This is a genomic window from Paraglaciecola sp. IT1134, assembly GCF_058068185.1.
Genome location: NZ_CM176486.1, coordinates 4,497,888 through 4,555,558 on the forward strand (window position 1 = coordinate 4,497,888; position 57,671 = coordinate 4,555,558).

47 protein-coding genes and 1 pseudogene (2 of these 48 cut by a window edge) are annotated in these 57,671 nt (G+C 45.6%); 25 read left to right on the top strand and 23 right to left on the bottom strand.

Features of this window, described 5'->3' with window-relative positions; all coding sequences use genetic code 11:
- The 6 genes from AC3RV5_RS19585 to AC3RV5_RS19610 all read left to right on the top strand — a co-directional run.
- Window positions 1–996, top strand: the 3' portion of a protein-coding gene (locus AC3RV5_RS19585; protein ID WP_489729251.1) for a hypothetical protein. 1,032 nt of this gene lie to the left of the window's left edge; the window shows 996 of its 2,028 coding nt (coding positions 1,033–2,028); the start codon falls outside the window, past its left edge; it ends in the stop codon at window positions 994–996.
- Window positions 997–1,088: 92 nt separating this feature from the next.
- Window positions 1,089–1,904, top strand: a complete 816-nt coding sequence (locus AC3RV5_RS19590; RefSeq protein WP_489729252.1) for a hypothetical protein — start codon at window positions 1,089–1,091, stop codon at window positions 1,902–1,904.
- On the top strand, window positions 1,888–3,012 hold the full coding sequence (locus AC3RV5_RS19595) for a hypothetical protein (RefSeq protein WP_489729253.1): 1,125 nt from the start codon (window positions 1,888–1,890) through the stop codon (window positions 3,010–3,012). The genes AC3RV5_RS19590 and AC3RV5_RS19595 overlap by 17 nt, the downstream gene beginning before the upstream one ends.
- A gap of 227 nt (window positions 3,013–3,239) precedes the next feature.
- The gene (locus tag AC3RV5_RS19600) at window positions 3,240–3,797 is read left to right on the top strand and encodes an RNA polymerase sigma factor (RefSeq protein ID WP_489729254.1); all 558 of its coding nucleotides are present in this window, start codon (window positions 3,240–3,242) and stop codon (window positions 3,795–3,797) included.
- Entirely contained in the window at window positions 3,782–4,531 is a 750-nt protein-coding gene (locus AC3RV5_RS19605; protein WP_489729255.1) for an anti-sigma factor, read from the top strand. Before AC3RV5_RS19600 ends, AC3RV5_RS19605 begins: the two co-directional genes overlap by 16 nt.
- Window positions 4,532–4,573: 42 nt before the next feature.
- Window positions 4,574–5,830, top strand: a complete 1,257-nt coding sequence (locus tag AC3RV5_RS19610) for an alginate export family protein (RefSeq protein ID WP_489729256.1) — start codon at window positions 4,574–4,576, stop codon at window positions 5,828–5,830.
- A gap of 27 nt (window positions 5,831–5,857) precedes the next feature.
- Here AC3RV5_RS19610 and AC3RV5_RS19615 read toward each other — a convergent pair whose 3' ends face one another.
- Together AC3RV5_RS19615 and AC3RV5_RS19620 are read right to left on the bottom strand one after the other, a co-directional pair.
- A complete protein-coding gene (locus AC3RV5_RS19615) occupies window positions 5,858–6,502 on the bottom strand; it encodes a hypothetical protein (RefSeq protein WP_489729257.1) in 645 nt (214 codons plus the stop codon).
- Window positions 6,503–6,662: 160 nt separating this feature from the next.
- Complete coding sequence (locus AC3RV5_RS19620; protein WP_489729258.1) at window positions 6,663–6,812, bottom strand: VOC family protein; 150 nt, start codon at window positions 6,810–6,812, stop codon at window positions 6,663–6,665.
- A 346-nt stretch (window positions 6,813–7,158) separates the two neighbouring features.
- On the opposite strand from AC3RV5_RS19620, the gene AC3RV5_RS19625 reads away from it, so the two are divergent.
- The gene (locus AC3RV5_RS19625) at window positions 7,159–9,051 is read left to right on the top strand and encodes a DNA topoisomerase III (RefSeq protein ID WP_489729259.1); all 1,893 of its coding nucleotides are present in this window, start codon (window positions 7,159–7,161) and stop codon (window positions 9,049–9,051) included.
- A 183-nt stretch (window positions 9,052–9,234) separates the two neighbouring features.
- Here the strand turns inward: AC3RV5_RS19625 and AC3RV5_RS19630 are convergent, their stop codons facing one another.
- From AC3RV5_RS19630 to AC3RV5_RS19650, 5 genes are all read right to left on the bottom strand, one after another.
- Window positions 9,235–9,606 carry a YajD family HNH nuclease gene (locus tag AC3RV5_RS19630; RefSeq protein ID WP_489729260.1) on the bottom strand — a complete coding sequence of 124 codons (372 nt, stop codon included), beginning with the start codon at window positions 9,604–9,606 and terminating at the stop codon, window positions 9,235–9,237.
- Window positions 9,607–10,229: 623 nt separating this feature from the next.
- Window positions 10,230–12,848 carry a TonB-dependent receptor plug domain-containing protein gene (locus tag AC3RV5_RS19635; RefSeq protein ID WP_489729261.1) on the bottom strand — a complete coding sequence of 873 codons (2,619 nt, stop codon included), beginning with the start codon at window positions 12,846–12,848 and terminating at the stop codon, window positions 10,230–10,232.
- Window positions 12,849–13,071: 223 nt separating this feature from the next.
- On the bottom strand, window positions 13,072–14,217 hold the full coding sequence (locus tag AC3RV5_RS19640; RefSeq protein ID WP_489729262.1) for a FecR family protein: 1,146 nt from the start codon (window positions 14,215–14,217) through the stop codon (window positions 13,072–13,074).
- Window positions 14,217–14,861, bottom strand: coding sequence for an RNA polymerase sigma factor (locus tag AC3RV5_RS19645; protein ID WP_489729263.1), 645 nt, complete (start codon window positions 14,859–14,861; stop codon window positions 14,217–14,219). The genes AC3RV5_RS19640 and AC3RV5_RS19645 overlap by 1 nt, the downstream gene beginning before the upstream one ends.
- 246 nt (window positions 14,862–15,107) lie before the next feature.
- A complete protein-coding gene (locus tag AC3RV5_RS19650; protein WP_489729264.1) occupies window positions 15,108–16,013 on the bottom strand; it encodes a LysR family transcriptional regulator in 906 nt (301 codons plus the stop codon).
- Window positions 16,014–16,091: 78 nt separating this feature from the next.
- Here AC3RV5_RS19650 and AC3RV5_RS19655 point away from each other — a divergent pair, with 78 nt between their 5' ends.
- Window positions 16,092–17,354 (top strand): pyridoxal phosphate-dependent aminotransferase, encoded by a 1,263-nt coding sequence (locus tag AC3RV5_RS19655; protein ID WP_489729265.1) that lies wholly within the window; start codon window positions 16,092–16,094, stop codon window positions 17,352–17,354.
- A gap of 160 nt (window positions 17,355–17,514) precedes the next feature.
- Here the strand turns inward: AC3RV5_RS19655 and AC3RV5_RS19660 are convergent, their stop codons facing one another.
- The 6 genes from AC3RV5_RS19660 to AC3RV5_RS19685 form a co-directional block, all read right to left on the bottom strand.
- Window positions 17,515–18,297, bottom strand: a complete 783-nt coding sequence (locus AC3RV5_RS19660) for a SapC family protein (RefSeq protein WP_489729266.1) — start codon at window positions 18,295–18,297, stop codon at window positions 17,515–17,517.
- Window positions 18,298–18,610: 313 nt separating this feature from the next.
- Window positions 18,611–20,251, bottom strand: a complete 1,641-nt coding sequence (locus AC3RV5_RS19665; protein WP_489729267.1) for a glycerol-3-phosphate dehydrogenase/oxidase — start codon at window positions 20,249–20,251, stop codon at window positions 18,611–18,613.
- A gap of 23 nt (window positions 20,252–20,274) precedes the next feature.
- The gene (locus AC3RV5_RS19670; protein ID WP_489729268.1) at window positions 20,275–21,747 is read right to left on the bottom strand and encodes an SLC5 family protein; all 1,473 of its coding nucleotides are present in this window, start codon (window positions 21,745–21,747) and stop codon (window positions 20,275–20,277) included.
- Window positions 21,748–21,864: 117 nt separating this feature from the next.
- Window positions 21,865–22,629: a SapC family protein gene (locus tag AC3RV5_RS19675; RefSeq protein WP_489729269.1), complete on the bottom strand. Its 765-nt coding sequence runs from the start codon at window positions 22,627–22,629 to the stop codon at window positions 21,865–21,867.
- Window positions 22,626–24,164 carry a tryptophan halogenase family protein gene (locus AC3RV5_RS19680; protein WP_489729270.1) on the bottom strand — a complete coding sequence of 513 codons (1,539 nt, stop codon included), beginning with the start codon at window positions 24,162–24,164 and terminating at the stop codon, window positions 22,626–22,628. The genes AC3RV5_RS19675 and AC3RV5_RS19680 overlap by 4 nt, the downstream gene beginning before the upstream one ends.
- A 193-nt stretch (window positions 24,165–24,357) precedes the next feature.
- Window positions 24,358–27,117: a TonB-dependent receptor gene (locus tag AC3RV5_RS19685; RefSeq protein ID WP_489729271.1), complete on the bottom strand. Its 2,760-nt coding sequence runs from the start codon at window positions 27,115–27,117 to the stop codon at window positions 24,358–24,360.
- Between the two features lie 521 nt (window positions 27,118–27,638).
- Between AC3RV5_RS19685 and AC3RV5_RS19690 the strand changes: the two genes are divergently transcribed.
- From AC3RV5_RS19690 to AC3RV5_RS19725, 8 genes and pseudogenes are all read left to right on the top strand, one after another.
- A complete protein-coding gene (locus tag AC3RV5_RS19690; protein WP_489729272.1) occupies window positions 27,639–29,795 on the top strand; it encodes an alpha-galactosidase in 2,157 nt (718 codons plus the stop codon).
- Window positions 29,796–29,981: 186 nt separating this feature from the next.
- Entirely contained in the window at window positions 29,982–31,181 is a 1,200-nt protein-coding gene (locus AC3RV5_RS19695) for a dipeptidase (RefSeq protein ID WP_489729273.1), read from the top strand.
- A gap of 653 nt (window positions 31,182–31,834) precedes the next feature.
- On the top strand, window positions 31,835–33,025 hold the full coding sequence (locus AC3RV5_RS19700; RefSeq protein WP_489729274.1) for an efflux RND transporter periplasmic adaptor subunit: 1,191 nt from the start codon (window positions 31,835–31,837) through the stop codon (window positions 33,023–33,025).
- Between the two features lie 3 nt (window positions 33,026–33,028).
- A complete protein-coding gene (locus tag AC3RV5_RS19705) occupies window positions 33,029–36,190 on the top strand; it encodes an efflux RND transporter permease subunit (RefSeq protein ID WP_489729275.1) in 3,162 nt (1,053 codons plus the stop codon).
- Window positions 36,183–37,625 carry an efflux transporter outer membrane subunit gene (locus AC3RV5_RS19710; protein WP_489729276.1) on the top strand — a complete coding sequence of 481 codons (1,443 nt, stop codon included), beginning with the start codon at window positions 36,183–36,185 and terminating at the stop codon, window positions 37,623–37,625. Before AC3RV5_RS19705 ends, AC3RV5_RS19710 begins: the two co-directional genes overlap by 8 nt.
- Window positions 37,626–37,697: 72 nt before the next feature.
- Window positions 37,698–38,381 (top strand): response regulator transcription factor, encoded by a 684-nt coding sequence (locus AC3RV5_RS19715; RefSeq protein WP_489729277.1) that lies wholly within the window; start codon window positions 37,698–37,700, stop codon window positions 38,379–38,381.
- Complete coding sequence (locus AC3RV5_RS19720; protein ID WP_489729278.1) at window positions 38,378–39,682, top strand: sensor histidine kinase; 1,305 nt, start codon at window positions 38,378–38,380, stop codon at window positions 39,680–39,682. The genes AC3RV5_RS19715 and AC3RV5_RS19720 overlap by 4 nt, the downstream gene beginning before the upstream one ends.
- A gap of 217 nt (window positions 39,683–39,899) precedes the next feature.
- Window positions 39,900–40,811, top strand: a pseudogene (locus AC3RV5_RS19725) (ISAs1 family transposase); the annotation flags it as partial.
- Between the two features lie 310 nt (window positions 40,812–41,121).
- Here AC3RV5_RS19725 and AC3RV5_RS19730 read toward each other — a convergent pair.
- From AC3RV5_RS19730 to rsmI, 3 genes are all read right to left on the bottom strand, one after another.
- On the bottom strand, window positions 41,122–41,775 hold the full coding sequence (locus AC3RV5_RS19730; RefSeq protein WP_489729279.1) for a 2OG-Fe(II) oxygenase: 654 nt from the start codon (window positions 41,773–41,775) through the stop codon (window positions 41,122–41,124).
- Window positions 41,776–41,850: 75 nt separating this feature from the next.
- Entirely contained in the window at window positions 41,851–42,369 is a 519-nt protein-coding gene (locus AC3RV5_RS19735) for a 3'-5' exonuclease (protein ID WP_489732217.1), read from the bottom strand.
- Window positions 42,370–42,440: 71 nt separating this feature from the next.
- The gene (gene rsmI / locus AC3RV5_RS19740; protein ID WP_489729280.1) at window positions 42,441–43,280 is read right to left on the bottom strand and encodes a 16S rRNA (cytidine(1402)-2'-O)-methyltransferase; all 840 of its coding nucleotides are present in this window, start codon (window positions 43,278–43,280) and stop codon (window positions 42,441–42,443) included.
- Between the two features lie 272 nt (window positions 43,281–43,552).
- On the opposite strand from rsmI, the gene AC3RV5_RS19745 reads away from it, so the two are divergent.
- From AC3RV5_RS19745 to dolP, 4 genes are read left to right on the top strand one after another with little or no spacing between them, the layout of a single operon-like run.
- The gene (locus tag AC3RV5_RS19745) at window positions 43,553–45,463 is read left to right on the top strand and encodes a penicillin-binding protein activator (protein WP_489729281.1); all 1,911 of its coding nucleotides are present in this window, start codon (window positions 43,553–43,555) and stop codon (window positions 45,461–45,463) included.
- A complete protein-coding gene (locus AC3RV5_RS19750; protein ID WP_489729282.1) occupies window positions 45,450–45,824 on the top strand; it encodes a YraN family protein in 375 nt (124 codons plus the stop codon). The genes AC3RV5_RS19745 and AC3RV5_RS19750 overlap by 14 nt, the downstream gene beginning before the upstream one ends.
- Window positions 45,825–45,851: 27 nt before the next feature.
- Complete coding sequence (locus AC3RV5_RS19755) at window positions 45,852–46,445, top strand: phosphoheptose isomerase (RefSeq protein WP_489729283.1); 594 nt, start codon at window positions 45,852–45,854, stop codon at window positions 46,443–46,445.
- A gap of 4 nt (window positions 46,446–46,449) precedes the next feature.
- Window positions 46,450–47,028 (top strand): division/outer membrane stress-associated lipid-binding lipoprotein, encoded by a 579-nt coding sequence (gene dolP, locus AC3RV5_RS19760; RefSeq protein WP_489729284.1) that lies wholly within the window; start codon window positions 46,450–46,452, stop codon window positions 47,026–47,028.
- A gap of 636 nt (window positions 47,029–47,664) precedes the next feature.
- Here dolP and AC3RV5_RS19765 read toward each other — a convergent pair.
- The 7 genes from AC3RV5_RS19765 to rplM all read right to left on the bottom strand — a co-directional run bounded on the left by AC3RV5_RS19765 (window position 47,665) and on the right by rplM (window position 52,656).
- Window positions 47,665–48,099, bottom strand: a complete 435-nt coding sequence (locus tag AC3RV5_RS19765; protein ID WP_489729285.1) for a ClpXP protease specificity-enhancing factor — start codon at window positions 48,097–48,099, stop codon at window positions 47,665–47,667.
- Between the two features lie 18 nt (window positions 48,100–48,117).
- Window positions 48,118–48,750: a stringent starvation protein SspA gene (sspA, locus tag AC3RV5_RS19770; RefSeq protein WP_489729286.1), complete on the bottom strand. Its 633-nt coding sequence runs from the start codon at window positions 48,748–48,750 to the stop codon at window positions 48,118–48,120.
- A gap of 184 nt (window positions 48,751–48,934) precedes the next feature.
- Window positions 48,935–49,669 carry a cytochrome c1 gene (locus AC3RV5_RS19775; protein WP_489729287.1) on the bottom strand — a complete coding sequence of 245 codons (735 nt, stop codon included), beginning with the start codon at window positions 49,667–49,669 and terminating at the stop codon, window positions 48,935–48,937.
- Entirely contained in the window at window positions 49,666–50,934 is a 1,269-nt protein-coding gene (locus AC3RV5_RS19780; protein ID WP_489729288.1) for a cytochrome b, read from the bottom strand. The genes AC3RV5_RS19775 and AC3RV5_RS19780 overlap by 4 nt, the downstream gene beginning before the upstream one ends.
- 1 nt (window position 50,935) lies before the next feature.
- Window positions 50,936–51,568, bottom strand: a complete 633-nt coding sequence (petA, locus tag AC3RV5_RS19785; protein WP_489729289.1) for a ubiquinol-cytochrome c reductase iron-sulfur subunit — start codon at window positions 51,566–51,568, stop codon at window positions 50,936–50,938.
- Between the two features lie 254 nt (window positions 51,569–51,822).
- Entirely contained in the window at window positions 51,823–52,215 is a 393-nt protein-coding gene (gene rpsI / locus AC3RV5_RS19790) for a 30S ribosomal protein S9 (RefSeq protein WP_489729290.1), read from the bottom strand.
- Window positions 52,216–52,227: 12 nt separating this feature from the next.
- Window positions 52,228–52,656, bottom strand: a complete 429-nt coding sequence (gene rplM / locus AC3RV5_RS19795; RefSeq protein WP_489729291.1) for a 50S ribosomal protein L13 — start codon at window positions 52,654–52,656, stop codon at window positions 52,228–52,230.
- A gap of 396 nt (window positions 52,657–53,052) precedes the next feature.
- Here rplM and AC3RV5_RS19800 point away from each other — a divergent pair, with 396 nt between their 5' ends.
- The 5 genes from AC3RV5_RS19800 to nuoC all read left to right on the top strand — a co-directional run.
- Entirely contained in the window at window positions 53,053–55,113 is a 2,061-nt protein-coding gene (locus AC3RV5_RS19800; protein ID WP_489729292.1) for a trypsin-like serine protease, read from the top strand.
- 340 nt (window positions 55,114–55,453) lie between these two features.
- The gene (locus AC3RV5_RS19805) at window positions 55,454–55,912 is read left to right on the top strand and encodes a hypothetical protein (protein ID WP_489729293.1); all 459 of its coding nucleotides are present in this window, start codon (window positions 55,454–55,456) and stop codon (window positions 55,910–55,912) included.
- Window positions 55,913–56,106: 194 nt separating this feature from the next.
- Window positions 56,107–56,496 carry an NADH-quinone oxidoreductase subunit A gene (gene ndhC, locus AC3RV5_RS19810; RefSeq protein ID WP_489729294.1) on the top strand — a complete coding sequence of 130 codons (390 nt, stop codon included), beginning with the start codon at window positions 56,107–56,109 and terminating at the stop codon, window positions 56,494–56,496.
- Window positions 56,496–57,134 (top strand): NuoB/complex I 20 kDa subunit family protein, encoded by a 639-nt coding sequence (locus AC3RV5_RS19815; protein ID WP_489729295.1) that lies wholly within the window; start codon window positions 56,496–56,498, stop codon window positions 57,132–57,134. Before ndhC ends, AC3RV5_RS19815 begins: the two co-directional genes overlap by 1 nt.
- A 2-nt stretch (window positions 57,135–57,136) precedes the next feature.
- Window positions 57,137–57,671: the 5' portion of an NADH-quinone oxidoreductase subunit C/D gene (nuoC, locus tag AC3RV5_RS19820; RefSeq protein WP_489729296.1), read on the top strand. Its footprint extends 1,220 nt past the window's final position; only the first 535 of its 1,755 coding nucleotides appear in the window; it begins with the start codon at window positions 57,137–57,139; its stop codon lies off the right edge, out of view.

Consider the following 57,671-nt stretch of genomic DNA (forward strand, 5'->3'; position numbering starts at 1 on the left):
CAAATATCTAACTGTAACGATGCGTGCGCCCTGAACTGGCCAGCCTATTTAGTCAGCGACGGCGAACAGAACATTGGCGACTTCACTCAATTTGCCCGGGCTGATGGTTCGATGCAATGGGCATATTCTCAGCAACCCCTGTATTTTTTCAGTGGCGACAGTGACAAAGCCCAGGCCAATGGCGATGATGTAGGCGGTGTGTGGCATATAATCGGACCAGCTCCGGTGGTTCCCCCTATTACCACCAGCATAGTTGCCTCAGCCAGCGCAATTGGTCAGAGCCTGGCAACAGATGGTGAAGTATTAGCTTTGATGGATAATGGCAGTGGCGAATTTATGCCCACGATCGCCGATAAAAGTGGCTTTCAGCTCTATACCTTTGATAGCGATGTTTCCGAAACAAGCACCTGCACCAGTAGCACCTGCATGAGCAACTGGCCTGCCCTGCTGGCCAGTAAAACTGACACAGCCAGCCCACCTTTTGCCATATTCACCCGGGATGACGGCAACCAGCAGTGGGCCCTGAACAGCATGCCCTTATACTTTTTTGCCGGTGATAGCCAGGCAGGTGAACAAAATGGTGAAGCGGTAGGGGATGTTTGGTTTGTCGCCCGCCCTGCTCCCGTGCGTATGCTGACGCTTACATCTAATAGCACAACGGTTAATGGTCTTATTGGCCACGGCAATGTATTACCCAGCCAAGGCAAAACCGCTGGTGAGCTAACCGACCTAACCCTCTATACCTTCGATAACGATGTGGTTGGCTCAGGTGAATCGACTTGTTTTGACTCCTGCGCCGTTACTTGGCCACCGCTGTATGCCACCAGCGCCGATCAGGGATTTGGTGAGTGGCAAATCATTAACCGTACCGAGTCCGATTCATCAACCACCTTGCAATGGACCTACCAAGGGGAGCCGCTGTATTTCTACGAGTTCGACATAAATATGGGGGATACCACGGGCGTATATGGCGCATGGCATATCGCCCTTCCATAAGCCTGACTCAAGGCAAGACAGGGGACATCCCTGCAATTAAACGGCTACCTGGTGTTGTGCCCGGTAGCCATTTTATGTCTTTGGAGAGACTCATGAGAACACTTTTACCCATAGGGTTATCGTTATTAATTACACCGCTCTTATTCGGGTGCGGTGCTGGTGACGGAACCGGACTGGATGCCCAAGGTCAACCTATTGGTCAGCAGCCACCGCCAGTTCCGCAAGGTATACAAGCCAACCTGGCTTCTATTCAGGAAAACGTGCTGACCCCCATGTGCACCCAATGCCACGCAGGCAATAATGCGCCGCTAGGGCTGCGTATGGATGATCTGCAAACCTCAATCGCTAACTTGATTAACGTAGACGCAGTCACCAATCCAACCTTTAAACGTATATCAGCCGGGCAAAACGCCGAGCAAAGTTTTCTGTTTTTGAAAATTATCGGTGATCCCCAGGCCGGTAACCAGATGCCTTTGGGGCAACCTGGGCTGCCTGGGGACACCATCGCGGTTTTTCGCGCCTGGATCGAAAACGGTGCACCAATCGACGCCCAACAATTGGTTGTAGCACACGCCAGCGTTAAGCGTATCCAAGACAGGGCAACGACATCAATAAGCCTAAGATTTAGTCAACCCATAGATCCGGCTTCACTGGGTAGCGCCGACATACAATTACTGGCTGCTAACAATGATACCCAGTGGCCGCTAGATAGCAGCGTTTTGACTCTAAAGTGGGTCAATTCCAGCCAACTTGAGCTAAGTTTGCCCGCAGCAACAGACGTGACCGAGCTGAGCATTCGACTTAACCAAGCCAATGTTACTAGCGTGTTTAGTCAATCAGGTGTGTGGTTAGACGGTGACCGAGACGGTTTTCCAGGAGGAGAATTTAGTTATGAACATCAATTTTAATCAACGATACGCTGTATGCGTTCAAGTCCTGTTAGTAGGCCTGGGCATTGTCTGCAGCTTGTTTAGTTTAGCTAGTCAGGCTGAACCCTATCTGGCGATAAAGAACAATATGCAATGCAGTAGCTGTCACATTAATCCCATAGGAGGCGGCGCACGCAACACCTTTGGCAATCTTTATGGGTACAATCAACTGCCGGTGAACGCATCGGATCTCACAACGGCCGATCTGGGTAAGATCAATGAGTTTCTCAGTCTGGGCGGCAACGTGCGTTATAACGCCGAACATACTAGGGACGATGCGGACAACACGTCTTCAACCTTCAGAGTAGACTCGGCCCAACTGTATATTGCCATCACCCCAAAAGATAGCGGCTTGACCTTATATCTGGATCAGCAAATTGGCCCCGGCGCAGCCATTAATCGCGAGGCCTTCTTGCTTTACCGTTTTAGTAATAACCATTATATAAAGGCGGGTAAAATGTATGTGCCTTTTGGTTTGCGCCTGGAAGATGACACAGCCTTTGTACGGCAGGTAACCGGCTTTAATTTTGACAATAGCGACAACGGTGTAGAGTTAGGGTTGCAATATGGCCAGTCGAATATCAATTTATTTGTCACCAACGGAACCAGTGCGGTAACCAACAACGATGACAAATTTATGTACGGAATAAGGGGCGAACATCTATTTAGCCATTTCCGCCTCGGCGCGACTGCGTTAGTCAATACCGCCGATGAAAATCAACAACGCATGTTTAACTTATACGCCGGCGCAAGCTTTGGCGATATCACCCTGCTTGGTGAACTAGACTGGATCAACACCGAGGCAGACTCGCAGGCAGAGGTTAGCCAAGACGTTAGCCAGTTAGTGGCTTTATTTGAAATAAACTACCAGTGGCAACAAGGCCTAAATCTGAAGTTCACCTCTGAATATTTCGACCCGGATGACGATACAGCCGAAAACCACGAGACTCGTTTTTCACTAGTAGCGGAGTACACGCCTATCTCCAGCTTGCAATTGCGCCTGGGTGTTCGCTCATCCGAGGGCATTCCCCAGCAGCCACAGCGTGGCAGTGAGAGGTTTTTTTTACAAACCCATGTTTATTTTTAGTCTGTTAGGGCAACCATAGCAAGGGGTGTTCGCTAGTGCCGCAAAATGTTGTGCTAACCTGGCGTAGCCCTGGCTAAACAAACCGCGTAATTTATACCTTAAATGAAAATAATGGGGCTAGGAAAAACACCAACATAACCACTAAGCTTAGTGGATGGCTGCAACTTTTCGGCAAAGCTGGCGTAATTGACTAATAGTATCAACCAAGCAATGGATAGTGAAAACCTGTGGAGCATAATATTCCTGAACAATTACCAGACTTGTTGGCTCGCTGTGCGCTGAAGGATCAAGCGGCCTTTAAACAGCTCTACGATCAGACAGCCAGCAAATTAAACGGCATTGCGTACCGTATCTTGAACAATATCGACTCGGCCAACGAAGTACTTCAGGAAGCTTTTATCCAAATTTGGGCCCATGCCGCAGAGTATCGATCTGATGTCTCCCAACCTATGACTTGGATGGCATCTATAGTGCGCTACCGGGCATTTGACCGTCTAAAGCTGGAAAATAGACGCATTGAAGGCAGCCAAATAAAAGCCGATTTGGCCACTTTCGAATCACTGGTGGATAATGGGCTTGACCAAGGTAAGTCATGCGAAATAGATCAGCAACTGGAGATCTGTTTAGCGCGCCTCGAACAGGCGCAACAACAGTCCATTTTAATGGCTTATTACTATGGCTTTAGCCGCGAAGAAATCTCCGCGCATTTTGAAAAACCGGTAAATACGGTAAAATCATGGCTCAAACGAGGCCTTGAGAGGTTGTTGCAATGTCTGGAGAATTAAATCGCTATCACCAGCCCAAAGTGGTTGAACATCTGGCCGCTAATTATGTGCTGGGTACTCTGCCCCAAAGGGTCCGGCGCCGGGTTAACACGTTAAGGCAAACAGGAGAATATCCGTCACTAACTCAACGACTTCAATTTTGGCAGGATAAAATGTCGCCACTTGATGACAAGACTCCTGTCCTTGCACCTAAGGCTGATACTTGGCGTAAGATCCAGGCGAAAATTGATCCACCGACGCCCAACGCACCATCTTCATGGTATCAGGTATTGCCCCCCAAATTCTTTCATTGGGCAACGGCCTGTTCCTTGCTGTTACTGGCTTTACTCAGTGTATTTATTGCCACTCAACCCCCACCCGTCGGCCCCTTAAGTTACGTGGCCGTACTGGCGGACAATAACCAAAAACCGCAATTGGTGGCGGCGACTTATGGCCAAAGCCAGACCTTATTGCTAGATATAGTTACGCTGCCCGAGATTGCCAGCGGCGAAACCCTGGAGTTGTGGGTGACGTCCAAAACAGATCGGCAAACCCGCAGTTTAGGCGAAATCCCACTGAATGTGAGCAGCTTTTCTCGCCAGCTGACAAACGCCGAGTGGCGTTTGATCAAGGATTCTGAATCCCTGCTTATCAGTATCGAAGAAGCCGGCGGCTCAGCTATTGGTGAGCCAAGTGGCACTATAGTCGCAAGTGGTGCCTGCGTGCGGCTGTCTGCCTGGCAAGCGCAAAGCTAATCATCAGCATTAATAGCCTAATAGGTCCATAAGGAAAATGAGGTGAAGCATTTTAGACAAATAATCTTGCTGGGGCTATTAGTCAATAACGGGGTATGGAGCGCAGAACTGTTTGACGATGTCAAAATCGAACCTAGCGGGCGCTATCGTTATCAAGAAATAACAGACCCGGTGCGCGGTGATGCCCAGGCCAGCACCCTAAAATTACGCTTAAGCGCAGATTGGCAGTTGAGTGACAACTGGCAAACCTTCGCTGAATTTGATTATGTGCATGGGTTTAACGAAACGGGTTATAATTCTGTGGTGATCCAGCGGGCCACCAGTCCCATTCCCGATCCACCGGGAGAGGAACTGAATCAGCTGTTTGTCAGGTATGTAAGTGATAGCAACTGGTTGGCCACCCTTGGCAGGCAAGCAATTTCCTTTGATAATGAACGACATATTGGTCGGGTTGAATTCTGGCAAAACGATCAAACCTTCGATGCCCTAACCCTGCAATATCAAGATCATCTGAAATGGTCCGCCAGCTATGTGTATATCGATAATGTACAGCGCATTTTAGGCAATGATGCTGGCCCCACCTTGTCACCCGAGGATATTCGTTATGCCACTGCTCCCCAACGTCCCGCCACCGAACTTGGCGAGCATGAACATGATTCTCACCTGTTGAATGTCAGTTACGCCCTTAATCGTCAGCTGGCGATAACGCTGTTCAGTTATCTACTAAACAACCAAAGTGCGAGTATTTTATCCAGCGATACCTTGGGGTTGAGATTGGGCGGCTCAGTAAAACCCGCCAGCATTAAATACGGTTATACCCTTGAATACGCGCACCAGTCTGATAGCCATAAAAATCCTTGGAAGTTTAACGCCGACTACTGGTTAGTAGAAGGTAGTGCACAATATAGAAGTCACCAGCTGGCGTTGTCATATGAAAAAATTGGCGAAGATAACGGTTTTAGTTTTGCTACCTCATTAGGAACCAATCACAAGTTTCAGGGCTGGGCAGACGTGTTTAACGGTTACCGCCTTACAGGCGGAATAAGTGATGTTTACCTGACCTATAAAGGCAGGGATGGCAAACTGCGCTGGCAAATTGTAGCCCACCAGTTTAACGATGCCCAAGGTGAGCGATCAGTGGGTCATGAGCTGGATGTGGAATTGGCCTATCGCTTAGATAGAGAATGGGAATTCAAGTTTATCGGTGCTAAATATTTTGCCGATCAAGGCTTTGGCAATACGCCGGCAACCCAGCAAGATTTGTCAACCTGGATGGTTTCTGCGGCCTATAATCTATAACGGCCCAGGTTCAACTGACGGGCCAAACTATTGCCAATCGTCGGCATTACCATCATGACTGATCATTATGCCTTGCTGCTCATCATAAAAATCATAAAGCTCGTCAGGCATGGGGTTTTGCCTGACATCCAAAAAAGTCAGCTTGTTCAGACCGGTGATCTGTAGATCTTCTAATTTATTATCAAATAGGTAACCCGTCTCCAGGGAGGTTAACGGCGTAATATCCAGTTTAACCAGTCGATTTTGCATCAGCCTGATTTTTTTAACGGCTGTTAGCCCGCTCAAGTCCAGGGTGGTTAATTTGTTACGAAACAGGTAAAGCGTTTCAAGTTTGCTTAAACCGGCAATTCGCAACTCGGTCAAATCATTATTAGCTAAGTTGAGTAGTTGCAAATTTTTAAGCGGCCGCAGATCCAATTGCGTCAAATTATTATTGAACAAAGATAAATGGATCAAGCTGGTAAGTTGTTGCACCTCATCTGCCGACTCAATTCCGGCTTGATGGCACTTCAGTTCAGTCACCTCGAATACTTCTTGCCAGCCATGCTCTTGTGCCTGCTGCTGCACGCAGCTCTGAAGATTTTTATCTCTCCAGGGGATATCACTAAGCAACTGCTCGGCGTAAACATTAGAGGCAAACCAGCACAAAATGACCAAATATAGGGCGCGCATACTCTTTCCTTGAATTTTATTGATAAAGCTTAGCACGCCTCAAACCATAGCAACTAGTGTACAGCGAACAGTTTATATACTTTAAATAAAAGCCCCAAGACACCATCCGTTTAGGGTGGTTTCGGGGTGATCAATCACCTTTGACTTGACTGAGCTGATATTACATAACACATTCTTTAGGCTGCCAGAGTTCTACTTTGTTACCCTGGGAGTCGATGAACCAGCCAAATCCTCCGTCGTCTTCTGCTTGGATCTCAGCGACTATTTGTGCCAGAGTCTGGTGGAGATTGTCGGCTATCAGATTAACCATATAGGAAGCCGTCGAGGAGGCAAAGTAATGACTATCATTTAAAAATGGCGACCCGGCACTCCCCCCCGTGAGGCATACTTTTAGGGAACAGACTCGCTCCATAAGGCGCTCGCACTGGCATGTTCAGCCATTTTTGTTACCACTGACCTGGCTCTACTGGATCGTCACATTTCAAAAACATACCACCTACACTATGATACTGGCCATAATTTATCTCCTTTTACCTTTCATCCTTGAAACTGCATGGTTGTTGGCTACCTTGGAGTTGCGCCGCCTAGGTATTTATTACAACTAACACTGGGTTGAAAACCTTGCTACAATACTGTTTTTTCATACAGTAATTTTTATGATTTTATACATCGCTGAGAAACCGAGTTTAGGTCGGGCCATCGCCCAGGCTGTTGCCGGGCAACAGCATAAACGGGACGGCTATATTGAACTGGACAACGGCGATTGTGTAACCTGGTGTATAGGTCATTTATTAGAACAAGCTGAGCCAGATAAATATGATCCTGCCTACGGTAAATGGTCATTGGCGCACTTGCCCATCGTGCCGCAAAAATGGTTGCTGGTTCCGAAAAAAAACACCCTCAAACAGCTTAATGTAGTGAAACGTTTGTTAAAAACCGCCAGCCACATCATCAATGCCGGTGATCCGGACCGAGAAGGGCAGTTACTGGTCGATGAAGTGATCACCTATAGTGGGGTAAAACAGCCGCTAATTGCCAGTGCCGGGCGTTTACTCATAAATGATTTAAACATCAATGCGGTTAAAAAATCATTGCAGAATATACGCTCTAATTACGAATTTTCGGGTTTGTCTACTTCCGCACTGGCCCGATCCCGCGCCGACTGGTTGTATGGTTTAAACTTGACCCGGGCCTATACTCTGCTTGGGCAGCGTGGTGGTTTTAACGGTGTATTGTCAGTTGGACGGGTGCAAACCCCGGTATTGGGTTTAGTGGTGCGTCGCGATCAAGACATCGATAACTTTGTGTCTCAACCCTTTTTCGAGGTTTTTGCCACTCTGGAAACCCAAAACAAAGAAACATTTGCGGCCAAGTGGCAGCCAAGTGCGGCCTGTGAGCCCTATCAAGATGACGAGGGCCGAGTGATATCGCGAAAGTTGGCGCAAACCGTGGTCAACAAAACCCAGGGCCAAACGGGGGTGGTGACAGCAAATAAGATTCAAAACAAACAAAATCCACCCCCTTTGCCTTACAGTTTATCGGCCCTGCAAATTGACGCGTCCAAGCGCTTTAATTTATCACCTAAATCAGTACTGGATATTTGTCAGGCGCTATACGAAAAACACCAGCTAATCACCTACCCCCGCTCTGATTCTCGTTATTTACCCCTGGAACACTTCACCCAAGCGCCATCGGTACTGAGTGCGATTAAGGCCAACATTCCATGCCAATGTGGGGAGGTGGATAATGCCGATAGCTCGTTAAAATCCAAGGCTTGGAACGATAAAAAAATAGACGCGCACCATGCCATCATTCCCACTAGTCGGCTAAAATCCCTCTCGAGTTTAAGCACTGATGAAGGCAAAATTTATCAACTGATTTGCACGCAATATTTGATGCAATTTTATGGGCCACACAAATATCAGGAGCAAATAGTAGTAGTGATAATTGCCGGCGGCGAGTTTGTGGCCAAAGCCAAATCTACCCTAGAGATGGGCTGGTTATCACTGGTAAAAAAAGACGCCCCCAAGGCAGAACCGGGTTTACCTCAGTTAAACCAAGGCCAGTCACTGGTGTGCATTGAGTCACAAATGGTGGAAAAACAAACTAGCCCACCGAAACATTTTACGGAGGCCACCTTATTGGCCGCAATGACCGGCATAGCCCGCTATGTAGGAGATATCGAGATCAAAAAGATCCTCAAAGATACCGATGGCCTAGGTACTGAGGCCACCAGAGCATCGATCATTGAATTGTTATTCAAACGCCAGTTTATGCAAAAAATGGGTAAAGACATTCTGGCCACGGCAACCGGTAAAGCACTGATTAATAGCCTGCCAAGGGAAACCACCCTGCCAGATATGACAGCAATATGGGAAGCGAATTTAGATAAAATAGCCCACAGTCAATTGGGTTATGAGGACTTCATGCATCCGCTGACCCAAACCATCACGCAGTTGATCAATAACAGCCAGCAGCTGGATACCAGTCAGTTTACGGGCCTGCCGTCCACTAAACCGAAACGCAAAAAAATATGGCACAAAAAGTAAGGTAAGTGCACAAGGGTATGATCTGTAGTAGCCACAAGCCTGGATTACCAATCGTAAACAGCGGCTATTTTACCGAGCATCTATGTGCTGTTCATGGGTTGAGTTTCAATCAGCACGGCTTGGGTGTTTTTGATTTATGTGGGATCAACATAATTCGCCTAAGTTAGGTAGCTATGTATTAGCTTATTTTTTGCCCTTCAGTCGCTCTTTCAGATCGGCAAATGGATTGTAGGTACTGGTTTTGGTCTCAGTATCTTCGGTACTGCCATAACGCACAAAACTTTCAAACTTAGTGTGCTCTTCGTCATGACAATAAAGACACAGCAGTTCCCAGTTGCTGCCATCGGTGGGATTATTACCATGGTTATGATCTTTGTGGTGTACCGTTAGCTCGGAGAGATTTTTACGGGTAAATTCGCGCCGACAACGCCCACAGATCCACGGATAAAGCTTGATGGCTTGTTCGCGATAACTCGATGCACGTTTGGCTTTGTATTCTTGCTGCTCAGCATAGACTTGCTCGTAGCTGCCTGGGGCGGGTTTTTGATTTGACATGTTTTTTCACCTAAAAATTTAACCTAAGCATAAACGAAACCTGAAGGGTTTCCTTGAATTAATTACGCGGATAATGGCGGCGAAACGGCCATTAGGCTTATTATTGGTGTTGCTCATGCCAATGCGAGTGTAGCCCTTATTCTTCGCAAATGGATATTTTCAGTTCGTTGCCAGTGTAGTGTTGATGAGCGATGTGCAAAAGCAGCAGACTCATTAACCATCACTATATGATGATTGACAGCGAATTGATTAAGACGCTATTGGTAAAATCCCGCCTCCACAGAGCGCGTAGCAAGAAAGGCTGTCCCAATCACTATGGATAAATTCTCGGTATAACGAGCCAAGCATTCGCTTAAGCAAATCATTGATTGGCGCGGAACACCTCAACAAAATCGCAGTAACAACGGAGTATCTGCATAATCAGGTGTTTTTTCACAATAAACAGCTACTTTTAACTGCGGCTATGAATGGGATCACCAAACCAATTTCCAATACAAGAGCACGAAAAAATACACCGTGAAATTAATTTATTGGCGATTAGAAGTAGATTTAGGAATTAAGTTTTGAGGGTGCTAAATACACAATCTGTGTATTTAGCACTTATTTGTGCAGGAGTTACAAAACTAGAACTGGTATTTAGCCCGTAAATACCACGAACCACCTTCATAGTTAGCCGCTGTTCGACGCGGGTACTGTAGACCTACACTTAAGCGATTAGCGTTTTCTTCACCAATTTCGTCGACAAACTGATCAAATATGTTTGACGCTCCTAAGGTCAGGGCTAACGCATCATTTACATCGTAATTAAGCTCAAAATCAAAGAAAACAACACTGTTAACCAACGCGCTCGGTTGAACATCATCATGAATGTTGCCGCGCTCATCGTAGTGTTCACCATAGAAATTAGCGCGTAACATTAATTGCCACTGATCACCAAACTCGGTCGTTGCAGTCGCTACAAAACGATTTTCTGGATAGTTGTTTTCAATATCTTCAACGTCGGCATCACTTACCGGCGTAATGCCATTAATAGACGACTGTCCGACGACATCAATCGTATTATGGTTATAGGCGAAAGTGAACTTAGTACTTGCTGCCTCCCTCCAATCCATTGATGTCGTCAGAACGACGTCTATTCCCTGATGTTCGACATCAAGAGCATTGGTATAAAATGAAATTTTATTACCAGAAGGTGCGGTGATATCACCGGTGCGGTATATGCGATCGTCTACCGCAATGTGGTAGAAATCGACGGCTATGTTAGTGTTTTCAATCACATCAGTGGTAAAACCAAAGCTGATGTTTGTTGACTCTTCTTCTTTAAGAGGAGCACCACCACTTGCTATTGCATCTGGATGGTCTGGAGGCACTAAGCCTTCATCAACCTGGCGTCCTGTTACTCCATCAAAAGTGGTAATGATGGTGCTAACATTGGCTTGACCAGGAGTAGGGGCATGGAAACCGGTTGACAATGAGCCGCGTATCACAAAATCATAGTTAACGTTATAACGAGCCGCTATTTTACCATTTGTGGTTCCACCAAAATCCGAAAAGTCTTCATAACGTAATGCATATTGAATTAATAGGTCGTCAGACACATTATGCTCAAGGTCAGCGTATATCCCGTAGTTATCACGGCTAAATTCGCCTGCATCGGCTGGACTAACACTGCTCATGCCACTTGGCCCCGGGCTAACGCCGTAGGCATTAATTTCACCAGCAACAGTGGTAAAGGTTTCTTCGCGCCACTCAGCGCCCAGGCCAAGATAGATATTGTCGGTCACTGGCATACCGAAGTCAGCATTAAAATTTAGTTCTTTCTGCTCATAACCACCCATATCGAAATCACGCTGACCCGGGGTTCCTGCCACTGTATCAACCAAACCGGAATTAATGCTATTCCAGAGGAAATAATCCAATTTATTTTCACCGGTTCCTACACTTAGATCATAAACAAGTTCGTTATTCGTTTCTCCTTTCAACCCGGCGACCAGGCTATAGTCTTTTTGGGCCCCATCCAAATAGGGAGTATAACCTGCAGGTAGGGTAGTCACATTCGCCAACGTTGAGTGGTTGGGGTTGCGATAGAAAAAGCGATAACGACCATCAGTGTCTGCATAACCGCCATGAGCATATAACTCGCCTATTTCACCGAGTTCATAGCCCGAATTAAACGCCATTCTGGTTCCGCTAGTTTCGGGACGTCCCCATGACTGAACTAAAGGCTCATCACCAAAGGGTGAATCTGCACCGACGCCAGGTACGCTGGCATCAATTAAAGCTTGACCGTCTGGGCGTTGAATTCCGCGGGACAATGCTTCGTTGTCATTCGTTTCAACGCTGATATTAAAAAAACCATTTTCACCGAGTGCAAACCCAGCATTGGCAGAAAGTACCCAGCTGGTTTCACCTTCATAAAACTCCCCATATTGAGCCATAATGCTGCCGCCTTCGTTGGCATCTTTTAGCTGGAAGTTCATTACTCCTGCGATAGCATCAGAGCCATATTGAGCGGCTGCGCCATCTCGCAGTACTTCGACATTTTTAAGGGCAATACCGGGGATCATGCCTATGTCCACGCCATGTGCACCGTTACCTGCAGCGGGGGCGAAAAACTGTACCAAAGAAGAGCGATGTCGACGTTTTCCGTTCACCAGAATCAATGTTTGATCAGGTGCCATGCCACGAAGTGATGTAGGACGAATAAACGCACTTCCGTCACCTGTAGCAGGGGTAGCGGTGAAAGAAGGTACAAGAGCTTTGAGATTATCTGTGATATCTGCGGCATTACCGAGGCTGGTGAATTCTTCACCAGAAAAGACGTCTAATGCCACGGGAGAATCAGTGACTGTTCTTGGTGTTCCACGGGTCCCAAGTATGGCAATTTTTTCAACATTGTCTTGCTGCACACGGGATTTCGTTTCTTGTGCGCTGACAGTATTGGTGATGGCCGTGCCGGAAAATATAAACGCCACGGCAGTGGCAAGTAAACTTTTTTTGCTGTTCATTAGGTTTTTCCCATTATTATCATTAGTAGGTAGCGACAATTGCTGTTGGCTAATCATCATCACTTCTTTTTTGGTCAGACCACCAACCAACCCCGTATTGTGTAACAATTCATCAATTGCCTGAGCCAGGGTAAAATGTCCATTGATGGCATTTCCTTTGCGTTTGTCTACCAGTTCGTAAGGGAAGAGAACCAAAGTGTGTGTTTGGTTTGACAGCTCGTTTAGTGATTTCACTAGCGGTTGCACTGGTATGTTGAATTGATATAGGGTTTGTTCAGTGCCAATACTTATGGTACTAACCAGACACAAACCAACACAACATATCACTCCCCTTGTCCACTGCCTTAGCTTTTTCGACTTACACAAGGCAGCTTTCGAAGGGGTATAACCAACGAGAGAGTTAAAACCGCTACTCAAAATTGAAGTTTTTGTGGAATGTCTGGTTTTGCGTTTATTTTTATTTAGCATGAAGCTGAACGTGATTATTGCTCAATTTAGTGATTTTGATGCCGAACCCAGATTCTAATACATCGAATAATGCATCTGTTTCCCCTGCCTGAAACTGCCCACCGATGCGTAAACTTCGCAAGTTAGGATCGCTCACTTCAATATATATTGGTGTATGTCTACTGACTTCCCTAACTACTTCGTCTAACGATTCACCAGCGAATACCAACTTGCCTTCCAACCAAGACAGTTTGCGCATTTGTTCGCCATGTTCCTGCTCAGTAATTGCCGCCACAGGATCACCAGACGTTGTCGGGATCACTGCACTTTGCCCAGCCACCAAGGAAGTCAAAACCTTACTTGCCTGTGGCACTGTTTTTTCGCCTGTTTGGGGTACGCTTTCAGGGGGCAGATCAACCTCTGGTGTTATCGACAAGATATTTTGGGCAATTGACAGATCCACCTTGCCCTCAGTCACCATAACTTCAATTCTATCATCCAGACGATAGACTGAAAAAGCGGTGCCCACGGCCTTTACCATTCGGTTGCCAGCGTATACTTCAAAGGGGCGCTCTGGGTCGGGTTTAACCTCAAAATGGGCCTGGCCTCGTAGCAGGTTTATTTTTCGCTTACTGTTGCTGTAATTAACTTCAACTTGTGTGTTGGTGTTAAGCCACACAATCGAGCCATCTTCCAGAGTATGCAATGAGTGTTCGCCTAACGAGGTGATATAAACATTATCTTGAAATGCAAGCTGATGATTCACATACCAAGATGACATGCCAATAGTAACAAGCACAGCCAACATCGGCAATACAACGGTACGGCGCGGTAAATTATTAACAGCTCTTGCCATCCAAATACTTAAATTAACAAGTATCTGCAATGGATAAATCATCCACTTTTTAATGTCAGAGGGAATGCTATAGTGACGATATCCAAGGGGTACGCTTAGACCAGAGAGCACGTCCATATCATTCCAGGTACCTGCCAGTCTAAGTAACACAGCCTTATGGGTTGCGCTTTGTGCCAGCCAACTTTGAAATTGTTCGATGTCAGTGTTGCTCGGTGGGGCGTCTCCTTCAAATTTTACGATCCATTGGCAAGCTTGTTCTTCGATTAGCGCAATATTCGGGAATTGAGCAATATGATTCATTACTTACCCACCCTTGTTTTTATTACTTTTGCGATAGGTTGCTCACCGGTAACACGAGTACTAATTTGCTTGTCTTGATAACGCATAGAAATCACACGGTTGCACTGTTTTATTCCTTTTGACAGGTGTTTTTCAACTGTACTGACCGATAGTTCCATTCGTTTGGCGATCTCACTATTTTGCATGCCATAAATTTTTTTCATCACAACAGCTCGACGACACTGATTTGGCAGTGCGGCGACTGCTTCGCAATAAATACCCAATTTTTGTTGGGCCATGACATTATCCTCCAAACTGTCTATATCGAGTAATACCTCTGAATTGGCATAATCTTCAATATAATCGGTTATTTTTCTCGTCTTTCGACTGAACTCAGACATGATTATATTTTTGGCAATGCGGAACAAAAATGCTTTTGGAAAATCAATTTTTTTCTGCTGTTCAGCTTTAAACGCTCGCAGGAAAGTTTCTTGCGAAACATCTTCTATATCGTGTGAAGAGATCATGTAACGAGATATAAAATGACGCAATAAAAGCTGGCTGCGTTTAAACTCGGCCAGGATACTAAAACGTGGTTTGATTGATTCTTTAGAACAAACACTTGAAGCGTCCCTGATTACGTCCTGTTTTTCATCTTTTATCATTAATGTGAGTTCACTCTGCAACATAGGTTAAGCATTCAGATCTGCAAAAAGCTAATCGATGTTATATACCTAAGGAACCAAAAATATATTTTTAGGTCCCTTAGGTAAAACTGGTACAGAACGAAAAACCGCTATCCACTGCTAATTATTATTGCAAATTCGACTCAATAAACCCAATACCTGATTAATGTGTCTTTGCAGCTTTTTATAATATAGCCAAACCACCTGTCGCCCTAAATAGTTGCGTCAATAGTTAGATAGTTTGAGTTTGCCTTCTCGTTCAAGTTTTGACGATGTCTTTACAAATGCTTTGGCGGCCGGAGATAGAGCACTAATATTATGCATGGCCAAGCCTATCTCTCTTTTTAAAACGGGATTTAAGGGTTTGAGTACAAAAGGTGAAATTTCATGGGCATCCAGTGGTGGAATAGAAAGCTCTGCGGTTGCCGAGATCCCGGCACCATGCGAAATCATGGCAAGCATACTCATAATTTGCATATTGTAATAGATAATATTCGGCTGTATTTGCGACTTCTTAAACAGCTCCATCACCATGTTTCCCGAAGTACCTTCGGTTAAAATAAAAGGAAAGTCAGCCAAATCTTGTATATGAATTTCTTGTTGTTTAGATAAGGTGTGATCCTTAGGCAGAACGATACAAACCTGATCTGTTGTGAGGTATATATGATCCAAATCACTGTCAGGCAAAACGATACTGCCCAAATCTACTTTGCGGTTCGCTATCAGTTGCTTGACAACACTATCCGCAGCTTCCTCAACATGAACCTTAATATTGGGATATTGTTGATGATATTCTTTCAAAATGATGGGTAGAACTCGAGCCGAAAATGATGGACCGAAGGACGCTATTTTCAATACTCCCGTTCGCAAATTTTTTGTTTCATCGCTTTCTTGTTGAATCGATTCAAATAATCCCAGTATTTGATGTGCCTTGCTTAAAATTTTGTCACCAAACGCCGTAAGAGTAATTTCAGCCTTGCTTCTTACAAACAGTGAAACCCCTAATTCTTCTTCCAATGATTTAATTGCATGAGATACCGCTGACTGACTGATGCCAAGCAGGATCGCGGCCGAGGTAAAACTATTCGCTTTTGCGACGGTAATAAAGGCCTGGAGTTGTGCCGAGGTCATGAGTAAACACTCATTTTACTATGATTGTTTAACCGGACTATAAATGTCTTTCCTCAATAAAAACAGAGCTAATAAAATATGTATCGGCAAATTTCTCCCTCAGCTACCTTACTGTTAAATGAGCAATCTGCGTCAATGGCGGGTAGCGGGCAAGAGGTATTTCGTTTTGGATTTGGACAATCACCTTTTCCTGTATGTGACGTTTTAGAAAATGCCCTCAAGCAAAATGCCTACCGCAAGGAATATACTGAGGTTCAAGGACTCGAGTTATTGCGTGAAAAAGCAGCTCAATATCACCAGACATTTGAGCAGCGTCCGGTATCGGCAGACCGCGTCTTCATCGCACCGGGCTCAAAAGCACTGTTGTACTCTATTATGTGCGCCTATACTGACGTTGTCGTGCTGATACCCGCACCAGCCTGGGTATCTTATGCGCCTCAAGCGCAGCTTTTGGGGCACGAATCTTTGCTTATGCAAACCTGCTTTGAAGATCGCTACCGGCTTACCCCGGAAATACTCGAAAAAAGTCTGGCAATGGTGGCTAATAAACATAAAACATTATTAGTCGTGTTAAACACACCGGGGAATCCAGATGGTTTAACTTACTCAGATACCGAATTAGAGGCATTGACCAAGGTGTTAAGAAAATACTCTGCGCTGGTCATTTCGGATGAAATTTATGCGCCGCTTCACCATGAAGGACAGCATGTTTCCATTGCAAAATATTATCCTGAGGCAACCTTTGTTACGTCTGGCTTATCTAAATGGGCTGGTGCCGGGGGCTGGCGTTTGGGCATAGCCATTATTCCTCAGAACTATGATCCTGAACTCAAAGCATCTATGTTAGGGATCGCTTCAGAAACCTACTCATGTGCTTCTGCGCCCATTCAACATGCTGCGATAGTGGCCTATTCAGGCAATCCATTACTTGAAAAATATGTAGTAAATGAACGAAGCATACTTAAAGGCATCGGGCAGCTGATACATAAAAATGTTATCGAGGCGGGCTTGCGGGCCCATATGCCAGAGGGGGGATTTTATATCCTGCTGGATTTTTCGTTATACCGGCAGAAATTGGCTCAAATTGGGATCTCAAAAGATATCGATGTTTGTGCAAAAATACTGCAGGAAACAGGCGTGGCATTATTGCCAGGCATATCTTTTGGCCTACCCCCTGAAGATCTAGCGGCACGCTTGGCCTACGTTGATTTCGACGGGCAAGGGGCGCTGAATGATATTGCTCAACAATCCTGGTCGGACGTGCTAAGTAAAAAACACGCAGAAAAAATGTCTCGGGGAATTAAAATTTTAGGACAGTTCTTAGAAAGTTTGCCTGGTTAATGTTGTCCATGCGTCAATTTTCTACGCTTTGGTTTTGGTTCGTCCAAGAGGAATTATCAAACGAATTCTAGATTCAGTCCAGTTTTGGTGGAAGAGTTCAAGTAACACAAAAAAGCCCCGCTGAATGTTATTCAGCGGGGCTTTTTCATAATGAGCTAACTTAGGCGTTAGTTGGTTGCTGCTCGGTAGCTGCTTGTTCGCCGCTCACGGCCTCACCCACACGTAACTGCAAGTTCTGGATAGGCGCGGCGCTGTTATTTGATAACTGGACCAAACGATTAAGTTGACCTAAAGACATCAACACAGCATAAGCTGCCCCTAAAAAGCCTGATTTATGTAAAGCCAAGACTTTATCTTCCGCCAGATCATGCAACCGTTTCTCGCTGATACCGTGCATACCTGTGACATTACGCTTTTGACCATCAACGTAATTCACTAATAATTCAATGGGCTCGAGTAGGTCGAATTCCACCAGCTGTTTTATAAAACGTTGGGTGGCCATTTCACTGTTGGCCAGTTCAGATAACAACTGTTGACGATTTTCTAAAAATTGGCTGGGCTTGCCCTCTTCGGTAAATACTGGCTCACCTTCGTCGCTTATCAGGGCACTGTTTTCATCGATAAACACCCCTAATTTGTCGCCATCCGGGCGCACATCAAACGGATAACGCTGGATGTTCAATGGCAGGCAATGCACTTGCCATTTGCCATCTTGCACAAACAGGTTGGTGCCTTTTTCAGTACCTAACATGACTACAGTGTGAAAATTGTCGGATTTTGGATCTTTAACAAAAACAATGGGCATCACGCTGGCAAGCTGAGCATATTCGCGGATAGAGGCCGCTGCTATGTGCGCATCTTTGGCATGGGCGAAATCATGCTGCAGCTTGATTTTAAGATCTTTATGTTTCTCTTTGTCTAAAGGGATATAGCTAATTGTCATTGAATATGTCTCTTTGGGTAAATTTCAAAACGATTTGTTGCCAAGCGAGTTAGCGGGCTGTTAAACAAAACATTGTGCGGTGCCAACCTGAACGTTGCAGACAATGCCTGAAAGTGACGCTGGAACAGCCCCTAACGCTAATTAAACGCCGGCAAGTATCTTTTATTTATTGAGTGATGTCACGAAATGTAAATAGGATAGTTACTATTTGTGCGATCCGGTAACAAACCGTCAGGTTTGTCAGCCGTTCTCGTTTTTTACTTGCCTGTTGCTCTGCTACGGCCTGATTTACAGACCGTAGCAGAAACAAGACTCACGCTACCACATCTTGCTTGGCGGCGACATCATTAGTCAAGCCACTGATGTATTCTTGCAGCTTAAACTCTGCCTGATCTCCAAACAATATTTCACAGGCTTCTTGCAATCCCGGGGCGCTAATAATGTCTTTCTGGCGCACTACCAGGGATATTTTGGAGCGCCGACGCAGAAAATCTTCTAATTTTGTTACCATTTCACGCTGGGCTGCGTGCTCAATTTCCACCCGAAGGTATTCAGAATTTTCGATCAATAACTGGGCTTTTTCGGGGTTCTCACGAATACTCTCCAACATATTGATGGCGTTGCGCCCGTAACGCCGCCAGAAACGTGTTGTCAGAGGCTCCGACGATGTTTGCGGGGTGAGGGCGTCGAAGTTCATTAACTTGGCACGGTGGAAGAACTCGTCACGCACCGTATCATCAGGCTCGCCATACCACTTAAAATCAGCATAAAGCAGGTCGATACCAAAGCTTTCAACTATGCCAGCCACTTCATCACCGACATTAATACAATCCGTTAGTTTGCCGCCAAAAATAGACATGTACTGGTGCTGGGCATTTTTGTCGATCGCGTGTTTACGTGACAACTGCACCCAATCGGCTTTACCACCTGTGCCTTTTATCGCCAACGGACGCACACCGCAACGCTCGGCAATCACGTCTTCTTTAGTCAGTGGCTTATCCAGCACCAATAGTTTATTGGCGTTATCCAACACAAACTGACGGTCTTGCTCTGTTACATAGGCGTAAGGACTGTCCACTTGTGTATCGGTCGTACCTATACAGGTTTTAGGCCCCATGGGAATAACAAAAAACAAACGGCCGTCATCGGCGAAAAAGGTCAACACTTTATTGCTATCCGTTACGCGATCAACAATTAAATGAATGCCTTTTGAGAATACGTGGTGGTGCTCAGTCGTCTCACCGTTTACCACATTTAACGGATCAACAAAGGGACCAGCGGCATTGATCAGTACTTTTGAGCGTATTTCAAACTCTTCGCCGCTAATAGTATCTTTGGCTTTGGTCAGCCAGACGCCATCGACGCGTGTTGAACCTAAAGATTCAACGTAGTTAGCCGCAATGGCGCCATAACTCATACTTGAGCGAATAAAGTTAAAAACAAAGCGCGCATCATTGTCTTGCAAATACGCATCCGAATACTCAAAACCACCCGTGACATTCTGGGTATTAATCACGCTTTCCAATGCTTTGATTTTACTGCCCGATAAATAGCTGGGCATTTTAGTGAAAAAACGCCCCATCATCCAATACAACAATGTGCCCATATAAATAAATAACACAGGGAAACGAAAGCCTTTTTGAATGCTGGTCAAAAAACGGATCTCTTTTACTGTAGACGGGTAGCTGCGCATCAAATGATTACGGCTCTTACACAGCTTGTTCACTAAAGCATATTCGTAGCTTTCCAAATATTTAATGCCGCCCCAGGCTAAATTAGAAGAATTAGAACTGGTAAAGCCGGCAAAATCACCTTTATCGATCAAGGCCACTTTCACACCTTTGGCGGCCAGGGCCGCAGCCGACACCGCCCCATTGATGCCACCACCGATGATCAACGCATCATAGGTGCCCTGAGGCAACTTTTGTATATTACTTGTTCTAAGAGTTGTCATCTTTTATCCAATAATTTAACTATTCATGCTTCAGACGAGGTCTGCAAGCCATCATCACTGCCCCAGGCAAATTCCGCTTTACCACCGAAGACAAATTTATTAACTAATAGTGCAAAGCTTACACAAGCGATCAAGGTAATGGGCATAACATGGATGTAGTGCCAGCTTAACTTAATCGGTGAGAAATCGAAGGTAAGCAAGGCATACATGAAAACACCCATGATAACTGCCGCAATACCCGCTCGGGCATCGACATTTTTGAAGGCCAGGCCCACTATAAAGATAGACAGTATAGGCATACTCAATAGACCATTCAGTTGCTGCAACAAGTTAATAATGCTTTCTGCTTGCTGATAAATGGGCACTAACACCAAAGTCAATACCGTTAACAAAGCCGTTACCCAGCCACTCAACTTCACCACATTGGGATTTTTGTTGAAGTAGGCTTCGTGAATATCACACACGTACAACGCCGTGGCTGAGTTTAACAAGCTGTTGTAAGTCGATAAAACTGCGGCAGCCATTGCCGCTGCAAACACACCAGTCAGCCACAGGGGCATCACATCACCCACAATACGACCATAGGCTGTATCACCAATATCGCCATATAACTTATAGGAGACAATACCTGGAATAACGATAATTGCCGGGACGATAAGTAAACGTATGCCACAAGCTGCAAAAACCCCTTTTTGTGCTTCTTTTATGTTGGGCGCCGCCATCGCTCGCTGAGTAATCGTTTGATTAGTCCCCCAGTAATACATTTGAATTAATAACATACCGGTAAACAAAGTATGCCATGGAACGGGTGAGTCATCGTCCCCCAGCAGAGTTAAGCGCTCAGCCGGGATCCCCGAAAAGTCATAATCAATCGCATTCAAAGCAAGAAACACCACCAACACCGCCATAGACAGCAACAGTACGCCGGAGTAGGTATCAGATACCGCCACGGCTCGCAAGCCACCGAAAATAGCATAAACTGCCCCAAGTGCCGCAAACGCAATAGCAATATACATCAGTGGAATATCCACGTTAAACATGCTTTGCATAAACAGCGAACCAGAATAAATTACCGCAGGCATATAAATCAAGGCGTTACCTAAGAAAAAAAGCATGCCAATCACCGCGCGAATATGTTTGTTTTGATAGCGTTTTTCAAGCAACTCAGTGGTCGTAGTGCATTGATACTTGTAATACACAGGTAGGAATACTTTTGCCAAGATAATCAATCCCACCACCGCTGAAAACTCCCATACAGCTAGCAATGCCATTTGATTGCCGTTCATGCCAACAAGCTGATCAGTGCTTAAGTTGGTTAGCGTGATAGAGCCCGCAACAAACATCCAACTTAGGCCACCACCTGCCAAAAAATACTCCTTATTTTGCTCATCTTTACCTTGTCCCCGTCCATGACCTCGGCATTTCAAATAAGTTAACAAACCAATAATGGCCGTCACCAGAGCAAATACAACTGCTTGGATCATATTTTCTGACATTTTGTGTTTCCTCTAACAGTCGCGACTTTGATAGTCGCCTAAACCGTTGTTAACTAATAATTATGGTAGATACAACTGAGGCATCGGCCAAACACGTATAGGTTGCTATGGGTATAATTACGAGGCAGCGCGGTTTTTTGCGACCTCAATTTTCAATTGGCTAATTTTATTAACGTCATGTTGTTGATTATGTTTTCTGAGTAATAGATTTAATTGATAAATCGACAGCAACATCCCGTGAATGGCAATCAAATAACCATTTTTGCTTAGCTCACTTAACATCGAAGCGGACAACACGTGTAACTTGTCTTCGTCGATGGTGTACAAGCCTGACAAGGTGTGCGTTGCGCCGTCTGCATAGATAATTACCAGGTCGATGCATTTGAGTAGCCCCAACTCCTCGGCCTGAGAAGCGAACTTGACAGTATCGGTATCGTGGGTGATGTCTGCTTCTAGAAGGGTTTTGCTCTTACTTAAGAGCAAAGAAGCATTGCCGTTGTTTTCAAACACCGCTAGCCCCACGTCCGGAGAAAACGCACGACTATTTTCATCTATGCCTATGGTGTAACCTCGGGCTTCCCTTGGAGATTGCATGAGAAAAAACGGATAGGTCTGCAAAATAGTGGGCTGATAAATAGCACACCACTGATTTTTCTCAACAAACAAGTTGCGTCCATTTTCAAAACTGCTTAATGCCGACAATACCCAACTGCCGTCATGGGCGTTGCGGGTAAAAAAGACCGGGAAATTGGTCACAGCCTTGCTCACCTCAATGGCACGCAAGCGCATAATTTGTTGTGTACTGGCAAACTCTGTCAAATATTCTACTTTCAATTTAAGAGCGTTATGCTGGGTATTGCTAAGTTCGACTAATGTGCTCATCTTATATTTTGCCTCTGTTTTTCAGTACTAAGCCAGCGCTCAATATATTCCCGGTGAGGCGGAAGCGTTTGCAACATCTGCTGTGTAAGCTGATGATTTCTCTGAATGATTTTGTCGGCTTGAACTTGTTGATTATAAAGATAGGCTTGGCGAGAAAAATCGGGTTTAAAGCCCATACCGTACAATACATATTGGTAGCTGGCAGCAGGAAACAATTCAACTGCGCTATCAAAATCACTGGTGACCGGGCCACGAAAGTGCCAAAGCGCCAGATCATCCTGGAGGCTCTGAGGAATAGAGGATGGCGCACAATGGGCTTGCCAATAAGGTTCAGGCCGTTTGGTCAACATATAATGCAACTTCAAAAAATCAATAATACGTTGCCAGCGGTAATCCATCTGTTGATTGAAACGCTTGGCGGTAATGGGCATTACAACTTCATCTGGGGGCAGGTTTTCGGCAATATAACGGGCGGAAATTTCCACCAACATAATGGCAGTCGCCTCCAACGGCTCAACAAAACCGGCAGACATACCCACAGCCACGCAATTATGTTTCCAAAATTGTGCTCTATGTCCACTGGCAAAACTGATTTTGCGTGCATTGATACCTGTTGCCGCATCCCCCAAGTAATGACGCAAATTGGCTTCGGCCTCATCATCACTCAGATAATCACTGGAATATACATGGCCCACTCCCCGTCTATGGGTCAGCCCTATATCCCAGATCCAGCCGGCCCGTTGGGCAGTGGCAATAGTATGACTGGCTATTGGGCTGTTGCCCTGTGCATAAGGGATCTGCATGGCTAACGCAGTATCGTTAAACAACACCTTATCAGCTGGAACAAAGGGAACATTCAACGCTTTGCCTAACAACAGGGACGCAAAACCGGTGCAGTCGATAAATAAATCTGCGCTTATCTTTCCTTGCCCTGTTACACACACAGCGTCAATACTGCCATCTGCCGCCAACAAGGTGTCTTGGACTGTGCCGACTATATGCTCAACTGCCAAATTCTGTTTACAATGGGTTTTCAACAGTTCGGCAAAGGCACCGGCGTCCAGATGATATGCGTAGTTACACTGGCCCTTGTATTCACCTTCCGCCATGGTTCTGGGGGCCAACCCGGCTTCACAAATAGGCTGTTGAAAATTTGATTCCACAGCGTAATTTTCGATATTGGATACGTAGGGTGCCAGGTCAATTCGCCCGTATCCTAATGGCACAGTAAAAGGATGATAGTAAAAATCACCATTACCGTGCACCCAATCGACAAATTTCCCGCCCTGTTTGAAGGCAGCATGACAGGTTTGAAATACGTCGTTTTCTTTAAGACCGATCTGCTGCAGGGTATTTTTCATTGTCGGCCAAGTGCCTTCACCTACACCGACAGTGGGAATATCAGAGGACTCAACCAATACCACCTGTAGACCACAACCTGTCTCCCTTTGGTGATGCGCGGCAACTATTGCCGCGGTCAACCATCCAGCGGTTCCCCCACCTACTATTACTATTTTTTTGACTGCATTTGACATGGGTGGAACGCTATCCGCTTCAATAAATTAAGACACTATTCTTATCTAAAACAGTACTGTATAACACTGTAGATACACCAGCAGTACTGTTTTAGATAAAAACGGCCCGGACAGTATTGCCACAGGCCATTCAACACACACAAAATAAACATGGCAGGCTAAGTACACAACCAGCCAAGCTATTTACTAAACCCTAAAACTTAGCACGAACGCCAACAGCATAGCGTGCACCGTTGTCTTCGATTGAATATATTTGATTATCGAAACGACCGGTTTGTACTAACTCTTCTTCCGTTACGTTAATACCTTCAACAAACACAGTGAAGTTTTCATTGATGTCGTAGCTTGCACTTACGTCCCACTGACCAAATGTTTGGGTATTAATAGGTTCGCCATTAAAACCATTGTCAACATTGCGCAAGAAAGATTCCCGGTTGTTGAATGCAATACGTGCTTGCCAGTTCTCTTGCTCGTAAAACACAATCAAGTTTTGAGAATCACCTAAACCTTCCAGAAAATCAGTATCAGCGTTCACAACGGTAGCGTTAGCCATTACACCAAAACCATTTTCGAAAACGTGCGTTAACGCTACTTCATAGCCGGTCACTTTAGTGGCCTCACTGTTTTGCGGACGGCTAACATTGTAGATTTCGCTTGAACCGTTTAGCTCATCGGTGTTTGCAACCACGTCAAAACCAGGACGGGTTGGATCCAACGACAAACCAACAGCACACAAATCATCGCCGCTGTCGTTGTGACATCTGAAATCATCAGCAGTTTGACGGTCAGAGAAAGAGTAAGTCTCCTCACCGGTCAAAGTTACGATAAAATCTTGAACTTCTTTACTGAATACTGCGAAAGTGAAGTAACTCGCATCAGCGTAGTACCACTCAAACGATAGATCCCAGTTTTCCGAAGTAAAGGGTTTAAGTGAAGGGTTACCGCCACCTGCTGTTAAGTTTTGACGTCGAGGTTCGTTGAAAGACGTCGCCGGAGATAACTGAGACATAGTTGGACGTGTCATTGAGTCATATACCGAGAAACGTAAAACCATTTCATCGTTGAGATCCAATTTAACGTTTACGCTAGGTAGCAAGTTCGCGTAGCTATCACCTTGTTGAATATCCGTAGCTGGGCCGAATTCGTTAGAAAATAAAGTCAAATCAGAAGTAGGTACAACATCCTTGATAAAACTTTGCACCGCAGCAACCTTGATATCAGTCTCAGCATAGCGCGCACCAACATTTACTGATAAGGGCATATCGCCTATATCGTAAATGAACGTGAAATCTACATATAAGCTAGTGACATCTTCATTTATGGTGTAACGGTTATTTTGTAAGCTGGTCTCGATAGGATTGCCAGACTCCGCTAAGAAATCCACATAGGCGTCGCCATCATAGGTGTAGAAAGTGTCGATTAGGCCAGGGAAGAAGTTTTTAGCAGTAAAAGATTCAAAACCGATCCTATCAATCGGTGCTGGTGTGCCGTATCCACAGAAAGCACATTGGTTGCCAAAAATTTGGAAGGCCGACTTTTCACGCTCTTGGCGATAAACACCAAATTGTGCTTTTTGAAATACATCTGAATCGGTTAGGTATACGAAATCCGCTTTAAATTCGTTGATTTCATCTTCATCGGTACCTACGTTTCCTTTCTCATTGTAATGCAAACGAGCGCGATTGGCGTCGGGTAGCGCGCCATTTTCAAAGCCGTCATGTTGAACGGTTGGCACACTGCCCGTGCCGTCAAAGACGTAATTATTGATGATACCCACTACGTTGAAACGATCTTTACCAGCACGGTCGTTTTCCGCTGAAGACGTTGATACGTCGAAGGTACCTTTAAGTTGAGGCGTGATATCCCATTTAACATTTACACCGAAACCGTCGCTTTGTGAATCACGTGAATTACGAGTATGTGATACAAAGTCACTGGCTGGATCGCCACTGCCTTGATGCAAACCAACCACTTGATTGAAGGTCAACAATGTACCCGTTTCTGCATCGATTGTAGCACTACCAACGCGATCAGGTTCAAACCAAGAAGCCAAATCAGTGACTTGCGAATCCACTTCAAATTTTGATACGAAACCGTCAACAGTAATGCTAACTTCTTCGGATGGCGCAAATTGAAACACTAAACTTGCGTTTGTGCGCTTACGCTCTTGTTGATCGACGGTTTGATCCCAGTTACGAGGGATGTAGGCATTGGTAAACAACACACCATCATCACGGTTCGAAATCTCTTGACCACCACGCCAACCGGCTGTGCTGATTTGATTGATCTGTACATCGCGCTCTTGACGACTTACGGCTAACAACACGCCCATTTTGTCATCGTTAAATGTATTGCTAACTAAAAATGACGCCGAGGGCGACGTTTCTTCAGATAGGCTTTCGTACATGCCTTTCACTGACCCAATAAGCTGGAAGCCTTCGTAATCAAATGGACGGGCAGTCGATACGTTAATCGTTGCTCCGATGCCACCTTCTTGAAGATCGGCGCGGGTACTCTTGTATACGTCAGCACCGGTAATTTGATCCGCTGCCAGAACGTCAAAGTTAAATTCACGACCACCGCTGTCGGTTGCAAGTTGACGTCCATTAACTAAAACAGTATTGAACTGTGGACCAAATCCACGCACGGTAACGGCTTGCCCTTCCCCGCCGCTGCGATCGATAGATACCCCAGTAATACGTTGCAGCGATTCGGCCACATTCAAATCCGGGAATTTACCCAAATCTTCTGCAGCAATACCGTCAGAAACAATAAGAGATTCTTTTTTGTCAGACATGGCGCGTTTTAAACTACTGACGATACCGCGAACTTGAATCACTTCTAAATTGCTGTCATCTGTCGCTTCCTGGGCGATTGCGTGCATAGATAAACCAGCAACGCTTGGTAGTAGTAAAGCGGTTTTAACCGCCGTCCAAAGATATGATTTTTTCATGGGATGTGCCCCGTTGTGTCCTGTTAATAGATGTGTTCGTTTTATGCACTGCACAAGATTAGCGTTGAAATATTATTACTTGCACAGCTATAGACTTATGCAGATTGGCTCGCCTACTGATATGTATGTTAAATAGTATTAATACAACTTGTCAACATAGGCGCAACATTATCAAGCTAGTCAACTCTAACGAAATAAACCAGTTTATTTCACATAAAACAAAGTAAAACAGTTAGTTAAACTCTAAAGTAGGGAGTTTGAGGCATTGAACGTTGACTTTATATTTCTCACTGAAACCACTATATTTGTTTAAACTTTTTGCCCAGGTTAATTCAAGGTAAACTAGCTGTAACGCCTACTTACACGCTCGTAGAGCTATACTAACCGCCAATTGAGCTTGGGATATTCGTCAGGGTATCGGTAACGATAATTTAAATAATACTATTTATATGTTTTTAAAAACGTTTAAAATGTAAAATTATTCTTTATCGTTAAATTCATTCCTAATGTAAGGATCCAAAATGACGCAACCTGCCGCACAATTCATTGCATTACATGGGCGCAACAGCAGCCTTATACTCGACGTCGGGTATCCAGCTGCACAAATCATTTACTGGCGCGCTAAATTATCTGCGCAAACAACGGGCGAAATGATGCGTGCGTTACGATTGCGCCAAGAAGCGCCGGTATCCTCCAAAGACGAACTCAAATTGAGTATTACGCCGACTTCGGGTCAAGGTTTCACAGGCTCACCCGGTTTGAGTTTACATGGCGAGGCCGACCAATGGGCGGTCAATCCTAAATTTCAAAGCGTTGAGCAGCCCGATACACAGAGTGTTGTTGTCACCAGCGTAGATGCTGCCCGTGGAATGAGTGTCAGCGTAACTATTAAGCTTGATGAAAAGAGCGATGTATTAACCTTTAGTACAACGGTGACCAATGACTCGCCAAAAGCCGTGACTATTGATTGGTGTGCTGCGGCTACTATTCCAACCCCACGAGATTTCAACCAGATCGTTGGTTTTGAAGGCCACTGGGCGGGCGAATTTCAGCAACACTCCTTAGAGCAGTTTTTTGGTTCATATGTACGTGAAAACCGCCGGGGAAAAACCTCTCACGACAGCTACCCAGCGCTATTATTGCACCCTAAAACGACTGACCAAGCCCAAGGGGAGGCCTACGGGTTTCATTTAGGCTGGAGTGGTAACCACAAGATTGTTGCTGAAAAAATGGCCGATGGCCGCGCTTATGTGCAAATAGGTGAGTTGTTGTTCCCTGGAGAAATCAGCCTGGGCAGCGGGCAAAGTTACCAATCACCCACGTTATTTGCCAGTTACAGTAATCAGGGGTTATCGGCCCTTTCACGACAATTTCATCGCTATGTTCGCAGTCATATTATCCGTCAAAGCGTGCACGACAAGCCACGCCCAGTGCATTACAACACTTGGGAAGGGATCTACTTCAAACATGACCTTGCCACATTAAAAGATTTAGCTGAACGCGCGGCCCAAATGGGTGCGGAACGTTTTGTGTTAGATGACGGTTGGTTTAATGGTCGTGATGATGATACCGCTGGCTTAGGCGACTGGTTTGTTGACAAACAGTATTACCCTGAAGGCTTAACCCCCTTGATCGACCACGTTAAAGCCCAAGGTTTAGAGTTCGGTTTATGGTTTGAACCTGAAATGGTTAATCCAGATAGTGACCTTTATCGTCAACATCCACAGTGGGTGCTGGGCAATGAAATCGACACACAAATCGATTGTCGCAACCAACTCGTATTAGATTTATCTCGTTCAGAGGTATTTGATTTTCTATATGAGCGCTTGCATACGTTACTCACCGAATATGACATCAGCTATATAAAGTGGGATATGAACCGAGATTTAAATCATCAAGGTAATCATTCTGGTAAACCTGGTGGTCACAACCAGATCCATGCTTTTTATCGCTTGCTTGATACGCTTCGAGCCGCTCACCCGAAAGTTGAGATTGAAAGCTGTGCCTCTGGCGGTGGCCGAGCCGATTATGGCGTACTGGCCCGTACTGACCGGATATGGACCTCGGATTCAAACGATGCTTTAGAGCGTTTGAAAATTCAGAACGGATTTTCGTATTTTTTACCCTCGGAATTAATGGGCTCCCATGTCGGCCCTCGTGAATGCCATATTACGCACCGCACAGTAAGTATGGAAATGCGTGCATCCGTAACCTTGTTTGGGCATATGGGTATGGAAATGGATTTACGTGAGCTCACAGATGCAGAAAAAGTCGAGCTCAAAGCCATGACTGATTTATACAAGCAACATCGCGCCTTGGTGCACAGCGGAGAACTGTTCCGCCTTGAATTGCCTGCATACATGAATGGCTTAGGCATTGTGGCTGAAGATAAGTCCCAGGCATTATTCTCTTGCAGTTTTATCGCTTGTAGTGATGCAACTTTGCCGGATCAGTATCTATTCAGCGGTTTGCACAAAGAGACGCTGTATAAGGTTGATATTATTTGGCCGATTAAGAACGTTGATAAATGGCCAAAATCAGCATTATTTGGCTTCGCAAACCATCTTGACGCCGTAGATGGACAAACCTTCAGTGGGGAAATTCTGATGCAATTGGGTTTGCAACTTCCGCTATTAACCCCCCAGAGTAGTTTATTGTTCCACCTCAGTAAAATCTAAGTCTCTGCTAAAAGTCGCTATTATGTGAACCCATAATAGCGGCTTTACATTACCTCGCGATCCTTTATACCATCAGTTTACCGGTTACTCGTTTTTGACAAATGGTTGATGCATACTGCACTGTGGTAAATGCAATCTCTCAAACGCGTACATCCTTTAATATAAGTAAAAACAATAAGGAACGACATGAAATATTTCGATAAAGCGAGTCTACTTTTCAGCACATCCATTTTTCTTGCCAGTCCGATAGCCTTAGCAATACAAGTATCAGACGAAGCTAAAACGTTGACCCAAAACACGATTTTGATCGACTCGCATATCGATGTTCCAAATAGGATCAACAAAAAATGGGTCGATGTGAGCCAAGCTACACCAGACGGCGATTTTGACTATCCTCGCGCTAAAGCCGGTGGGCTAAACGCGCCTTTTATGTCAATTTATGTGCCGGCCAGCCTTGACGATTCCACAGAATCAACGGCTCGGGCACACAAATTGATTGATTACGTTGAAGCCTTAGTCGGCCGCGCCCCAGACAAATTTGCCTTGGCCAAAACCGTTCAAGATGTGCGACAACAGTTCACACAAGGCCTGATATCTTTGCCTCTGGGCATGGAAAATGGTTCACCCATTCAGGGAGATTTGGCCAATTTACAGACATTCTATGACAGGGGTATCCGCTATATCACCCTGGCCCATTCACAAAGTAATCACATCTCGGACTCGTCCTATGACATTCGTCGTAAATGGAAAGGTTTGAGTCCATTTGGCAAAAAGCTGGTCAGCGAGATGAATAATATCGGCATCATGGTTGATGTCTCACATATTTCAGATGCGGCATTCTATCAAGTACTTGAGGTGAGCAAGGTACCAGTGATTGCTTCACACTCATCTTTACGCAGTTTTACCCCTGGATTTGAGCGCAACATGGACGACGACATGCTCAAGACTCTGGGGAAAAATAATGGTGTGATCCAAATCAACTTCGGTTCCAGTTTTGTTAGTAATATGGCACAAAATTGGCGGAATAAGATGAAGACAAAACAAAAGACGCTGGAAGAAAGTGCAAGCCTAAACAGTGAGAAATCAGCTACTTTTGAGCAGGACTACAGGGCAGAAAGCCCCTACCCTTACGCCACCCTGGATGCTGTGCTCGATCATATCGACCATGTGGTAAAACTAATCGGCATCGATCATGTCGGTATAGGCTCTGATTTTGATGGTGTGGGTGACTCGTTACCAGAAGATTTGAAAGATGTGGCTAGCTACCCCAATCTGGTCCAGGGCCTGCTGGATCGCGGCTACTCGGCGCCAGATATCAAAAAAGTATTAGGCGGGAATTTCTTGCGAGTATGGCAAGCCGTGGAAGACTACAGCGCAGCTCATTAATTAGCTTAATTCAACCGCCAGCTTGCGCTATAAGCTGGCGGATGTTCCTCCGTTCAGTTACCCCGATAAAACAACACTCCCGTGCCCCATCTCTCAGTAAAATCAGGCCAATGTGCGGTCAGTTTGCGATTTGGCTCCCTAACCTGAGTAATATCTTGCCGCTTGGGCAAGTAAGCACAGCGCTCTATGCTTTGATTGACATAGCAATCCAGAAACGCCAGGCTCATATGTTTATTGATCCGGTTTAGCTGTTCAATGCTCCAGCTAGGTTCAGCGTAGTGCCTAGAGGATGACAGGCGAAGTTGTGAGGTAACAGATAGACGTCCGCCGCCACCCGCGCAACGTTGAATCGATGCTAAATAATTTTATTTTCCACTAGCAGACATTCACGTCATTTTCAGCTAAGTGATCAATACAATAAACATCTAGAAAATCAGTGGAGATGCAGGGGTTAACGCATATTACCTTTTAATTGATTTCATTGGTCTGTTTATCCTTAGGGATGGAAAAAAACCTTAACCCGGCCTTAACCTTAACCTTGTTATGCTTTCACCAATTGTAGGTTTTTACACTTTTTCATTAATGCGTAGCACGAATATTAAGTTGTTTTAGCCTCATCTTTTGTTTGCGTATTTAACGAGGAATGCTTAATCATGAAATCTTCAATATACATCGGGGGGCTGCTACTAATAGCAACTCTGCTAAGTGGTTGTCAACAAGACAAAGCACCAGCGCGAGGCGCATCGGTACCGGCAGTGTCTTATATCACAGTAACCACTGCCCAGCATAACATCGACACCCAAATGCAAGGACGTGTAGTGGCCTCGTTAAGTGCTGAAGTGCGTCCTCAGGTGGGTGGCATTATTCAACAGCGTTTATTTAGTGAGGGTAGTTTAGTCGAGCAAGGGCAATTGCTTTATCAAATTGATCCCGCGACCTATCAGTCTGCCTACAATGAAGCCAAAGCCAATTTAAATAGTGCCAAGGCATCGGTCGAAACGGCTAAATTAAAAGATCAGCGTTATGCTAATTTATTGCAGTTTGAAGGTGTTTCGCAACAAGATGCTGACGATGCTCATGCATCCTACCTCGAAGCTAAAGCGAATATTGAAAAGTACCAAGCCGCTTTAGCTAGCGCCGCTATTAACCTTGAATTTACCAAAATCACTGCGCCGATATCGGGTCACATTGGTATATCTAACATGACTGCTGGGGCCTTAGTTGCCGCTCAGCAAACTGCGGCTTTAGCCACGATACGGACTTTGGATCCTATTTATGTGGATATGAAAAAAAGCAGCAAGGAGCTGCTAAAACTGCGCCAGTTGATGAGTGAAAGTGGGGTCATACAAGGCAGTGCTGCTGTATCACTTACCTTGGAAGACGGCACTGAATATGGCTTTAAAGGTCAGTTAAAAATGCAAGAAGTCTCAGTTGATGCTGCGACGGGGACTGTTACCCTGCGTGCCGAATTCCCCAATCCTGATGGCATATTATTACCCGGCATGTTTGTGCGAGCACAAGTCAATGAAGCTGTTGATAAAAATGCGATATTGGTGCCCCAGCAAGGGGTTTACCATGCGGCAACGGGAGACACCTATGCCTATGTGATTAACGCCAATAATGTCGTCGAAAAACGTATTCTTGAAACCGTTAATGCGGTTGATAACCAGTGGTTGATTGCCAGTGGTTTGTCGGTAAATGATAAGTTATTGGTTGAAGGTTCTGGCAAAGTGCGCCCAGGCAGCACAGTAAGTGCGGTAGAAGTTCAAATGGGTGACAGTGGCGTGATGGTCACAGTAGTCAAACCTGATGCCGATGACTTTACTGCTCAAGTGGGAGTATAAGCCATGTTAGCGCGCTTTTTTATTGATCGCCCCGTTTTTGCTTGGGTTATTTCTATCGTTATTATGCTCACCGGTATCGCGTCGATTATGTCGTTGCCTGTGGCACAATATCCCAGTGTTGCACCACCGGTTATTCGTATTAGTACGAGTTATACTGGTGCAGATGCTCAAACCGTAGAAAACAGTGTTACCCAGATACTTGAGCAGCAACTCACAGGCCTTGATGGACTTTTGTACTTTTCATCGTCGAGTACCTCTGATGGTGGGGTGTCGGTCAATATTACCTTTGAAGAAGGTACTGACCCCGATTACGCTCAAGTACAAGTGCAAAACAAGGTACAACAGGTCAACTCACGTTTCCCCGAGTCTGTGCAGTCTCAAGGGGTGACGGTCACCAAATCAAATTCCGACTTTTTATTGGTGACAGCCGTATATGACGAAACCGATCAGGCTTCAGCCTTTGATATTGCTGATTACATCGCATCGAATATGGAAGACTCCATAGCGCGGATTGAAGGCGTCGGCGATGTCAGAGTGTTTGGCTCTCAATATGCAATGCGTATTTGGTTAGACCCCAATAAATTGGCGGCTTATGAATTAATGCCCTCAGATATTACCAGTGCTTTGAACGCCCAAAACATCCAAGTACCGGCGGGTAAAATTGGCGCGGTACCGACCTTGGCAGATCAAGAGCTGAACGCCACAGTAACCGCACAATCAATGATGTCAACGCCAGACGAGTTTCGCAATATCATTATTAAATATGATGCCGATGGCGCTAATGTGCTCTTGAGTGATGTTGCTCGTGTAGAGATTGGCAGTGAAAGTTATGATTCTATTCCGCGCCTTAACGGTCATCCTGCATCGGGTATTGCTGTTATGTTGTCGCCTGGGGCAAATGCACTGGAGACGGCAACACGGGTAAAAAACAAAGTCGCCGAACTTGAGGTAAATTTACCTGAGGGTTACCAAGTCACTTTTCCACGGGATAGCACCGAATTTATCAAAATTTCCATTAGCGAAGTGGTACAAACCTTAGTTGAAGCGGTTGTCTTGGTCGTATTGGTCATGTGGCTGTTTTTGCAAAATTGGCGAGCAACATTGATCCCAGCCATCGCGGTACCTGTAGTATTGCTTGGTACCTTTGGGGTGTTATCTGCCTTTGGTTATTCAATCAATACGCTAACCATGTTTGGCATCGTGCTGTCTATCGGCCTACTGGTTGACGATGCGATAGTGGTGGTAGAAAACGTAGAACGTTTGATGCGCGAGAAAAACTTATCCCCACGGGACGCGACCATAGAGTCCATGTCTGAAATCAGCTCTGCTCTAATTGGCATCGCGGTGGTGTTATCAGCGGTATTTTTACCCATGGCATTTTTTGGTGGCTCGACAGGGGTTATTTATAAGCAGTTTTCAATTGCGATTGTATCGTCGATGACCTTATCTGTGATTGTTGCCTTAACACTCAGCCCAACCTTATGTGCCAGCATGTTAACTAAAACTCAACATAATAGTGCAGGCAAGGGATTTTTTGCCGGTTTTAACCGCATTTTTGACCGTATGACGGCATCTTACACCGGCTACGTACAAGGCATGATTACCCGTAAAGTGCGCTGGGTTTTAGTCTATGGCGTTATCGTTGTGGTGCTTGGTTTACTTATCGTGCGCTTGCCTACTGGCTTTTTACCCCAAGAAGATCAAGGTAGTACCATGTTTCAGATTAATTTACCGCCGGGAGCATCGATTAAACGTACTCGAGCGGTGGCCGAACAGGTGGAAAAATATTTAGTAGAAAATGAATCTGATATTGTACTTCGAGCCTTTTCGATTTCAGGCTCTAATTTCGCTGGTAGCGGCCAAAATGCCGGTATGGGTTTTGTATCATTGACGCCATGGGATGAACGCCTAAGTGAAGATCAAAGTGCCGATGCACTGATCGAACGCATGAACAAAAACCTCTCGAGTATTCGTGATGCCAGTGTATTTGCTCTGTCACAACCCCTTATCCAAGGTTTAGGCCAGAGCAATGGTTTTACCTTTGAATTACAGGCGGGTGCAGGTACCAGTCGTGAAGAGTTAACGGCATTAAAAAGTGAGTTACTGAGTAAGGCGCAGCAAAGCAATCTGCTCACAGGAATTCGTGAAGGGGCCTTAAGTGATACCCCACAGCTGAAAATTGATATTGATAATGGTAAAGCTAGCGCTCTTGGTCTGTCGCTGTCAGATGTAGCAAGCACCTTAACCTCGGCGTGGGCAGGTACTTACGTGAATGATTTTGTCGACAACGGCCGTGTAAAAAAGGTTTATCTGGCCAGTGATGCTGAATACCGTTCTAAACCTGAGGATTTAGGTGACTGGCATGTACGTGGTAAAAATGCCAGCGGCGACACTACCATGACACCTTTCTCTGCGTTTAGCTCTGCTACATGGTCAAGTGCTCCGCAAAGTTTGTCACGTTTTAATGGTATTGCCTCTTACCAAATACAGGGTTCTGCCGCTAGCGGTGTAAGTTCTGGTCAGGCAATGGCCGAAATGGAGCGCTTAACTGCAGAAGTCGGCCAAGGTAAGTTGAGCTACGCATGGAGTGGTTTGTCTTATCAAGAAAAACTGGCAAGTGGACAATCAACGACTCTCTATGCGATATCAATACTGGTGGTATTCCTTGCCTTAGCGGCATTGTACGAGAGTTGGTCTGTGCCCTTGTCAGTGATTTTAGTGATTCCACTAGGCGTCATCGGTGCAGCCATGGCAACCACCTTGCGGGGACTGGAAAACGACATCTATTTTCAAGTGGCCTTATTGACCACCATTGGACTGGCTTCAAAAAATGCTATTTTGATTGTGGAATTTGCTGAAGCTTCTTATCAGCGTGGTACCTCCTTAGTTGGTGCGGCGATGGAGGCAGCAAAACTACGTTTACGGCCGATTATCATGACATCACTGGCGTTTATGTTTGGTATTTTACCCTTAGCCTTATCATCGGGGGCAGGTGCCAACAGTCGTATTTCAATAGGTACGGGTATTGTTGGTGGAACTTTTACCGCCACCCTATTTGGGATCTTTTTTGTGCCCTTATTTTTTGTAATAGTACGCGGCATGCTCCCCAAAAGACGTCCCGTATATGCCGCTAACCTGACTAACAAAGAGAATGCTCATGATTAAGCTAGCACACAACTCACATCGCAGAGTTAGACTACTACCTATTGTTTGGGCCTTAATGTTGGCAGGTTGCAGTACACTCGCCCCAGAGTATTCGCGTTCTGAATTACCAGTGTCCAATGGCTGGGATAGTAAATCCAGTGAGCAAACATCTGGTTTGTCTGCTCAACAGGCCATGCAATTGCCGTGGAGAAGTTTTATTAAAGACGCACGTTTAACCCAGGTCATCGAGTTGGCACTGAGCAGTAACCGAAATTTGCGTCAAACTCTTGCCGATGTGGAAGCGGCACGTGCGACTTATCGTATTCAAAAAGCGGATTTGTACCCACAAATTGATGCGAGGCTAAGTGGTAATCGGTCAAAGACTTCATCAGGGAGTATTGCTACCTCCTATGTGGCCGAGGCAGGACTAAGTAGCTACGAAATCGACTTGTTTGGTAAAAACCGCAGCCTGAATGCCGTGCAAATGGAAGCGTATTTAGCCAGTGAAGAAACTGCTAAAGCAGCAAAAATTGCGCTTATCGCAGAGATAGCCAATGCATGGTTAACCTTAGCCGCCGATAAAAACCAACTTGGTTTGGCTCAAGAGACCGCTACAAACGCACAAAAAACCATGGACATCACTAATAAGCGTCTAGAGCTGGGCGTTGATTCAAGAATAGATGCGGCCAGTGCACAAACGATTTATTACAGCGCTCGTTCAGACATTGCTAACTATACGACTCAGGTAGCGCAAGATCTCAATGCTCTACGCTTGCTGGTTGGTGAGAAATTTGATGATAGCTTGTTGCCAGCCGAGCTACCCGATGGTGGAAGTTTGGTCACAGATGTGCCCGCTGGCTTGTCGTCGTCAGTGCTGTTGCAACGCCCTGATGTATTAGCGGCCGAGCACAATCTAAAATCGGCTAATGCTAATATCGGTGTTGCCCGGGCGGCGTTTTTTCCTAGCTTGTCATTAACTGCCACTGGTGGCGTGGCCAGTTCCGTATTGGCCGACATTTTTACTGGCGGTGCTAGCTCAATTTGGACTATTGCACCGAGTTTATCTTTACCAATATTCGATGGTGGAGCGAATGATGCTAATTTAGCCTACAGCGAAGCCCAGCAAAGTAAATATCTAGCTGCTTATGAATATGCTATTCAAAGTGCCTTTTTTGAAGTTGCTGACGCACTAGTCCGCAGGGCGACGATACAAGAGCAACTGGATGCCCAAGAAGCGCTAGTGGCAGCGGCGAGTCGCAGTTATGATTTGTCGCTGGCGCGTTATAAAGGTGGAGTGGATAGCTTTCAGAATGCACTTACTGCCCAGCGCACCATGTATAGTGCAAGGCAATCGCTTATTACCACCAGACTAGCGGATTTGGATAATCGCATTACTCTGTATCGTGTATTGGGTGGCGGATTAGCAGACAGTGAGTCTGGGCAAGTTGAAGGCTAAGTCTTTGCCTATTACCGCTGTCATTCCATGTGCTATTTTTTATGCAATGAAGTCCATAGGAATAATATCTTAATGAACGTATTACTGGTTGAAGACGACATTGATCTTGCAACAACCATTGTTGACTATCTCGAAATTGAGTCAATTGATTGTGATCATGCAAGCAATGGTTTAATGGGTTTAAGTTTAATAGAAACAAACCATTACCAAATGATTATACTCGATATTAATATGCCCAAAATGGATGGATTAACCCTGTGCAATACGCTACGAGCAAGAGGTATGGATACGCCGATACTCATGCTCACTGCCCGGGATAGTCTCGAGAATAAGTTGCAAGGATTTGCTGCCGGTAGTGATGATTATTTAATTAAACCTTTTGCCATGCAGGAGTTAGTAGCGCGAGTACAAGTACTTGCAAAGCGCCGCAGCGGCGAAGTCAAACGTTTAGTTTTGGGTGAACTAATACTTGAACTCAGCCAACATAGTGCCGTTTTAAACCACAAGACCTTAAAGCTTTCGCCTATCACTTTTAAATTATTAGAAGTTTTAGTCCGTGCTAGTCCTCAAGTAGTGAGTCGCCAAAGCATCATGCAAGCGGTATGGGGTGACGAACAACCCGACAGTAATAGTTTAAAAGTCCATATTTATCATTTGCGCAAACAGCTTGAAGCCGCAACTAGCAGTATCAAACTTGAAACCGTGCCAGGCGTCGGCTTTGCCATTAAAGAGTCTGTTGCAGGAGCGTTATCGTGAAAATTAGGCCAAGTCTTAAGCTGTATTTTTTTCTTAGTGTGGTATTGCTTGGTTCAGTCATGGCTATTGGTTTTTCTTTGTTAAGCGTTAACTATTTTATTGATGGGCTTGATCGAGGGATCAACATCGTCATGCGCGATTTAGCCAAAACCGTTGAGGTTGAAGATGGGCACGCAATAAGTGTCATTGGTTTTAATGTGGCGAGTCGTTGGCAAGATACGCCGGATATCATTCAGCAACGCTTTACATCATCCCCCACTGAGGTAGGCCAGCTACAAAAAATTAAAGAACAGACCTCAATTTTTTCTATACCTGAAAACATTTATTTTGTGGTTATGTATAAGAGTTCGCTAGGCGAGCAACGCTTTATATCAAAGGTAATCCTCGAAAAAGATCGTCCTGTCACTATAGACTCAAACTCAGCTTCAAATCGATTTTATTGGGCGTTTGTTACGGCTGTGACCGCCATTGCCTTGTTTGCCTTTTTTTTAGTGATGATTATGCAAAAAATAGTCAAACCTATCGAGTCTTTAAAAGACTGGGCCAAATCGCTAAACCAAGACAACCTGCAAAATTCGCCGCCAGATTTTAGCTATAACGAATTAAATGTATTGGCCTCCTTGGTACAAAGTAGTTTAATTTCGGCTCATCAAAGTTTAGAACGAGAGCAACGTTTTTTAAGTTACGCCAGCCATGAATTACGCACCCCTATTGCGGTTATTCGTAGCAATGTTGATTTACTGCAACGGCTCAATGAAAAAACGCCCTTGGGTGAAAAACAACAACTCACGTTACAGCGAATTCAGCGCGCGGGCTTAACTATGAGTGACTTAACTGACACATTACTGTGGCTTAGCCGGAATGACGAACAAGACGTTTTGCTAGAACCCATAAAAATACATGAAAAAATCAAACAATTATGCGCTGAGCTCGATTATTTACTTAATGCAAAAAAGGTTGAGGTTAATTTAGACACTGAAGAATGTAGCGTGAATGTACAAGCCACAGCGTGCCATATTGTATTAAACAACCTGATCCGCAATGCTTATCAACATACACAATATGGGCAAGTGCATATTGAACAGCGGGGTAGTCGTGTCACTATCATTAATAGTAACAACAGTGATGATAATGCCGAGCCTAAAGCGGGAACGAGTAAGACTGAAGTCGCTTTTGGGTTCGGTTATGGTTTAGGTTTGCAACTCAGCGAAAAAATTATTAAGCGCCACGGTTGGTTTTATGTAATAACAGATACGCAAGGGCGTTATCAGGTAACGGTTGATTTTGATTGTAATAAATAGCCATTGATAAGTAATAATTGAGTGTTTTTGCGATTTAAATTCGGCCTTAATATAACGCTTTGTTGTAAATCGCCTAAGGTCTAACTGAGTCACTAATACGTTTCTAAGTGCCCTCTAGTCGGGGTGAGGTCCTAACGTTTTGATATATAATTTCCATGCTTGCTCACATATTGATATAAAACTTGGGAATTCCTATTGTTTTACATGAACAGCTCAGTTGTTAACATCTTCAAAGACCGTTACGAGCCTCATTAGCCGTTTGAAAATCATTACCAACCATCGTCACGACATCAATTTAAAGCACAACCTCGTTGATGTCATTTTTCTCACCCTGTCTGCTGTACTTAGCGAGGCAACGGGGTGGAAGTCCATCCAAGAGTTTGGTGCTAGTCAGCTTGAGTGCCTGCGTGTTGATCGTTGATTCGAGCATGGCATTCCCAGGCATCATTGTATTGCTACCATCATCAAAACACTCGATATTGACGTGCTACTCCAAGCAGTTTTCGGGTGGATAAATGAGCGGCGCTAGCTTGAAGACAAACAAATCATCGCCTTAGATAGCAAAACCACACCGGGAGCGTGGCGCAAGGAAACGAATCAAGCTCTGCATGTGGTCAGTGCGTTTGACGTCGGCAGAGGGAGGTACTCTATCAGGACTGCTCCAACAGCAGAGACACTGACGGTGACTTCGTCATCCAGCTGAAGGGTAATATACCGACTTTGAGCCGACATACCCAAGCTTGTTTTGCCGAGCAGTATGATATCCCTGATTTCGCCATCTTCGAGCAAAAAAATTATGGACACGGACGCCGAGAAAAGCGCACGGTGATGCAATTGGAAGCCGCTTTACCAAAAGAGTTAAAGCAGAAGTGGCCGCACATTCGCACCATTATTGAGGGCGCAAGCGAGCGCTGTGTGAACGGCGTCAGTGTCTGTTCATCAGGTGGGTATGTTGGCTCATTACCGACTGATGCCGGCAAGCTACCGCAATAATAAGAGACCACTGGGCGATCGAAAAACAACTCCATTGGGTGCTGCATGTGGTTTTTCGAGAAAGGTGGTAGACCCAACAGGTGCAGCTCATCTGACGCTATTCAAGATCGCCTGTCTGGGCGTGATAAAGCAACATCAAGACAAGAAAGACAGCAAGGCCGCTAAGCGACGCGCTGTTGCTTGGAGCCCCGATTTTAGGGCGGAATTATTGTTTGGTCGATTATTGAGCAAGGTGGGATCCCGCCCTACTCTTTGGTTAGATCAACCGTAAGACGAATCTAATTCAATTAGTCGCAGTTCACAACTTCTAGAATCAAATGTAAAAAGTACGACCAGCCAAATACAAATTAGATTTTGCAACAACATGAGAAATATTTGCAGAGATTATCAGAACCCACAATAATTTATATTATTTAATGCAAGTTCAAATAAAATTGGCCCACTTTTTACAATGGGGGATCGATCTGGCCACCAATACTGGCATTGATCCTGTACCAGCCGGCAATGCTATAACGGTCACGCTTAGCCATGCGAACTTCGTGAGGAAATTGCTCACTAAGAAAAATTATACATTGATTAAATAGCGGCTCGACAATTAGAAAGGGTGATGGCTGCACATCATGGAACATGAGTAACTCACCCTGGTCGCGTTTTACCCACAGTGGATTAAGATATACCACAATGCTCAACACGCGATTGCTTCGTCCGGCAAATGCATCCACATGTCGCTGGTAATAATCCCCTGTTGCGTAATGAGCAAAATGACTCTCGTAATCGAACAGCCCCATAAACAAACGACGATTAATTTCAATTCGCAGATTCTCCATAAGTAGTAGATACATTTTTTGGGATTCGCTGTCGCCATTTATCCAGGCAATACTATCACTGCGCACCTTGGTATTGACCTGCTGCTGGTACTCCCGGCCGATAGCCGCGAGTTTGAAATCCAGGCGTTGTCCGCTGCTCGCTTCGATGTGCAAAGCATTGGCAACAATAACAGGTAAGAAGTCAGTCACCACGCTATACCCTTGCTCGGTCAAATTTTGGCATATACCGGCGATTTTCTGTTCATTTAAACAGTTTCCGTCATGGTTTGGCATGAATGGGGAGTTTTCCTAAGGGGTATATCTAAACCCTGTATTGTGGTTTTGGAGCCTCAGACAGAGTAAACATCATCAATTGTTCCCTTTGTTAGGTATTGAGTTGCGTGTTTCCAGATAGGTCAGCAGAATGATAGCTGCGTCATGGCTGGCACGGTGACGACTTTCTTGTGAGATTGCAAACAATCTGTCTTTAGTGGGGTGCCACAGCGCCATTTGTTGCTCATTTAAGATGATTTCTAAGGGGCTGATTTTAAAACTCATGGAAATTGCCGCGCTCTCATACAAACGATTTAACCATGGACTGTCCACCACCCAACCGTCTGAATAAACGGTTTGTGCACCCAGGAGCTGGTTAAGCTCCAGACAGACTTGACTGACACTCACTCCTTTATCGATCAATACGCTACGACTAATACCGTGCAAGGCTTGCGCTTCATCGCTCCAGTGCTGCCAATCAGTTTGAGGCCTGACCAGGCGACAAAATCGTTTTTTGGTGCTCAAAGCCAGACCAATTTCGATTGGATAACTGTCGCTACCAAAACCACTGGCTTCGATGTCAATGATAATAGGCGTAAAAGGCTGAGCGTGCATATTGTCAAGGGCCGCGTTGTTCAACAGGATTATCTCCCTAAAAATCTAAGTTTAGCCATGGCGAATAACCGCTATAACGAAAAACTCAAGCCCAATTGATAAAGGCTGTTTTTCTTAATGCCAAACTGCTCGGCGGTAATAGCGGCTGCTTTTTTTGGTGGCAACTCTTGCATCAAGGCTTTAAGTAATTTAACGGCTTCTGCTGAAATCGCATTGGCATCAGGTTTATGACCACCGATCATCAATACAAATTCCCCACGTTGGTGATTTGCATCCGCAAGCAACCAAATCAATACTTCCTCAGCGGTGCCGCTGCAAAAAGTCTCAAAGGTTTTGGTCAACTCTTTAGCCAGTACCATGGGCCGCTGTGGCCCTAATGTGTCGACTATACAACTTACGGTATCTGCCACCCGCCTTGGGGATTCGTAAAATACGCAGGTACTGATTTCTCGCTCAAGGGCGGCTAGCGCCTGATTTTTTGCTTGGGCCTTGGCCGGCAAAAATCCTTCAAACCTGAAACTGTCAGTAGCTAAGCCTGCGGCGCATAGTGCAGTAGTGACCGCACAGGCGCCAGGCAAGGGGATCACATCCAGACCCTCGGCGCGGCATTTATTTACCAGACCGTAACCGGGATCACTGATAAGTGGCGTGCCCGCGTCTGAAATCAAGGCTATATTTTGCCCCATTTTCAGTTTTTCAATCAGCTGTATCGCCCGCTGACTTTCATTATGATCATGCAGGGAAATCAGGCGAGTTTTAATATCATAATGTTGAAACAGACGCTGACTATGTCTGGTGTCCTCTGCGGCGACTATATCCACCTCGTTTAGAATGCGCACCGCTCGCAAGGTCATGTCTTCCAAATTGCCAATTGGAGTGGGCACGATATAAAGCTTTCCTGAATTTACCACTGTGTTACGCCTTTTAAGTGTCTTGCTAACGAACGTTTAAAACGAATGTTTAAAACGAACGTTTCTAACTAACGTTTAAAATATATTTACTTAGTGTACTTTACTTCATATATCCACCACTGGCTGCACCTTAACGGGTAGATATTTGTCGGCTTTGGTATAAACTAACGGTCGAATTGGTAAGATGTTGAGTGAGCACGTTTTTAATGAATTTCAGTAGAGCTATCCTAATAACCAGTGTCATCTTAATTTCGGTTTCTTGTAGCACTGATGTGCGTAAAAAAACAGGCTCCCCTCCCCCCGTCACCAAGGTCAACAAAGTGGATATCGAGCGCGATAGCCAATATTATCTCGATCAGGCAAAACGGATGCACAATAAAGGTGACAGCATGCAGCGCAATCAGTTTTTGCTGCAAGCCGCACAAAGCTTGCAGTCGCAGCATAGTTGTGAACAAAGTATCAAGTTGTTGCTCGTTATCCAGCCAGAATTATATGCACCCGTCCAGCGAGGCGAAGGTCAGCTTTTGTTAGCTGAATGCTATATGCAGCTCCCTACTCCGGCTATTGACAATGCACAAGTGCTGGTCGCCAACATGCCTGTGACTACAGACTTCGAACATAGAATTCATGCCCTTAATGCCTCCTTCGACTCGCACCAAGAACGCTGGTTAAGCGCCGCGAAAAACCTGTTGGCCAGCGGTCAGCTGGATAGTCCCAAAAGCTTGGCCATATGGGAAATGCTCAAAAATCTGGATAACAAACAGCTTGAACAAGCCCGCTTGCGTGAACCCCAGCTGCTAGCCTGGATCCAATTAGCTATTATGACACAAAGATACGGCCTGCATCCTGAAAGACTTAAGTCAGCACTGGCACAATGGCAAAGTCGATATGCAGATCATCCATTAAATTTGGCCTTCCCTGCAGAGCTGCTCGCAGCCATTGCGTTACCTGTTATCAATCCAGGTAAGGTGGCGGTACTACTGCCTCTAACCGGACGCCTGGGCGGCCAGGGCAGTGCCATCAAAGACGGTATTTTGGCGGCTTATCTGGACAGGTTATCCACTGTTACTGACCTACAAGACACCCGCAATAATGCCAATACCACCGAGCAGGCAAACCAAATTCGTTTTTTTGATTCGGCCTTGAAAACCCCGGCAGAACTCAATGCCCTGGTAGCGGATTACGATTTCATTATCGGTCCTCTGCTTAAAGAAAATATCGCCCCTCTGATAGAGTTGTTACCTCCAGGTAAACCTCTATTAGCGCTAAACAGAATAGAGTCCAAACCAGAAGCCACTTTGGCCAATCAGCCTGCCTCCAGGACGAATTCTGCACCTGGCAGCCACAGTGCTTTAGAACCGACTGATAGTTCTCAAGAGGCGGCAATCCGCCCCGCCCACGAAACCTATTTTTTTGCCCTGGCCCCAGAAGACGAAGCCAACCAACTGGCGAAACATATACGCACCAAGGGTTTTAAGCGCCCTATCGTCCTGGCCGCAGATACCAGCACCACCCAGCGCATGTCTGAAGCGTTTATTCAGCAGTGGGCTAACTTGCAACAGCAAACAGATTACATCGCTTTGGATCACGCGACCTTTAGCGATAGCAAAAATATGCGCAAACAAGTTTCTGAATTACTTGATGTAAGCCAGAGTAAGGCCAGAGTAAAACAAATTGAAAATTTGACCAATGCCGAAGTCTATTCGGTGGAACGCAACCGCCGGGACGTAGATGCCATAGTGCTGTTTGCTAACCCCGAACAAACCGAGCTGTTAAATCCGATCATAGAATCCAGCTTAAGCCCCTTCGCTGGACGTGCAATTTCAGTGTTCGCTTCTTCCAGAAGTTACAGCCTGGAACTGACCAAAAACAGTATTCGTGACTTACGAAACCTGATATTTATCGATATGCCCTGGATGTTACCCGCTAATCCATGGCAATCCTTGGCCGAGCAAACTACCCTTTTGTGGCCCCAGCGCCAGGACACCTTACTGCGTTTGTTTGCCATGGGTTATGACGCGTATAGTTTGCTGCCCCAACTGCGCCATTTGCAATTATTGTCCCACAATTCCACCCCTGGTTTGACGGGTACCCTAAGTGTTAATGCTCAAGGAGAGGTCCACAGAGAGCTCCCTTGGGCCAAGGTCAGTCAGGACAGAGTCACCCTCATTGCGATGGATTAAACAAAAGTTGTCTTCGCTGCTCGGTAGCAGAGCCGAATCGGCCGCTCGGCGCTACCTTGAACAACAGGGTTTGACCTTTATCACCCAAAACTACCGCTGCCGCAGTGGCGAAATAGACATAGTGATGCAAGATGGCCAAGAACTGGTGTTTGTTGAAGTTAAATTCCGCAGTCAGCATCAATTTGGACGAGCAGTAGAGTTTTTTCACCCCAAGAAAAGACGCAAGTTTGAATCAGCAGTACAACATTATTTAATGGATAACGGTTTAAACCCTACGTTAGTTGCCCATAGAATTGATATAATTGGCATTGAGCTATTTGGCGGCAACCAGAACGAGATCAACTGGTTGAAATATGTGTAAGCGCAACAGCAGTAAAACGGAGAACAAATGTTAGACAGCATAAAGGCTAACTTTACCGAAAGTATTCAAACCAAAATAGCCTCTCTTGAAGTGTTGCCAGAACCCATAGGTCACGCAACCCAAATGATGGTTAACGCCCTTATCAACGGTAATAAGATTTTGTCCTGTGGCAATGGCGGTTCGGCCAGTCATGCACAAAGTTTTTCCGCAGAGATGCTTAATCGCTATGAGCGAGACCGACCCAGCTTGCCAGCTATAGCATTGACCACAGATAGTTCCACTATTACCTCTATCGCCAGTGACTATAGCTACGATGAGATTTTTTCCAAACAAGTTAGAGCCTTGGGTCAAGCCGGGGATATCCTGCTGGCCATCTCACCCAGTGGTGCGTCACGTAACGTCATTAACGCCATGGAAGCGGCTTTGAGTCGCGACATGACAATCGTGGCCCTGACCGGCCAGGATGGCGGTGAAATGGCTGGTCTATTGGGGCCAAGCGACGTGGAAATCCGGGTGCCATCCAGTCGGGATGTACGTATTGAGGAAGTACATTTGCTGGTGATCCATAATCTTTGCGAAGGAATAGATGATTGTCTGTTTCCAGAAAGTTCACAGGAGTAATACATTGTTAAAATACAGTTCAAAGATGTTAGGGGTAAGCTTGCTTGCCGTTAGTTTATTACAAGGCTGTGCCGCACTATTAGTTGGGGCTGGCGTAGGTGCCGCCTCAGCGGCCCATGATAGGCGTACGTTAGGAACCCAGTTAGATGACAAAACTATTGCCAGTCGCATTTCTATTGCCCTGTCTGAAAACAAAGCCATAGAAACCCAAGCCAATATTAACGTACATGTCTTTAATGGTTCCGTATTACTGGTGGGGCAAGCGCCCAATGAGTCCATTATACGCCAGGCTCAACAGATCTCTGAAGCAGTCAAAAACGTAGATAAATTACATAATCAAATCCGTTTAGGTGGGCCAATTTCGGCGAGTTCCGTTACCCATGACGTTTGGCTGGCATCAAAAATAAAAGCAAAACTCATTGCCGATAAACGGGTAGATGGTTTTCACATTCATGTTGCGGTGGAAAATTCAGAAGTATTTTTAATGGGTTTGGTCAGTAGCAAAGAAGCAGATATTGCCGCTAACAGCGCCAGAAACATCGAGGGAGTCACTCAGGTGATCAAGGCATTCGAATATTTGTAGGCAGCGTTTGCTGCTTCGTTGTGTGCGCCACCTGCAAGATGAGTGCTGATAATACCCCATGGCCTATTCGGTCATGGGTATTTGCTAACCAGCCTTATCGATTTTAGTCTGGCCACCTTAACTTAAGGTCAATCGATAATTGCTTTGGCGCCACAAACTGCCAACTAAGGTTTATTGCCGCAACTGCAGCAGGGCAAACCACCTAGGGTAAAAAAGAGTATTATTCCCGGGCGCTTTGCCAATCCATAGTGCTCACCACCTAAACCCGGCGTTGGTTTAAAGAGCAAAGCCAGACAACTTATTATGCCCAGCAAGACAGTGCCCCGACTGATCCCTTGAGTGCAGTACACCACGCCATCCAATATCTTAGCAACCCCCAGTAGACCGACATGTTCACCGCCGCTATCAACATTGTGCCCTTAAATAGCAGGGCCTCGGAATATTGCCTGCCGGTAGAACTATTGGATTGACAATGTGACCCATATGGATTGCACCAGGGCAGATATGCAAAGCTCCCCGTCAGTTGCCATGCACCACCGACATAACTAACCAAACACATAATGGGCGATATGCGATATGCGATATGCGGTAGGCAATAAAAAAGGCGCTAATTGCGCCTTTTTCTACCAATACTAATTACTTCACTACAGTGAGAGTAGGTTTACCTTTTTTGGGCGTATCCGGGTCTGGCTCGTCTTGTGATTTTTTTGCTACTGCCAAGGACGGCTTTTTTGACGGCGCCGAGGGTGTCTCATCAAACTCGTCTTCAGCAGTAAATACGGTGCCAGCACCATTTTCTTTGGCATAGATTGCCAATACCGCCTTGCAAGGTACCACCAGGTTACGGGGAACGCCGCCAAAACGTGCATCGAAGGTGATTTCTGCATTACCCATGATCATTTTGCCACAGGATGCCGGCGATACGTTTAGAACAATTTGTCCATCTCGCACATGCTCCTGTGGTACCAAGGTTCCAGGTGCATGGGCATCAACCACCATATAAGGCGTTAAATTGTTATCGACAATCCATTCATAGAATGCGCGTAATAAATAAGGTTGATTCGATGTCATCGACCAGTTCCCCCGACTTTATAAAGGGTTGTGAATTTCACGTTCTTGATCAGTCAGGGATGCCTTGAAAGAGCTTCTTTCAAAAATGCGATTCATATAACTGCGCACTTCCTTGCTCCCATTACCTGACAATTCAATATTCAAAGCCGGTAATCGCCATAACAACGGTGCCAGATAACAATCGACTAAACTGAATTCTTCACTCATAAAGAAAGGTGTTTCAGCGAACAAGGGCGCCAGGCTCAATAATGCCTCACGCAGTTCGGTGCGGGCAGCAGCTACATCACCCTGACCTTTCAAAATTTTCGTCGCCAAGGAGTACCAGTCATTTTGAATTCTATGCATGGTCAAACGGCTCTGGCCACGTGAAACTGGGTAAACCGGCATAAGTGGTGGATGAGGAAAACGCTCGTCAAGATATTCCATGATGATATGCGAATTATATAACACCAGCTCCCGGTCAACCAAGGTGGGCACCGTACCATAAGGATTCAGATCGATAAGATCTTCCGACAGACTATTTGGTTCAAGATAGCTGATTTCAACACCTACCCCTTTTTCAGCAAGTACAATACGTACTTGATGACTGTAAATATCAATGGTGTCTGAAAATAACGTCATGATAGAACGTTTATTTGTGGCTACAGCCATTAAGCTTCCTCCAAAATTTAGACCCCCAGGCAACAAATAAACCTTGAAATCCAATTATTACCACCCAAAACAAGACTCTACACAGAGTTTCAGATGGCAGAACGGTAAATTAATCTACCAATGATAAGAAAGGGGCTCGTGAGCCCCTTAAAATTTTGCGGATTATACATCAACTCTTGCAGAATTAATGCACATCTCGCCAATATTCTTTCTTCAGCAGATAAACCAGCACGGTTAATACTAACAAGAAGATCATAACCCAACGACCTATGCTTTCTGACTGTAAACGTGACGGTTCACCAGTATAAACGAGGTAATTAACCAAATCTAATACCGCTGCATCATATTCATCTGGGCTGAGCTCGCCGCTACCATCGGATTTGAGACCTACATAGCGGTCAACCATTTCCCCATCTACGAGTCGTTTCTCTGACGTTTTACTGGGTAAGCCTTGCAACTCTTGCAATACATGGGGCATACCTACTTCAGGAAAGACCAAATTGTTAACGCCAAAAGGGCGACTGTCGTCCGCATAAAAACTGCGTAAATAAGTGTATAACCAATCCGCTCCTCGCACCCGGGCGACCAGGGTTAAATCTGGGGGCGGCGCACCAAACCATTTCGCCCCAGATTCGCTTGGCATACCATTTTCGATATATTCCCCGGGCTTTTCACCGGTAAATTGTAAGTTTGCCTGGCCCAATGCCAAGGGAATGTCCAAATCGTCAAAGGCCCGTTGATAACGCTGATATTGCATCTGATGACAACCCAGGCAGTAGTTCATGAACAACTTCGCCCCGTTTTGCAAAGATGCTTTATCGGTCAAGTCATAGTCAGCGCTATCCAGATGGACATTACCGCCCGCTGCGAAAACGGCATTGGGCAGCAAAAATGCGAGTATCAATAGTAACTTCTTCATTCTGTGATCCTCGCTGGAACAGGTTTAACCGACTCATTTCTACTGTAAATCCACAGTAAAAAGAAGAAGCCAAAATACATGATGGTCAAAATCTGTGAAGCGATAATTTTCCAGGCCTCTTGCGGCGTACCGCCTAAATATCCGAGGAAAATAAACACGCCAGCAAAGGTCAGCAGATTCCATCGATGCAAACCACAACGATAACGCCAGGATTTGACTTTACCGCGGTCAATCCAAGGTAGTAGTGCCAAGGCCACGATAGCCGCAAACATACAGATAACCCCACCTAGTTTATGTGGCACGGCTTTCAATATTGCGTAGAAAGGCGTGAAATACCAAACTGGGAATATGTGTTCTGGTGTTTTCAGGTTGTTAGCAATTTCAAAATTTGGATGCTCCAGGAAGTAGCCACCCATGCCTGGATTGAAAAACATAACGTAACAGAAGGCCAACAAGAAGAAACTGAAACCCACCAAATCTTTGAGCACTATGTGTGGGAAAAACGGCACGATATCATCAATGATGTCGTACTTGTCCGTGTAGTATTCATGGATCTTAAATTTGGTTTTTTCGTCTTCGCGCAACGAGCCCTTCTTGCGTTTGACGTCTGTACCATCGGGGTTGTTGGAGCCAACTTCGTGCAAAGCAACAATGTGCAGGAATACTAAAATGACAATGACCAGCGGCAACGCTATAACATGTAGGGCAAAGAAACGGTTTAATGTGGCGCCAGAAATAACATAGTCACCCTGGATCCAGATCACTAGATCAGGGCCAATAACAGGTATGGCGCTAAACAAGGAAACAATAACCTGAGCACCCCAATAGGACATCTGGCCCCAGGGCAATACGTAACCCATAAAGGCTTCAGCCATCAAGGCCAGATAGATAAACATACCGAACACCCAGAGCAATTCACGGGGCTTCTGATAAGAGCCGTAAATCATGCCACGGAACATATGCAAATAAACCACGATAAAAAATGCCGACGCACCGGTGCTGTGCATATAACGCAGTAACCAGCCGTATTCCACATCGCGCATGATGTATTCTACAGAAGCAAACGCCCGCTCGGCAGAAGGCTCAAAACTCATCGTCAGCCAAATGCCTGTGACAATTTGGTTGACTAATACGATAGTGGCCAAGAAGCCGAACATATACCAGAAGTTCATATTCCTTGGAGCCGGGTACTGCACGGCATGCATGTTCGCCACGCGCATAACCGGCAAACGATATTCAATCCAGTCCATCAAATTCTTAAACATATTATGCCGCCCCTTCTTCGGAACCAATCAAAATGGTGTTGTCATCGATGTACATATAAGGTGGCACCACCAAATTCAAAGGTGCTGGTACGTTTTCGAATACCCTGCCAGCCATATCAAATTTGGAACCGTGGCAGGGGCAGAAGAAACCTTCTGCCACGCCTTCCACATACTCTTCAAAGGCACCATCTTTAAGATGTTGCGGCGAACAGCCCAAGTGTGTGCAGATGCCGACCAATACCAGGTATTCTTCTTTTAAAGAGCGATAACGGTTTTTAGCAAAGGCGGGTTGTTGGTCTTCTTCGGAGTTTGGATCTTTAAGTTGATCTTCAAAGGTCGCCAATGAGGCGAGTAACTCAGGCGTGCGCCTGGCTATCCACACAGGTTTACTGCGCCATATCACCCGAATAAGCTGTCCAGGCTCGATTTTACTGATATCAGCTTCAATATCGGCCCCAGCGGTCCGAGCTTTGACACTTGGATTCCAGGATCCGATGAAAGGGATTGCTGCACCTGCCACACCGACACCACCAACAACAGATGTGGCAACGGTCAAAAATCGACGCCGGCTATTATCTTGTGGCTGATTTTCGGTTACAGACGAATCATTCGCATCTAATGATACATTGCTCATCCAATTATCTCCGAGGGTTGAATTTGCTTGAACTTCTTCGCAAATTGACCAACATGGGTTTGCTAACAAAAGAAGTTCTGGTTTTGTCATTAACAGAAAATGATAAAAGAAAACCCACAGTAAATACAAGGAAATCGTTAATAAAACGAAGAAATACCGATACTTATGCTCTATTTATAAGGTTCTGCTTTATTCGTCTAAATATTAAACAAAAAAAACCCGGCAATTGCCGGGTTTTTGTAACAATATAACGATTAACGTTTTGAAAATTGTGGACGCTTACGCGCTTTGTGAAGACCCACTTTCTTACGCTCAACTTTACGTGCATCACGGGTAACAAAACCAGCTTTACGTAGAGCAGGACGAAGCGTTTCATCAAATTCCATCAGGGCACGTGTAATACCGTGACGAATTGCACCGGCTTGGCCGCTTATGCCGCCACCAGCAACAGTTATATAAATATCAAACTTTTCAGTCATCTCAACCAATTCTAGTGGTTGACGAACGATCATACGTGCAGTTTCACGACCAAAAAATACATCTAGAGGACGTTTATTAACGACTATGTTACCGCTACCAGCGCGTAGAAAAACACGAGCGGTAGAGCTTTTGCGACGACCAGTGCCGTAGTATTGAGTATCTGCCATTTTCTATGCTCCTTAAATGTCTAAGACTTGAGGCTGTTGAGCAGCGTGTTTATGCTCAGGACCAGCGAAGACTTTCATTTTGCGGAACATATCGCGTCCAAGAGGACCTTTTGGCAACATACCTTTAACCGCTTTTTCAATGATCATCTCTGGTTTGTGGGCTTGTAACTTTTCAAAGTTAGTCTCTTTAAGACCGCCTGGGTAACCAGTATGAGAGTAGTAAATTTTGCCCTTGGCTTTGTTGCCAGTCACAGTTACTTTCTCAGCGTTGATCACAACAATATAATCACCTGTATCCACATGAGGAGTGTACTCAGGTTTGTGCTTACCGCGCAAACGGCTAGCAATTTCAGTCGCTAAACGACCTAAAGTTTTGCCAGCGGCGTCTACCACGTACCAGTCACGTTTTACCGTTTCTGGCTTTGCAACATAAGTTTTCATCTAATATTACCCAAAAAATATTTATAAACGTTACTTGGTTCCTTAACTGCCAAACCTAAGTTTAACACCACAGAAACCGCTTAAAATCAGCACCTTGACCCCTTCGAGCCGTACGATTCTTCCACTTTCCCAAAGTGGGTGTAACTGGGCAGGGCGCGAATTATACAGAAGTTTCAGCTAAAGGCGAGGGTAAATATTGAACTTTTATAGACACTGCCCCGTATAGGCATGGTACTGAGCGCGGATATCGCAACAAAAATGCCGACTCGGTGCACACATTTGCGACTTTTTAGGTACTATACCCGATATTATCAGTGCTAATTGGTTTCAAGTGCCATGTTAGCGCCCAAACTCGCCCCTGGCATCTAATGTAGGTGGCTTTGAAAGGTTTTCTCCATGAACAAATTATCCGCAGTATTGTTCTTAGTTACATGCTCCCTCACAGCCACGGTGCCTGCACCGGCCAATTCCACTGAATTTCCAGGCAGTGTGCAAAATAAGGTAACGGGTCAAACCCGTATAGTGGGTGGTGAGCCCGCCTTGCCGGAAACCTGGCCCTGGATGAGTGCCTTGGTTTTTACCTTCGCCGGGGTAGAAACCGAACTCACAGTTGGCTCCACAAACTACCTGACCAGCCCCTTTACCGGTAGTCCAGCAGGTCACGTTATGGGTAGTCTGGTAGACTGTGAACTAGGTGTCACCCCCTGCCCTAACGCCCAAAATGGGATTTGCCTGATTGCAAGGGGCGACATTACGTTTTCTGACAAGGCCCTGAATTGTGAAGCTGGCGGCGGGATAGGCGTGGTCATCTACAATAATGAGGCCGGCCAGATTGCGGGAACCTTGGGGGCCAATTTCAGTGGCACGCTGCCAGTAGTAGGGGTCAGCCAGCAAGACGGTCAACTGTTGCTGCAACATCTGGCTGAACCTGTCGACTTGCGTGTGGCCAATGTCAGCAACATACAACAAGACCCCACCTGTGGTGCAACCTTTTTAGGAGATAAATGGGTCCTTAGCGCCGCACATTGTGTGGACGGTGAGAGCGCTTCACTGTTGAAAGTGAATGTAGGTGAATACGATATATCCGACGGCGCACAAAATGCTATCGCCATAGCGGCTATTTATATCCATGGAGATTATGACGCCGACGCCATCACCAATGACATCGCCCTGATTGAACTTGTTCGCAGTGTGGATGCGCCGGCAGTGCAGCTTGCCAGTTCACAACTCACCACTGAACTGACCATGGAACATAGTCCGGCCACAATAATCGGCTGGGGAGGCAGAACCGGCTACGCGCCAGGGGAAGGGCCTACAACAGATTTTCCCGATCTGTTGCACCAGGTCGAGTTGGCGCTCAGTACCAATGAAGAATGTCGGAACACCCTGGCGAACAGTTTACAAACCTTGCCGCAAAATACCGGTGTTACGCAGTCGATGCTGTGTGCTGCAGCCCCCCAAGGCGGAAAAGGATCATGTCAGGGGGATAGCGGCGGCCCCTTGCTTATCGACAGCAATACCGGCCCCCAACAAATAGGCATAGTCAGCTGGGGATTTGGCTGCGCGTCGGCCGGTTATCCCGGGGTATTTACTCGAGTAAGCGAATTTAAAAACTGGATTGATGCAATAACCCAAGGCATAGCTATAACGCAGAAGCAGGATTTCGCTGTCACCCCTGTGGGGGTGACACAAGAGGGAACGGTAACGGTATTCAATCACAGTGAAACAAAGGTTAATCTGACGTTTGCCATTGACGGCGACAAGGTCTTTAGCCTGGCACAAAACCATTGCGCCCAACTCGATTCCCAGCAAAGCTGTGAGGTAGAGGTGCAGTACAAACCACTCTTTGCCGGTCAATACAGTGCTTATGTGACAGTTACCGCGGATGACCCGAATGTTGCCACCAGCAGGACAAACTTAAGCGGGATCGCCCTGGGAGCAGCTAACGCTTTAGATGGTGTGGCTGGCCCCAGCAATTCTTCCCTAAGCTGGTTTTCCGGTGGCGATAAGGCCTGGACCACCCATGCGCTTTTTGGCGTGCAAAGTGGTGCCATTGGAAATTTGCAGGACAGTATATTAATGGCCGTTACCCAGGGCGAAGGAGAGCTGATATTTGAGTGGTCCGTTTCTTCAGAAGAAAATAGCGATGATCCCAGTGATCCTTTTGATGCGCTGTTCTTGTGGATCAACGGTGAGCAAATCGACTTCATTGCCGGTGAACAAGAGGGGGTTTATACCAGCCAAACCTACTCCTTGGCAGCAGGGCAGAATATTATCACCTGGGTGTATCACAAAGATGCGGATACTGTTGCCGGTGACGACACAGCTTTTGTACGTAATGTAGTTTTCAAACCCACAGTTACTGCATTGCCAGTGGTAGCAAAAAAAACCGGTGGCGGCAGCTTGGGTTGGCTGAGTCTGACGTTGTTTGGACTCGTCTTTATCAGGCGTAAATAAAAGCGCCAGACTACTTTGTGAGGGCAAATTAACCATGGCCCTCTTAATTTAACATCCTAAGGCTGAGCACCTCCGAATCGCCCAATTTATTCCCCGTCGGGTAGAAGCCTGACAATTTCAGTTCCAAAGCGACGTCCGTGCATGTTGTCAGCGCACCGTAGACACGTGACCCAGTGAGCTAAACCAAAAGACAAACCTAATCTGCACAAAAAACATCCTACTTTCAGTATCTTCTGATTAATTATTGCGCTATGTTAAAAACATGTTAACCCGCTTTTTAGCTGGAGTTGGCACACATTTAAGCAGGGTCATTGCGGGATCAGGAATAGGAAAACTATCAATGAGTAATTTTTCTCAGGTGCGTGAATTATTACAGCATAATCAAAAATTACATGCGCGCACGGCCATATTTTATCAAGTTTTGGCTGATAAAACCGATGATCATCGGGTTAACATGTTGCTGGTTATCTTAGCCAAACATGAAACAGAACTGTGTAACTCTATGTTTAGCTATATCGATAAAGCGCCGACTAAAATACTCAATACCTACTTCCAATTTGATCATGAACTGGCGGTGGCAGACTTGTTCGCTGCTGAGTTAGTGCACAAAGCAGTTTCAGCCAGCGAGGTTGAAGTCATCGCGACCCGAATCGATGATTATTTTTGTGATCTTTATCAGGAAATGCTGGCTGCGGTGGATTGTGAACAGGTCAAGGAGCTATTTGAAAACTTGTTGGCACATATGCTTGAACAGAAAAAACGCCTATCCATCGATGTTTATTCTATGCTGGATATGTAAAAAATAATAAGGCCCAAGGCCGCAGTACAAAATAGATTGCGCCGTTAACCTGGATAATCAAGCGTTTATATATTTGACGAAGTTGATTTTTTGGTTAATTTTAGAACAACCTTCATGGACGTTGTAATTGGTCAGTCCAAAAAGGTGAATTCGACGATTACGATCGAACAAACAGTTTTTTTGGGGAATAGAATATGCAGCAAGCGCTGGTCGAACTGTGGCCAATACTAGTGTATTTCACCTTTACCTTAGTTCTACTTGGTGCCGTCATGTTCGCCTCGTCGCTATTGGGGCCAAGAACCCGGGGGCATTCCACTCACCTGCCCTATGAATCCGGGATATTGTCTCTGGGCACGGCCCGCGTCAAATTTGCCAACCATTTTTTCCTCTACGCCATCTTCTTCGTGATTTTCGATTTAGAAACGCTGTTTCTGTTCGCCTGGGCCATTTCCTTTGAACAAGTGGGTGTCAGCGGTTTTATCGAAGCTTTGGTATTTATGATAATACTGCTGATAGCGCTGGTGTATTTATGGCGGGTAGGCGCACTTAATATCCTTAAAAGACATTTACCGGAGCAAAGCTAATGGATTGGAATCTCAGTGACCCCAACACCACCCAACGTATTCCGGTACTGGATACCCAGGTTCAACAAGAAATAAAGAAGAACGTCATTTTTACCAGTCTGAACAATATGATTAATTGGGGGCGTAAGAATTCTGTGTGGCCCTTTAACTTCGGCCTGTCATGCTGTTATGTGGAAATGGCCACCAGTTTTACCGCTCGCCACGACATTGCCCGCTTTGGGGCCGAAGTCATACGTGCCACACCAAGAGAAGCGGACCTCATCGTCATCTCCGGTACGGTGTTTCGTAAAATGGCGCCGGTAGTGAAACATTTGTACGACCAGTTACTGGAACCAAAATGGGTGATCTCCATGGGCTCCTGTGCCAATTCAGGGGGGATGTATGATATCTATTCTGTGGTCCAGGGAGTGGACAAAATCTTACCTGTGGATGTATATGTTCCTGGTTGCCCGCCCCGCCCGGAAGCCCTGATGCAAGGATTAATTTTGTTGCAAGAATCCATCGGCAAAGAACAACGTCCCTTTAGTTGGGTAGTGGGAGAAGACAACTACCAACAAATCGACAAACCTAGCCAGCGGGATATTCACAACAATGAACGCATGCGTGCACGTGATCTGCCCCCTCCGGATCGGGTGTAAACATGCAGCCAGTATCAAAGCCGGACTTACGCAGTGAACTTGCGCCTTGGGTGGCAGGGTCAGTGCTGCTTGATGAACAAACGGCAGATCACATACCCACCTTGTGGGTGCTCGCCCAAGACTTGCTCACCCTGTGTGATGCCGCACGTTACAAGGTAGATAAACCTTTTACCTTTCTGTTTGATTTAACGGCGCTGGATGAAACCACCCGCCAACATACGCCCCTTGCCCAGCGCCGGGATTTCACCCTGGTATATCTGCTGCGCTCTTATGGGCGTAATCAGGATCTACGTCTCAAGGTTGCCCTGACCCAGGAAGAAAAACACGTGCAAACTGTAAGCACCATTTGGCCTAACGCTAACTGGTATGAGCGGGAAGTATGGGATCTGTTTGGCATTACCTTCGACGGCCACCCCTGTTTACGGCGGATCATGATGCCCACTACATGGCAAGGCCATCCCTTGTGTAAAACCCACCCGGCCCGCGCCACCGAAATGGGTAAGTACAGCTTGTCCGACGATATGCGAGATATAGAAC

What these genes read in the sequence shown, in the direction of transcription:
- AC3RV5_RS19590 (WP_489729252.1), top strand. Translation starts at nt 1,089, where the DNA reads ATGAGAACACTTTTACCCATAGGGTTATCGTTATTAATTACACCGCTC.
- AC3RV5_RS19595 (WP_489729253.1), top strand. Translation starts at nt 1,888, where the DNA reads ATGAACATCAATTTTAATCAACGATACGCTGTATGCGTTCAAGTCCTG.
- AC3RV5_RS19605 (WP_489729255.1), top strand. Translation starts at nt 3,782, where the DNA reads ATGTCTGGAGAATTAAATCGCTATCACCAGCCCAAAGTGGTTGAACAT.
- AC3RV5_RS19615 (WP_489729257.1), bottom strand. Translation starts at nt 6,502, where the DNA reads ATGCGCGCCCTATATTTGGTCATTTTGTGCTGGTTTGCCTCTAATGTT.
- AC3RV5_RS19620 (WP_489729258.1), bottom strand. Translation starts at nt 6,812, where the DNA reads ATGGTTAATCTGATAGCCGACAATCTCCACCAGACTCTGGCACAAATA.
- AC3RV5_RS19625 (WP_489729259.1), top strand. Translation starts at nt 7,159, where the DNA reads ATGATTTTATACATCGCTGAGAAACCGAGTTTAGGTCGGGCCATCGCC.
- AC3RV5_RS19630 (WP_489729260.1), bottom strand. Translation starts at nt 9,606, where the DNA reads ATGTCAAATCAAAAACCCGCCCCAGGCAGCTACGAGCAAGTCTATGCT.
- AC3RV5_RS19640 (WP_489729262.1), bottom strand. Translation starts at nt 14,217, where the DNA reads ATGAATCATATTGCTCAATTCCCGAATATTGCGCTAATCGAAGAACAA.
- AC3RV5_RS19645 (WP_489729263.1), bottom strand. Translation starts at nt 14,861, where the DNA reads ATGATAAAAGATGAAAAACAGGACGTAATCAGGGACGCTTCAAGTGTT.
- AC3RV5_RS19650 (WP_489729264.1), bottom strand. Translation starts at nt 16,013, where the DNA reads ATGACCTCGGCACAACTCCAGGCCTTTATTACCGTCGCAAAAGCGAAT.
- AC3RV5_RS19655 (WP_489729265.1), top strand. Translation starts at nt 16,092, where the DNA reads ATGTATCGGCAAATTTCTCCCTCAGCTACCTTACTGTTAAATGAGCAA.
- AC3RV5_RS19660 (WP_489729266.1), bottom strand. Translation starts at nt 18,297, where the DNA reads ATGACAATTAGCTATATCCCTTTAGACAAAGAGAAACATAAAGATCTT.
- AC3RV5_RS19665 (WP_489729267.1), bottom strand. Translation starts at nt 20,251, where the DNA reads ATGACAACTCTTAGAACAAGTAATATACAAAAGTTGCCTCAGGGCACC.
- AC3RV5_RS19670 (WP_489729268.1), bottom strand. Translation starts at nt 21,747, where the DNA reads ATGTCAGAAAATATGATCCAAGCAGTTGTATTTGCTCTGGTGACGGCC.
- AC3RV5_RS19675 (WP_489729269.1), bottom strand. Translation starts at nt 22,629, where the DNA reads ATGAGCACATTAGTCGAACTTAGCAATACCCAGCATAACGCTCTTAAA.
- AC3RV5_RS19680 (WP_489729270.1), bottom strand. Translation starts at nt 24,164, where the DNA reads ATGTCAAATGCAGTCAAAAAAATAGTAATAGTAGGTGGGGGAACCGCT.
- AC3RV5_RS19685 (WP_489729271.1), bottom strand. Translation starts at nt 27,117, where the DNA reads ATGAAAAAATCATATCTTTGGACGGCGGTTAAAACCGCTTTACTACTA.
- AC3RV5_RS19690 (WP_489729272.1), top strand. Translation starts at nt 27,639, where the DNA reads ATGACGCAACCTGCCGCACAATTCATTGCATTACATGGGCGCAACAGC.
- AC3RV5_RS19695 (WP_489729273.1), top strand. Translation starts at nt 29,982, where the DNA reads ATGAAATATTTCGATAAAGCGAGTCTACTTTTCAGCACATCCATTTTT.
- AC3RV5_RS19700 (WP_489729274.1), top strand. Translation starts at nt 31,835, where the DNA reads ATGAAATCTTCAATATACATCGGGGGGCTGCTACTAATAGCAACTCTG.
- AC3RV5_RS19705 (WP_489729275.1), top strand. Translation starts at nt 33,029, where the DNA reads ATGTTAGCGCGCTTTTTTATTGATCGCCCCGTTTTTGCTTGGGTTATT.
- AC3RV5_RS19710 (WP_489729276.1), top strand. Translation starts at nt 36,183, where the DNA reads ATGATTAAGCTAGCACACAACTCACATCGCAGAGTTAGACTACTACCT.
- AC3RV5_RS19715 (WP_489729277.1), top strand. Translation starts at nt 37,698, where the DNA reads ATGAACGTATTACTGGTTGAAGACGACATTGATCTTGCAACAACCATT.
- AC3RV5_RS19730 (WP_489729279.1), bottom strand. Translation starts at nt 41,775, where the DNA reads ATGCCAAACCATGACGGAAACTGTTTAAATGAACAGAAAATCGCCGGT.
- AC3RV5_RS19735 (WP_489732217.1), bottom strand. Translation starts at nt 42,369, where the DNA reads ATGCACGCTCAGCCTTTTACGCCTATTATCATTGACATCGAAGCCAGT.
- AC3RV5_RS19755 (WP_489729283.1), top strand. Translation starts at nt 45,852, where the DNA reads ATGTTAGACAGCATAAAGGCTAACTTTACCGAAAGTATTCAAACCAAA.
- AC3RV5_RS19765 (WP_489729285.1), bottom strand. Translation starts at nt 48,099, where the DNA reads ATGACATCGAATCAACCTTATTTATTACGCGCATTCTATGAATGGATT.
- sspA (WP_489729286.1), bottom strand. Translation starts at nt 48,750, where the DNA reads ATGGCTGTAGCCACAAATAAACGTTCTATCATGACGTTATTTTCAGAC.
- AC3RV5_RS19775 (WP_489729287.1), bottom strand. Translation starts at nt 49,669, where the DNA reads ATGAAGAAGTTACTATTGATACTCGCATTTTTGCTGCCCAATGCCGTT.
- AC3RV5_RS19780 (WP_489729288.1), bottom strand. Translation starts at nt 50,934, where the DNA reads ATGTTTAAGAATTTGATGGACTGGATTGAATATCGTTTGCCGGTTATG.
- petA (WP_489729289.1), bottom strand. Translation starts at nt 51,568, where the DNA reads ATGAGCAATGTATCATTAGATGCGAATGATTCGTCTGTAACCGAAAAT.
- rpsI (WP_489729290.1), bottom strand. Translation starts at nt 52,215, where the DNA reads ATGGCAGATACTCAATACTACGGCACTGGTCGTCGCAAAAGCTCTACC.
- rplM (WP_489729291.1), bottom strand. Translation starts at nt 52,656, where the DNA reads ATGAAAACTTATGTTGCAAAGCCAGAAACGGTAAAACGTGACTGGTAC.
- AC3RV5_RS19800 (WP_489729292.1), top strand. Translation starts at nt 53,053, where the DNA reads ATGAACAAATTATCCGCAGTATTGTTCTTAGTTACATGCTCCCTCACA.
- AC3RV5_RS19805 (WP_489729293.1), top strand. Translation starts at nt 55,454, where the DNA reads ATGAGTAATTTTTCTCAGGTGCGTGAATTATTACAGCATAATCAAAAA.
- ndhC (WP_489729294.1), top strand. Translation starts at nt 56,107, where the DNA reads ATGCAGCAAGCGCTGGTCGAACTGTGGCCAATACTAGTGTATTTCACC.
- AC3RV5_RS19815 (WP_489729295.1), top strand. Translation starts at nt 56,496, where the DNA reads ATGGATTGGAATCTCAGTGACCCCAACACCACCCAACGTATTCCGGTA.